Source organism: Bacillus sp. PK5-006 (genome assembly GCF_054161415.1).
In genome coordinates this window covers 3,279,289-3,336,959 of the sequence record NZ_CP096414.1, presented here as the reverse complement: position 1 = coordinate 3,336,959, position 57,671 = coordinate 3,279,289, and the positions used below count along the sequence as shown (strand labels likewise).

The following is a 57,671-nucleotide window of genomic DNA, read 5'->3' as shown; positions in this document are numbered from 1 at the left end:
GCAGAGGTGTCTCATCTTGATATTGAAGCGGAGAATGTAGAACAGGATGCCAAGCATATTGCGGAAGAATTGTCTGCGATTCATATAAAAGCAGAGGTTTCTTACCGAAATGGAGACAGATTCGTACCAAAGCTGGAAAAAGTCAATATGATTGAAGCGCCTCAAACAGAAGGATTTTTAGAATATGAAGGTCTTTATTTATTAACTGGAGGACTTGGCGGGATTGGGTTTGAGCTGTCTAAGCAGATGCTCCAATTTGGCTTAAAGCTCGTCTTGATCGGACGTACATCTCTAGAAGACAGCTTGGAAAAGAAAGAAGCCTTCTCACAGCTTAAAGATGCTGGTGACGTCATTTATATCCAAGCAGATGTGACCAACTTCCGTGACGTCGAACAGGCGATTTATCAAACAGAAAAGCATTTTGGACAATCGATCCGGGGTGTGCTGCATTTGGCCGGTGCTGGTCATGTGTCTGAGCATTTTCAGCATGCGGACAAGTATACACTGGCTCATACGTCAGAAGAGGATTTCACAAAAGAAATGTCAGGGAAAGCAGACGGGGCATGGGTCCTGCAGGAAGCCTTTAAGTATGATCCGACAGTACCGTTTGTCTTTTTTGGATCGGTCAATGGCTTTTTTGGCGGCACAACATTTGGGGCATACTCTGCGGCCAACAGCTTTTTAGATGGACTCGCGCACGCTCTCACCTTTCAAGAAGGAAGACGAGCGATCTCTTTGAACTTCAGTATGTGGGATAATCTCGGTTTGTCTAAGGGGCATACCGGAGCAGCTCTCACCGTTCGCAAGGGATTTCAATTGATTGGAAAGAAGCAAGGTCTCCATTCATTATGTCTAGGTGTCCGGCTCAATGAAGCGCATCTATTTATTGGTCTGGACGGAGCAAATCCAGACATCGCCGGGTATCTTCAGCCAGCTCCCATACCGGTCTTTGAGAAAAAGCTTTTTTACACCGTTCAGCCTGGCGAAGAAGTGAATGTTGAAGAGATCACGAGCGTCGCAGCAAGCAAATGGGACATTCAGCAAGTACAGGAAATACCGAAAAAGCAAGATGGCTCTATTGATCATGAAGCACTCAAATTGAATCATGACAAAAATGGACAAAGCCTTGAAAAGCAATTGCCAGAAACGAAGACAGAGCAGCTTCTTGCCGCCATATGGGAGGACATTTTAGATGTAGATCGCGTGTATAAAGAGGATCAATTCTTCGACCTTGGCGGACATTCACTAAAGGCGACTCAAACCATTTCCCGGATCAATCATGAATTTTCAATGAAGGCGCCTTTAAAAATATTATTTGAAAGCAAACATCTGGCACATCTGGCGAAAATGGTTGATGACATCAAAGGGGCGCCAGCCGTTCAGGAAGCTAAAATTCCAAAGCTTGAAAAGCAAACAAGCTATGAGCTGTCACATGCCCAGAAGCGTATTTGGTTCTTATCCACATTAGAAAAGAGCCATCATTACAATATATTAGGTGCTTGGAAGCTGACAGGACCATTACACATTCAAGCATTAACAAAAGCGATTGGTCTTTTAACAAAGCGGCATGAAGCACTTAGGGCAGTATTTAAATCACTTGGCGGCAAGCCGGTTCAACTCATTCGTGAAGACCTTCCGCCATCTGTGACAGTGGCAAATTTCTCGTTATTTAATGAAAAAACAAGAGCGAGAAGACTCAAGCAGCTCATTCAGCAAGAGGCAGACCGCGTTTATGATTTAGAAAGAGGACCTCTTGCGCAGTGGACGATAGTAGATATGGGCAAGGAGGAGTATTATCTCCTTTGCGCGCAGCACCACATCATTTCAGATGCATGGTCACTCAGCCTGCTCATTCAGGAATTAGAAGTGGCGTATGAAGCGCTGCTTGCAGATGAAACGCCGCAGCTCCCAGCCTTAGAAATCGAATGGACAGACTATGTACATTGGGAAAATGAACAATTAAAGCATCATCAAGAAGACCAAACCTATTGGCTCAATACGTTACAAGGTGAACTTCCAGTGCTGGAGCTGCCGTTTGACCGTCCTCGTCCGCCGGTTCAAACATTTAACGGTGCTACAGAGCAAATCGTACTGGATGAACCGCTTATCCGCCGCTTGCAGGCTTTGTCCAAGCAGCAGGGCACGACATTGTTCATGACGATGCTGTCCGCGTACTACGTCCTGCTTCACAAGCTGTCCGGACAGACAGATATCATCATTGGATCGCCTATCGCGGGCCGGGATGCCAAGCAATCAGAGCAGCTCGTTGGGATGTTTGTGAATACACTTGCGCTGAGACAGGACGTCTCAACAGCAGAGACGTTCGCCGATCTTTTGGAAAACGTGAAAGAGATGACGTTAAAAGCGTTTGAGCATCAGCATTATCCATTTGACAAGCTTGTCGATGACCTTTCGTTAGATAGAGATTTAAGCCGATCCCCTATTTTTCAGGCGGCCATGGGGTATGTCACCGATTCGCTCGATGTAAACCTTAAAGGGCTGACAAGTGAACATGTGATGGTCCATCATACAGTATCTAAATTTGATCTCACCCTGCATGTATTTGAACAGGAAGAGCAGCTGTCGATTCAGGTGGAATACAATACGGACTTATTTGATCAAGAGACCGTCCATCGTTATATGAACTATTATCTCCATGTGCTAGATGGCATGACGGCACAGCCTGAGCGTACATTTGCTGATTATTGCTTAATGGACAAAGCGGAACAGGCGGCCATGATTCTAGGGAAAAATCAAACAGATACGCCATATCCAAAGCGAACGCTTCAAGAATTGTTTGAAGAGCAGGTGAATCGTGATCCGCATCGTATTGCCTTGTCCTATATGGATGAACACATGACATATGAAACCTTGGATAAGAAGGCAACAAAGCTTGCTGCTTACTTGCAGTCAAAAGGGATTGGACCAGGCTCCCTTGTCCCGATGCTATTTGATCGCTCCTTTGACATGATTGTGTCGGTCCTAGGAATCATCAAATCTGGTGCTGCATATGTTCCGATGTCACCTGAATATCCTGATGCACGCATCCGTCTCATCGTTCGTGATACGCAAAGCGATGTGATCATCACCCAGTCTCATCTTGCAGATCGTCTAGTAGGCTTTACAGGTACAAGGATTATTATGGACAAGCCAATACCAGAAACAAATGCAGTGTATCAAAGAGAATCATCGATTATAGATGAAGACCAGATCGCCTATGTCAATTACACATCAGGCTCAACAGGTACACCAAAAGGCGTGATGCTTCCTCATGCAGGAGTTGTCCGCTTAGTTAGAGAAACAAACTATATCAAGCTCGGTCCAGATGACAAAATGCTTCAGCTCTCAAACTATGCTTTTGATGCTTTTACATTTGAATTATGGGGGATGCTGCTGAATGGCGGTCAGCTGATTCTGCTCCCAAAATATGCAGCACTGAATATGGAAGAATTAACGCAATTCATCAAAACGTATCAAGTGACTGCCAACTGTCTGCCAACCGCTTTATTTAATCGACTGGTGGAGCACGATCCGAAAAGTGTGGCAGGCTACCGCACATTACTCGTTGGCGGGGAAGCCATGTCTAGTGAGCATGCACGAAAGGCACTGCCGCATATGGAAGGTGCGCTCGTCAATGCTTACGGTCCAACAGAAAATACGACATTAGCCACAACACATCAAGTCACACACGTGCCAGTAGGCGCAAAATCAGTTCCAATTGGTGTGCCGGTGTCGAACTCAACTGTCGTCATACTGGACGATGCGCTCAACCCAGTACCAACAGGCGTCAAAGGAGAAATTTATATCGGCGGAACTGGTCTTGCTAAAGGCTATCTTCATGATCCAGAGCAGACAAAGGAGCGATTTATTGACAATCCTTTTCCTGAACTAAAGGGAGACAAGCTGTATCGTTCAGGCGACCTTGGTACATGGCGATCAGATGGCACCATTGAATATCTCGGCCGAAAAGATCATCTAGTGAAAATTAGAGGCTACCGAATTGAATGCGGAGAAATTGAGACAGCCCTGCTCAAGCATCCACAAGTCAAAGAATGTACAGTCATCGCCAAAACGTATGGCAGCTCAAAACGGCTGGCGGCCTACCTTGTAACAAACGGAGACAATCCTGTTCCGGGCTGGAAAGCCTTTTTGCAGGAAAGCCTGCCAGGCTATATGATTCCAAGTTACTTTATCGTACTGGATGAAATGCCGGTGACAACGAACGGAAAGGTTGATCAAAAAGCATTGCCAGAGCCAACAGAAACAATTTCCCTTTCCCATGATGACGACAAACCGGTCACCGAAACGGAGGAGCGGATTGTCGCAGCTTTCAAGGAAGTGCTTGGTGTGAAGCAAGTAGGTATGCATGACTCCTTCTTTGATCTGGGCGGCGATTCCATTATGAGTATTCAGGCTGTGGCCAAATTAAAAGAAAAAGGTGTTCGTGTTGATCCAAAATGGATTTTCATGCACCCGGCGCCTGCGCAATTAGCCGCACATTTGGATGCAGTGCCAGAAGCCGCTGAGAACGTCGAAAGGTCTCCGAAGGACTACGTGATCGAGCTGAAAAAAGGCGATCCAGCCGAACCGAGAATATTCTTCGCGCCGCCTGCTGGTGGAACGGTGATGGGCTATATTGATGTTGCTAAGCTCATGACACATCAAGGTGCTGTGTATGCCTTGCAGTCTCCTGGTCTATATGAGGATGAAGAGCCGCAATTCCTCCATTACACGGAGCTTGTGACCCTTTTTATAGAAGCCATTGAAACGTTCTATCGTCCGGGGATTGACTATCTCGCAGGGCATTCAATGGGCGGGCATCTTGCCTACGGAATGAATCAGCGGCTCTCTCATGCAGGAAAAGCACCGAAAGGACTCATCATTTTAGATACGGTCCCAGTGCTAAGAGATGAGGCAGATCAGGCACTTCATGCCGATATGAACGAAGAAGAAGTAAAAATGCTCGCGCTTGTCCTTGGAATGGGGAACCTGGTCGGCATTCAGCCAGAAGCTTTACAAGGATTGAGCTTCCAAGAAGTGAAGCAGAAAATTCTCAAAGAGGCAGAAAAGGATGAAGTTGTTCATCAATTCATGAATGATCAATATTTAGATAAATATTTGCAAATGCAAACGCATAATACGATCATGTCACAAGCCATTGAATTAGAAAAAGAACCATTTCCTGTGCCATTTTATATTGTCCAAAGCAGTGATCACGCAAGCGATTTCCAGAAGAAGTTCGCAGATTGGGAGGCTTATACGAAAGAGTCGTGCTCGTATTACCACATCAAAGGCGATCATGTCACCATGATGAAAAGACCGCAGGCAGATGAACTGGCACGGATTCTTCAAACGATTATAAAGGGGTAAAGACGTATGAATCAGTTATTGAAAACCTTTGAAAAAAAATCAGATCTCATTCAGCTTATTTGTTTTCCTTTTGCCGGCGGATATTCCGCCTCATACCGTCCGCTCTTTGAACAGCTAAAAGACGTGGCCGAAGTCACAGCAGCAGAGCCCCCAGGGCACGGCACCAATCTCATGCCGCTTGAATCAAGCATTGACCGGCTGGCAGAGCTGTATAAAGAAGGACTTACGGACAAATTGAACCGCCCATTTATTCTGTTTGGACATTCAATGGGAGGGCTTGTGGTATACAGACTAACCCAGCTGCTAGAAAAGGAAGGAATTTATCCTGCAGCAGTGGTGATCTCAGCCATTCAGCCTCCGCAAACAAAACGGCAGATGCTGACGCATTTATCCAATGAAGCATTTGTACAGCATATTGCCGAAATGGGCGGGATTCCAAAGGAATTACTAGAGAACAAACCAATGATGGATTACTTTACACCGTCATTGCGTGCAGACTACCGGGCACTGGAAACCTTCCAGCACACAGATCAATCGATTATCGATACACCTGTTTATTTATTCAATGGAAAGCAAGATGAGAAATGCATGCAGGATGCAAGCGGCTGGTTAAAATGGGCAAAAACCATCGAACGCACCAATTTCGATGGAGGCCACATGTACATCAACACACACCTTGAGCCATTTGCAGAGCAGATGAGACATGTCATTGAGCTTGCAGCCAAGCAGCAATTGATCAGACATTAAAAAAGAAAGCGGCTCTCTATAAGAGGCCGCTTTTTCTTATGAATGCTGTTTCTTCACCACATTCCCGCCAATCACCCCGCCAATGACCAGGACCCCTCCGAGGAGATGGTACCAATCAATCGTTTCGTGTAAAATGAGAACTCCGGCGGCGACCGTGATAAACGCGGATAAATTGTTAAAGATGCTGACCTTTGCCGCTTCTAGCTGCGAGAGTGCATAGTTTGATAAATATGCGGTAAGAAGAGATGAAAGAATACCTAAAAAGAGCATCGACCAAACAAAGGATGCTTCTGTAAATGGACTGAAAAACTCCGGCAATGAGCCATTGATCGAATGCCGGATAAGCGCGGCGGCATTGAAAAAGACAAAGCCACAGAAGGTCATCACAAAGGTGAGTTCAATCACATGGAAGCGTTTTGTAATCACTCTGGCAAACACACTATATGCACTGGATGACAAGGCTGAAAGTAAAATCAGCACATAGCCGATGAAGTGAGAATGTTTGACATCAATTCCCTTCATGACAAAGAGAAGCATCACCCCGCACACAGAAAGAAAGGTAAACAGCACTTGTATCCATGTCGCACGTTCCTTTAAAAACCAGGCTGCCAGCAGCATCGTCAAAATGGGAATCGTCGCTTGAATGATGCCAGCCTCTGAAGAAGATGTATACATCAATCCCCACACTTGAAAAGCAAAGAACAAAACAGGGTAAAGCAAGGAAAACGGTACGATGTAAATGAGATCACGCCATTGAATGGATATGCGATACTTTTTTCGTAGAAACGGATACAGCAATAGAGCGGCTGCAAAAGAAACAGTAAAGCGGTGTGCCAATAAATCGATTGGATTTGCTGATTCTAATGCGATTTTGACAAACAAAAAGGAAAAACCAATGATAGAGGCGTATGCGATCGCGGCAGCATACGCTTTTTGTTTTGACATATTCATAACGTGACTCCTTACATGAGCATGCATGCTTCAAATGAATTGACCGGTTCTGTTCTTCTATCGTAATCGGATCATCTAACGTGTACAATAAGAGAACATGATATCTGTACCGGTACAAGGAGGAAATAGCGTGAGGAAATATGATCAGCTTGTCTCGAGTTTAAAAGAAAAAATGGATTCAGGTGAGTACAGCGCTGGAATGAAAATTCCCTCCATTCGCCACTTAGCGGCTCAATATGCAGTGAGTAAAAGCACTGTCATCAAAGCGCTGGACACATTGGAGCGTGAACATCTGCTGTATTCTGTAGAAAGGAGCGGCTATTATGTCGTGAAAACGAAGCAATCAGCAGGTAAGCAGGACAGCACATGGATTGATTTTGCTTCATCTGCACCTGATCCCGTTGTGTTTCCATATGTCGATTTCCAGCACTGCATCAACCAAGCGATCGATTTGTATCAAAATGACTTATTTATTTATGGCACATCCAACGGTTTACCATCCCTGCTGCCAGTCATTTCAAAGCGATTAATGGATTATCAAGTGTTTGCTCATCCAGAACAGATCGTCATGACCTCTGGTATTCAGCTCGCTTTATCCATTTTAAGCACCATCCCTTTTCCGAATGGAAAACAAACCATACTAGTCGAACAGCCGGGGTATCACTTATATCTCCAATATTTAGAGAAAAACCAATTGCCTGTGCGTGGAATTCAACGGACGGAAAAAGGGATCGATCTGATCGAATTAGAACGTATCTTTCGAGAAGAGGAGATTCGTTTTTTCTATACGATGCCAAGATTTCAAAACCCGCTTGGAACGAGTTTATCAAAGCAAGAAAAAAGAGCGATTGCAGCCCTTGCTGAGAAATATGATGTCTACATTGTTGAGGATGATTATCTAGCAGATTTAGAATTCGATACAAAAAGAGACCCGATCTATTCATACGATCAGGCAGGAAAGGTTATTTATTTGAAAAGCTTTTCTAAAATCATCTTTCCGGGGCTACGAACAGGAGCTGTCGTTTTACCTGAAGAACTGATTACACCTTTTAGCGAACACAAACGGCTGATTGATATCGACAGCTCCATGCTGTCCCAGGCAGCTTTAGAAATCTATTTAAAAAGCGGGATGTTTGAGCGGCATAGAGACAGGATGCGGGCGAGCTATCGAAACCGCTCCAAGCAGCTCGTGGCAAGTTTAAAAAATGATGATCAAAGCGCTTATCAGCTGGGAGAATGGGAGCCTGCTACCCATACACATGTACGTGTCGACCGGTCGATTCCAATGAACCAGCTCATTCAGCAGCTGAAAAAGGCATCTGTTTCCATTCAGCCAATTGACCGCCATTACCTGAAGGCCTATCAAAAGGACCCGATTTTTCAGCTGAACATCTGGCAGGTGAAAGAAGAGCAGATCACACGCGGAGTCGATCTATTAAAGACGGTATTTCAGCAAATCACGCGTTATTAAAGGCGGGACAGTACATCACTGCAAGTGAGTCTCTCAACGCTATCAGCCGCAGCAGACTTTCGTGTGCATACCGCCATTTGGTAGGCAGGGTCAAGTGAATATGTTTGAACAAAGCAAGCCGTTTCATGATCAGGTAATGTCAACGAAGCCTGTCCATCTGCTGACAGACGGGCTGTAAAGGACGAAAGCCCATAGGATAAGCCTTTTCCAGTCAGCTTGATAAACGCCTCCTTCATTGACCATAGATGAAAGAAATAGGCTTCCTGCCTTTCTGTTGGCTGTGAGAGTAAATCCTGATACTCATCCGCTGAAAAAAATCGTTTGGCAATCGCCAGATCAATAGGTTTGATTTCCTCAATATCAATGCCAACAGGTGCATCATCTACTGCGCAAACGACCCAATTGCCAGAATGAGAAAGATTAAAATGAAAAGAAGGAAGATGCCGGACAACTGGCTTGCCATTGCCCTCAGTTTCAAAAACGATCTGATCCATAGGCAGATCATACATATCATGGACCGTTTGACGAACCAGCACCTCACCTAACAAGGTTCTTCTTGCATCGATCAAAAAACGAAAGCGTTCAGCCGCAGCACGTTTTTCAGATGACACAAAGAGTTTCAGCCGCTCTATTTGTTGTCGTGCATCAATTTCATCTAAGTGTTGTAATTGGATAGCATATATTTTCATAACGAACCTCTAATTTTTTACATTGATTGTACCATTGGAGAGTGCCGCGTAAAAGGGTCCATTAACGTAAAAAGGCAGCGAGCCTCGCTGCTTTTACGTCTGATTCACGATGTGGACACCATTCGGATCAATTGTATTCATTTCATCAACATCCGTCATGTTCACGTTAAGCAAGGAAAGCTGTTCTCCTTTTTGCCAGTGAATGGGCTGATGCAAAGGTGATAGCAGCTGATCCACTTTAGGTGTCTGTGACAAATCAGGAACAGCAATTGTCATAGCGTGCAGCGCATCGGTTCCCGTTTCAATGACATCTTTACGCCGCTGTAACTCAAGCCTTAAACGAAGAGGTGTCGAAAGAAACGTTCTCCGTTCCCCAGCTTGGATTGGCCAGTTTAGTTCTTTAGCTTGTGCAAGCAGTTGATCATATTCTTCGTCTGAGACAAGAAAGCCGATGTGATCAAAAAGGACTTTTTTGCTATAGCCAAATGTGATATTGATCTGGCCTTTTCTCATTTCGATGATTCGAAAGGTCGGCTGCTCTTCTCTAAAATCTTCCCAAGTGAGCGGGGGATGAAAGGAGCCATCTTTTGTGAAACGACCTTTTACCTCAAAGCCTAGCGAACGATATGCTTGCTCTGTCTCTTCAACAAATGGTGTCCAGTAATGATAGTGGAAAAGCTGCATAGTCTCCATCTCCTGTGCGTGAATATTCTGTTTATTTATTTTAGCACAAGAAAAGCCATTCTAATTATAGAATGGCTTGTTCTCATCTAGTCAGGGTTTGAACAGGTTTTTCGGCTGTTTTTGTAATGAGCAGCTCCAGAAGCCGTGTTGATTGCGGCAAGGAGAAACGAAGGACAAGACCTGTGAAGATCGCAGTCAAAATCGTTCCAATGCCAATCGGTCCACCGAGCATCCATGCAAACAAAAGCACTGTTAACTCAATGCCATTTCGAACCCACTGTACGTTCAGTCCCGTTTTCGCTGAGATGAGCAGCATTAATGAGTCCCGTGGCCCAGCGCCAAGATTAGCTGAAACATAAATGCCAACGCCATATCCAGAAACAACAACACCTGTAATAAATACATATAAGGCCGGTAAATATCCGTGCGGCGCAGGTAATATCGCATTAAAGAAATCAATAAACACGCCAATCAGCACCATATTCAGTAAAGCGCCGATCTTTGGAAATGATTTCGTAAAAATAGAAGTCAGTGTCACAATAAGTGCACCAATAATAATGGACCATTGTCCAATTGTGAGTCCAAAATGCTGAAACAGTCCGTAGTGGAAAGCGTCCCAAGGACCAATCCCAAGGATCTTCCCTTTCACTGTCAGCGATAGTCCAAAAGCTAGTACGATCAATCCAACAAAATAAAAAAACCAACGTAAAAGATGTTCCCGCTTCAAAAGCATTCCCTTCTTTCTTAAACACTCGAGTTCAATCGTAACATACTACCGCGCCCCTTTAAATGGCTTTGTTCAATTGTAATCGCTTACTTTTAAAAAGATAAAAAAAGGCTGTCCTCACCACGTGAGAACAGCCTTTTTTCATCATACTGGATTTAATATCCGGTTTAAGAATTGTTTTGTTCGTTCTTCTTTTGGTCGTTTGAAGATTTCTTCCGGGGGACCTTGTTCGACGATGACGCCGCCATCAATAAAAATCACTTCGTCTGCTACTTCTTGGGCAAACTTGATTTCATGTGTGACAACTGCCATGGTCCAGCCTTCCTTCGCTAGATCCTTCATGACCTTTAAGACTTCTCCGACAAGCTCAGGGTCAAGCGCAGAGGTTGGTTCATCAAAAAGCATAAGCTCTGGCTGAATGGCAAGTGCACGGGCAATCCCGACACGCTGCTTTTGACCGCCTGAGAGCTGGAAAGGATACAGGTCTTTTTTATCTTCCAGACCGACCTTTTGCAAGAGCTGAATGGCTTCCTTTCGAACCGTTTCCTTTGGACGGCGCTGCACCTGAACAGGACCTTCCATCACATTTTCAAGCACTGTACGGTGAGGAAACAGGTGATAATCCTGAAACACCATTCCTGATTTCCGGCGTAACTTCAGGAGATCAGCTGATTTATTTTTTTTTGAAAAATCAATCGAGAAATCATCGAAGGTAAAGGAGCCGCCATTTGGTATTTCAAGTGCATTTAAACAGCGAAGCATCGTTGTTTTTCCTGAACCAGATGGACCGAGAATGGCCACAACCTGCCCTTTGTTGATCGAAAAATCAATCGACTTTAAAATCTCATTATCCCCAAAGGATTTCTTTAAGCCTTTGACTGTTAGCATGTCGTTTCCTCCTTACCTTGCGACATATCGATCAAGTCGTTTTTCAATTTGATGCTGAACGAGCGATAGAATGAAGCAGAATACCCAATAGATGAGGGCTGCTTCCATATAAATAAACAAGATTTGATCCAAGTTCGCCGCAGCAATTTCCTGTGATTTACGGAACATCTCTGCCACGAGAATTTGGGAGGCAAGGGATGTATCCTTCACCAAACTAATAAATGAATTAGACAGCGGTGGAATCGATACACGCACAGCCTGCGGTAAAATCACGCGGACGAGCGTTTTGCGATGCGTCATTCCGATTGAATAACCAGCTTCCCATTGTCCTTTTGGAACAGACAGGACAGATGCACGGATAATTTCCGACGCATACGCACCTACGTTTAAAGAAAAAGCAATAATGGCACTTGGATATGGATCAAGTGTGATATTAAATGTCGGAAAGAAATAGAAAATAATAAACAATTGCACAAAAAGCGGCGTTCCGCGAACGGCCGACACATAGATGGAGAAAATCCATCTGAGGGCTTTAATCTTAGACATTCTAGCAAGAGCTGTCACAAGCGCGATAAAAATACCAATAATAAAGGCAATGATGGCGAGGGGAATTGTATAATAAATCCCCTGCATCACCATTGGCCAAAAAGATTGCTGAAGAAGATCCCAAGGAATGACGACTCCTAGGATATTATTTTGTAACATCTTCACCAAACCATTTCTTAGAAATCTTAGCAAGTGTACCGTCTTTCTTCATTTCTTTTAATGCGCCATTCACTTTGTCAACGACTTCGCCGCTGCCTTTTCTGAATGCGAAATACGTTTCTTGAGGATCTCCTGTTTCAAATGCAACTTTTAGGTTTTTGTTACCGCTTGTTTTCAAGTAATTTAATACAGCCAATTTGTCATTGAACGTTAGATCAGCACGTCCTTGCTGAATCAATTGAATGGATTGTGCAAGACCTTCAACGCCTTCAATCTTAGCGCCAGCATCTGTTGCTAATTTATTGTAGTTACTTGTTAACGATTGTGCTGCTTTTTTGCCTTTGACATCAGATAGTTTCTTGATGTCGTTGTTATCTGATTTTGTCACAACAATAGCTTGAGAAGTCGTGTATTTATCAGAGAAATCATATTGATTTTCACGTCCAGTTTTCCCAACTTGGTTTGCTACCACGTCAAAACGTTTTGCATTCAGTCCAGCAAACATACTGTCCCATTGTGTTTCTTTGAATTCAGGTTTTAAGTCAAGGCGTTTTGCTACTTCTGTGATGACTTCTACATCATAGCCAGTTAATTTATCTGTCTTTTTGTCATGGAAAGTGAAAGGAGCATAAGTACCCTCTGTTCCGATGGTTAATACACCTTTATCCTGAATGGATTTCCAAAGGTCGCCTGATTCCTTAGACCCAGATTGTTTATTCGCGTTGTCGCTTGCACCTGATCCACATGCTGTGATCAATGCAACACAAACGCCTAAAATAATGGCAAAGAACATTTTTTTCATTTTATTCCCCACTTTTCTTGTTGGTATTTACAACATATGATCTTACAGAGAAGCAACCTAAAAGTAAAGCATTTGAAACTAGCTTGAGCGAATCTCACCAACTTTATGCCCTCAAACGGTCGAACGGACAAACGATAGAACTATACCCAAGTTAAAAGGTGAATAAAACCAATCACAAGTTCAAGATGATTAAGATGATTTGATTGGTGGAACGTGCTAAAAGCAGAATGACTTGTGACAAAAGTGATCATAAGAACTGTCTAAAATGAGACTCGAAAAGAATGAAACGAAACCAGTGTGCAACGATAAAGTTTCATGCTGGTTTTTTTGTGCAATATTTTAGATATATGGCATCCTATCAAATGGTTTGATCCACCACATAGTTGTGCGAACATTACTAAAATAAAGACTTTGAGACAGTGACCATAGAAGGAAGCATATTTATTATAAAAGATGTATAATTAGTAGGTTGTTTTGAAAATGGAATGAATCACATGGAGACATGTTTTGATAACAGAGCATCTTAGAAGAAGGAGGGCATCATTGTGGATGTTGGACAAAATCAGCCTGAACAATTGAAAAGGGCGATGACCTCCCGCCATTTATTTATGATTTCACTTGGCGGTGTCATTGGGACAGGCTTTTTCTTAGGAACGGGCTATACGATTGGACAAGCAGGGCCGGTCGGAGCTGTTCTTTCATATATTGTGGGCGGATTGATCATGTATTTAACCATGCTGTGTCTTGGTGAGCTGTCGGTTGCACTTCCTGTGTCGGGGTCTTTTCATACGTATGCGACGAAATTTGTCAGCCCGGCAGCAGGTTTTGCTGTCGGCTGGATTTATTGGCTCGGCTGGGCAGCAACGGTCGCCCTTGAGTTCTTATCAGCAGGGCAGCTGATGAGGCGCTGGCTCCCGCAAGTGGATGTGTGGATTTGGTGTCTCATATTCGGACTCTGTCTTTTCTTATTAAATGCCCGGTCAGCGAAAGCGTTCGGGGAGTCGGAGTTTTTCTTTTCCACCATTAAGATTATTGCAATTTTACTCTTTATTGGCGTAGGCGGAGCGGCGATGTTTGGGTTTATTGAAACAACGAGCGGTGAACCCGCCCCATACTTCAGCCATTTTGTGAGTGACGGGCTGTTTCCAAATGGCCTGCTCGCTGTTGTGATTACGATGATCACGGTGAATTTTTCGTTTCAAGGAACAGAGCTGATCGGGATTGCTGCAGGAGAAAGTGAAAACCCTGAGAAAACCGTTCCCCGTTCGATACATCAAACCGTATGGCGTACACTTGTCTTTTTCGTCTTATCGATTTTCGTCTTAGCAGGTATGGTGCCTTGGAAGGAAGCTAGTGTGCTGCAAAGCCCATTTGTTACTGTGTTTGAGAGAACGGGCATTCCTTTTGCGGCAGACATCATGAACTTTGTCATTATCATTGCTTTATTATCTGTTGCGAACTCTGGCTTGTATGCATCAACGAGAATGCTGTATTCCTTATCGAAGGAAGGAATGGCAGGAAAAGCATTTAGACGCGTCAATCAGCGCGGTATTCCGATGAATGCCTTACTGCTCACCTTCCTATTTACAGGGATTTCGCTGTTATCCGGCTTCTTTGCAGAGAAAACGGTATTTGCCTGGATCGTGTCCATTGCCGGCATGAGTGCCCAGACAGGCTGGATCACGATTACATTATCACAGCTGCTTTTCCGTAGAAAATATTTGAAAGCAGGCGGAAAGCTGGAAAACTTAAAATTTAAAACGCCTCTTTATCCGGTGCTGCCAATCATTGCAATCACACTGAATACCATCGTGTTGGTCAGCCTTGCCTTTGATCAAGAGCAGCGCATCGGACTATATGTTGGTGTACCGCTCATGATCATTGGGTATATTGTCTATCACCGCTATGTGAAAAAGCATCAGGCGAAAAGTGAACCGCTGAAGCTGCAAATTCATGGAGATGATGAGATCCGGTTTTAAAATCAAAAAACACTAAATGTAAGATATTTAAAAACACCTCTGATATCAATCTGAAGGTGTTTTTTTTGAAGTGCAACTAACAACAAAAGTTAGTTCATATCCTGTTTAAAATCTTGTTGTTCAAAATGTTGGCGCTTATTCTGATATCCTACGTTATTATTACCCCAAAGCTTCTCGTAATCCCATCCTGTTAGCGCTTTCAAAACGCTTCTTGTTTCATCATCAGCCTGTTCCATTGAACCATTATTCTTTAACCTATTAATTTCATTAATCATAATGGAATGAGTTTTCTTAGATAATTTAAATTTAAATGAAATAACTAAACTAATCCCGACTAGCCCTACAGTTCCGAAAAACAGAATACCTACAATCCCATTTATTGCTGTCGTAGACTGTGTCGTCGCGCTTGCAACGAATCCACTTTCCTGTAATATAACTCCTACCAAAAATGTGGCTAAAGCTGTAGTACTTTTGCGTGTAAACGTCATAATACCTGCAAATATTCCTTCTCTTCTTTTACGAGTGACCATTTCATCTACATCAGGAATGAAAGTGTAAATATTCCATGGTATATAATATAACCCACTCTTTCCGATGCCTAAGATAACAGAGAAAGCATACAGCGCTATAATCATATAAGCTGGTTGTGTGAAGTATAAAAATATATAACCGCTGATACATGTAATAATCGCAATATAAGATATTTTCAAAGATGGCGCAGGACCTATTTTAATCACGAGCCAACCAAACAATATTGTACATACCATTTGAAGTAATGAACCAATAGATAATAAATCGGCTGCCAGCACTGCATCTTTATTTAAAGAAAACACAACAAAGTAGACAAAGACAGCGTTTAAAATATCCATGGCCGTAAACGAACAAATATACATCGTGAGGTGCTGACGGAAACTTCTTATTCTAAAAGTAGATGTCAAGTCAATGATGACTTTTTTGATGGATTCTATAGCAGGTACTTTTTCTACACCATCAGGTTCTATCATGTCTTCTTCTACTTTACGTTCCCATGTTGTTCTATGTGTAATTAATAATGCAGCCATAAAAATAAAGGTGAAGATAATCCCATTGTAAAGAAAAACTTGAGGTGAATCTTTTCCGAATATTTCGAATAATCTGCCTGGAATAAAGGTAGCTAAAAATGTTCCTAGTCCTGAATAGATTAATCTTATTGTTGAGAGCTTGGTCCGTGCATTAAAATCATTCGTCATTTCAGCTCCAAGTGTTTCAAATGGAATTAATACCATTGCGGCAAGGAATTCTAACAAAATATAAACCGTTAAATAGTACCAGTAATTCATATCAGAAATCCAAAGAAGAGAATAAATAACCATTAAAGGGCTTCCAACTAGCAAAAAGAACCTGCGTCTTCCAAATTTTTTCCCAAGTTTTGTACGACCAAAATTATCCGTGATATGGCCCATAATTGGGCTTGCTATCGCATCAATAATACGTGCAATTGCAATAATAGATCCTGCTTCAACAGGGGTAAGACCGCAGTATGTAATGAAAAAATATAACATCCATGCGCCTATTATAGCGAATGCTCCCCCTCCAAATAAATCCATTGTTCCATAACCAATATAATTTTTGAGTGTTAGTTTCCTGTTCTCAGTCTGCATTCTTATGTCTCCTTTCCAAGCCTACTTATAAATTTAAAAAAACATATAAAATAAAGATGTATGACAAGGAAAAAAATAAAAATATTAAACACCTGAATACGCCATAAAACCTCCATCAACAGGAATTGTCACGCCGGTAACAAATGCTGACATATGATCATCAACAAGCCATAATAGGGTTCCAAGAAGATCTTCTGGCGTACCAAACCTTCTCATTGGTGTGTTCGAAATAATCTTATGAGACCTTTCTGTATAATCTCCTTCTTCATTTAGGAGAAGGTTTTTATTTTGTGAGGTTAAAAAGAAGCCCGGTGCAATAGCATTTACTCTAATTCCTGCCTCGGCCATATGAACAGCTAACCATTTGGTGAAATTTTCAATTGCGGCTTTTGCGGCGCTATAAGCAGGCACTTTGGTCATTGGAGAAGGGGCACTCATAGATGACATGTTGATGACAACTGCTCCCTTTTGATGAACCATATGTTTAGTGAAAATTTGTGTAGGAATGAAAGTCCCCATAAAATTTAAATCAAATACATTTTGCACACTATCTGTACTTAAATGAAAAAAAGTATTTACCTTAGGATTAGTAAGATCTTCTGTTTGAAATATTTCGTTGGTTGTATTTGCACTGGAGTGATTACCACCAGCTCCATTTATCAATATGGTACAATTGCCTAATTCCTCTGTTACAATCTTCTCGGCTTGTTCCACACTATCTTTATTCATCACATCACATTTAATCGCAATCGCTTTCCCACCCATAAGGTTAATTTCTTCGGCTACCTTTTCACCCTTTTCGACTGTTCTATTTAAAATAGCCACAGACACGCCATGTCTAGCAAGTTCCTTTGCCATGGCGCTGCAAAGTACGCCACTTCCTCCTGTGATGACAGCTACTTTACCAGCTAAATGTTTATTTTCTTGTATGTTTACCATGTAGCTTCCTCCTTTGCTTTTTTTCGTACAGACTGTTTATTTTTTAAAGCATCCCAAGCTCCCCACAAATACATAATTCCAAGTGCTCTATCATAAAGACCATATCCAGGCCTGCATTGTTCATCCCAAATGTGTCTTCCATGATCGGGTCTGCAATAACCTTTGAATCCGCTTTCATAATAAGCATGTATAATGGCTGAAACGTCTACTGATCCATCTTTTGATCGATGCGATGTTTCAACAAAGTCTCCGTTATCATATACACGTACATTTCTTATATGAGTAAATGGTATTCTATCAATAAATTCGTGAATCATAGAAACTAAATCATTCTCTAAGTTTGCTCCTAAAGATCCTGTACAGAGCGTTATACAATGATATGGGCTGCTATTTAGTTGTAAAATTTTTCTGATGTTTTTTTGGTTAGTTACTATTCGCGGTAGACCAAAGACAGGCCAAGGTGGATCGTCAGGATGAATAGCCATCTTAATATCATGAAGTTCTGCAATTGGAATAACCTGATCTAAAAAATATTTCAAGTTGGCCCATAAATCATCTTCTGTTATATTTTTGTAGGCTTCAAAAAGGTGGTGGAGGTGATTTAACCGCTCTGGTTCCCAACCTGGCATGGTTAAACTGGAGTTCTCACTAATTTTATTTACTAATTCTTTCGGATCAATATCTTTAATTCGACTATGTTCATAAAATAGAGCTGTAGATCCATCAGAAAGTGTTTTATTTAAGTCTGTACGGATCCAATCAAAGACAGGCATAAAGTTATAACATATGACTTTAACACCCACCTTTGCTAGCTTCTGAATTGTTTTCTTATAATTTTCTATGTATCGATCTCTAGTTGGAAGTCCGAGCTTAATGTCTTCATGAACATTCACGCTTTCAACTACTTCAATATGAAGGTTATGTTTATCAGCTAATTTTTTCATTTCTAACATTCTTTCTATTGGCCACTCTTCTCCTACGGGCACATCATGTAGTGCCCAAACAATTCCTTCCACTCCTGGAATCTGCTTTATTTGTTCCAGTGTGATCGTGTCGTTTCCTTCTCCAAACCATCTGAATGTCATCCTCATCTACCATCACCCCTAATGTTATTTGAAATAATTTGGATATTCTTTCTTCAATAATTCTTTATCAACAAGTGCAATTTTCAAATGCTCTTCCATGATTTTTTCAGCTTTATCAGCATCTTGATCTTGTATAGCTTTGAAGATATTTACATGTTGAGAAAGAATATTATCCCAATTGTAATCTGTTACTAGCCTTAACATGCGGCTCCTATTAAAGTGTACATTCATCTGTTGAATAACTAACCATGTTTTTTCTTTTTTACACCGTTTGAAAATCGTTCTATGAAACTCCTCATCTAATTCAAACATTTTTTTATAGTCTTTTTTCTTAACGCAAATTTTTTGCATACTTAAATTCATATCTAAATCATTAATCAGCTCTTCAGAAAATTCCTGACAGGCTAGTCTAATCACTGCCTTCTCGAGATGTTCTCGCATAAACCGTGCTTCCTCCACAAGGTTCAAATCAATTAAAGAAACAAAAGTACCTCGTTGAGGATAGATACTTAATAATCCTTCTTGAGATAATTTTAAAAAGCTTTCTCTTACAGGAGTTCGACTAACATTAAATTGAACGGATATTTCTTTTTCAGAAATATTTGTCCCAGGTGAAAGCTTCAGGCTTAATATTTGATCTTTTAGCATATTGTAAACTTGTTCCCTCGTAGAGAGGTTTTGGTTTTTAAAATCAATATTCATTATTCTAATCTCCTTTCTCTAACATACTACCATACAAGTAGATTAGAATGGTAGACATTAATTTCATTTTTCTGAATACTTTCACTGTGAGCATCTCTTGATGATTCCACTATGTAAGCCATAATCAATCATAAAAGTGTAGGATATTAAAAAGAAAATTCAAAAAACTATACAAAATTCAAAAAGATTAAGTTATAATGTTTTTTGAGCTACCATACTAGTATAACTAGAATATTAATAAAACGAACGGTACTCTGATCTATCAGTTAGGTGAATCATTCAGCTTTTTGAAAGCGCTATCTTATTATTAGAAGTGAAAATTTATCTTATTGCAGAAGGGAAAGATTGATATGTCCAACATCGCCATTATAGGAACTGGATCTATTGCAACTGCCCATATCGAGGCTTATCTTGCAATGCCTGAAATCAGTAAAATTGTAGCTTTAGCTGATATTTATCCTGAAAAAGCAATGTCTGCAGCAACAAAATATAACCTGGAAGCACGAGTTGTCGCTAACTACCAAGAATTATTGAATGATCCTACGATTGATGCCGTTTCCATTTGTACACCTCCTTATATGCACGCAGCCATTGCCATCGATTTTCTTAAAGCAGGCAAACATGTTTTAGTAGAAAAACCTATGGCTTCTTCTCTAAAAGAATGTGACGAAATGATAAAAGCATCTATTGAAAGCCAGAAGCTTTTATCTGTTGTTGCTCAAAACAGGTTTATGACGCCCATTATGAGATTAAAACATGTCCTTGATCAAAACCTCATTGGAAAAATCGCTCATACTCAAGTTGATTCTTTTTGGTGGCGTGGTCATAGTTATTATGATTTATGGTGGCGCGGTACATGGGAAAAAGAAGGTGGAGGTTGTACACTTAATCATGCTGTCCACCATATTGATATGTTGCAATGGATGTTAGGATTGCCGGTTGACATTTTTGCAGCAACTAGTAATACCTTGCATGATAATGCAGAGGTTGAAGACCTTTCTATTGCTGTACTTCGATATGGAAATGGCAGCTTAGCACAAGTAACCAGTTCTGTTGTTCATCATGGAGAAGAACAACAACTGATTTTTCAAGGGGAAAAAGCTAGAGTATCTGTCCCATGGAAAGTAAATGCTCAAATAGCTAAAGAAAATGGGTTTCCTCAAGAGAAAAATGATGAGGATTTAGAAAATCGTATTCAGGAAGCTTTTCATCAATATCCGGAATTACTATTTGAAGGGCATAAAGGACAAATAAATAATTTTTTAATGGCTATCAAGGGTAACCAGAAGCTTTTAATTGATGGAACAGAAGGAAGAAAAACACTAGAACTTATTACAGCCATCTATAAATCTGCAAACCAAGGTGTTCATGTGAAGCTTCCTCTTTCAGCAGACGATCCTTTTTATACACGTGAAGGAATGCTCGCGAACGTTAAGCATTTTTATGAAAAACAAAGCAGTGTAGAAAATTTTTCAGACGATACGATCACCGTTGGAGGAAATTACGAGAAACTATGAGTCTAACGTTATTAAATTATTAAAAATAAACTGGAAGCTAGCTAGAGGAGGAACAATCATGCAGAAAAGTGATGGAATGAATTATGCTCCTAAGGGAAAAAGTGCCCCTGTCGTTACAGAAGGACAATTCGTCATGGCGGCTATAGGTCTTGATCATGGACACATCTATGCAATGTGCAATGGATTAACTGAGGCTGGGGCTACATTAAAATGGGTTTATGATCATGATCAGAAAAAAGTACAAGAATTTTGTAAAGCTTATCCGGAGGTACAGGCAGCCAAAAGTGAGAAAGAAATCCTCGAAGATCCAGATGTCAGGCTCGTGGCAGGCGCAGCCATTACATCTAAACGCTGTGATTTAGGGCTGCGTGTTTTAGATCATGGTAAGCATTACTTTACGGATAAATCACCTTTTACAACGCTAGAACAATTGGAGCTTGCTCGTAAAAAAACAGCTGAAACGGGACTTAAATGGGCTGTTTATTATAGTGAACGTTTGCACGTGGAGAGTGCCGTATTTGCTGGTCAATTGATTGAACAAGGAGCAATTGGCAAAGTGGTACAAGTTCTTGGAACTGGCCCACATCGTAGTAATGTAGAAAGCAGACCAAGCTGGTTTTTTGAAAAAGAATATTATGGAGGTATTCTATGTGATATTGGTAGTCACCAAATTGAACAATTCCTCTTCTATTCTGGCGCAAAAGATGCAAAAGTTGTACATAGTAAAGTGGGCAATTATAAGCATCATCAATATCCAGAATTAGAAGACTTTGGTGATGCTACTTTGATTGCTGATAATGGGGCTACAAACTACTTTAGAGTAGACTGGCTGACTCCTGATGGCCTTAGCACTTGGGGGGATGGGCGTACATTCATTCTTGGAACAGATGGGTATATTGAAATTCGCAAATACGTAGACATCGCAAGGGATAAAACAGGAGACCATTTATACTTAGTAAATCAACAGACAGAGCAGCATTTTTCTCTAAATGGAGAAGTAGGATTCCCTTACTTTGGTGAACTTATTTTAGATTGTTTAAACGGTACTGAAAATGCTATGACTCAAGAACATACTTTTAAAGCCGCAGAACTTTGCTTAATTGCACAACGAGACGCACTATACGTAAATACGGAGTTTGAATTAAGTAAGATCTAAAAAAGTGAGGTGTTATTTTTGTTAATAACACCTTATTTCATTTCATTGATTTTCTAAACATAAGTATAGAGGTGACGATATTGTCTACATTCCTAAGCGAAGATATGATGCTTAATCATGAAAGTTCAAAAGTTCTTTATCATGATTACGCGAAAAATATGCCAATCTATGATTTTCATACGCATTTAATGGCTGATGACATTGCTGCTAACAAAAAGTATGAAAATATGACTGATATTTGGCTTAATGGAGATCACTATAAATGGAGGGCGATGCGCTGGTTAGGCGTAGAAGAAAGATTGATCACGGGGAATGCAAGTGACAAGGAAAAATTCTTAGCTTGGGCGCAAACGGTTCCATATACAGTAGGAAACCCTCTTTATCATTGGTCACATTTAGAATTAAGTCGTTATTTCAATATAAATGAGTTGTTCTCAGAAAAAAATGCACATCAAGTTTGGGATATTTGTAATGAGAGATTAAATGAAAGGAACATGTCCACAAATGGAATTTTAGAAAAATTTAATGTAAAAGTTGTGTGTACGACTGATGATCCAATCGATACTTTAGAAATTCATCAAATCATACGTAAAGATGTAGGAATTACAACTAGGGTCCTACCTACATTTAGACCGGATCATGCTTTAAATATTGAACAATCAGATTTTGTGAACTATATAGAAAAATTAGGTGATTCAATCAACGGCGCTGTTTTAACATATGAAAACTTTATCGCTTCATTACATTCACGAATTGATTATTTTCACGCGAATGGATGCAGAATGTCTGATCATGGTTTTGAAATATTTCCATTTTCACCAGCTACTGAACAAGAAGTGTCTTCTATATTTGTACATGCGCTGCAAGGAAAAACACTATCCCTAGAGGATATCAATAAATTTAAAACAAACACTCTTCTTCACCTGAGTAAAAAATATCATTCTCTTCATTGGACCATGCAATTACACATAGGTGCTTTAAGGAATAATAACACACGAATGTTCAAGTTAACGGGGAAAGATAGTGGGTACGACTCTATGTCTGACTTCCACCTAGCAAGACATTTAAATGGTTTTTTGAATGAATTAGACAAAGACAACCTTTTACCTAAAACCATCATCTATAATTTAAATCCCGCTCATAATGCGATTGTGGCCTCTACTATAGGGAATTTTCAGTCTTCTGATGCCAGAGCAAAAATTCAATTTGGGTCTGGGTGGTGGTTTAATGATCAAAAAGACGGCATGCTAGATCAAATGAAAACATTATCTAATATAGGTTTGCTTAGCACTTTCGTTGGGATGCTTACAGACTCAAGAAGCTTTTTATCGTTTCCTCGCCATGAATATTTCAGAAGAATCTTATGTGATTTATTTGGGACTTGGATAGAAAATGGTGAGCTTCCAAGGGATTACGAATTTATAGGAAAAATAGTCAAAGATATTTGTTATCACAATGCCGTGAATTATTTTAATATTGAAATAAATGAGACAGTACCAATGAAAACGAATGAATCATGCAGTAAGATATAAAATTTCTATATGGAGGATGATCATCAATAAAGTGAAAAACTGGACATGATGTACTCATGTCCAGTTTTTTATTAATGAACGCCTTTCATCGCTTTCTTAATCACTGGTGTCAGTAATAGCATCACAACGCATAAAACGATGGCAAGGAATCCGATGATACCGAAATAGACGGTTTCCGGCACTTTATCAAACAGTTTGACTACTTGCGCATTGATCGCCTGTGCCATTGCATTTGAAAGGAACCAAAGGCTCATCGTTTGCGCTGAGAAGGCAGCAGGGGCCAGCTTTGTTGTCGCTGACAGTCCAACTGGTGATAAGCAGAGCTCTCCGATCACGACGAGGAAGAAGCTCAGAACGAGCCATAATGGGCTCACAAGTGTGTTCGGACCTGACATGTATGCAGGAATGATCATGATGATGAAGGATAACCCTGCAAACAGAAGGCCGAGTGAGAATTTAATCGGGGTAGACGGCTGTTTCTTCCCAAGTCTGACCCATAACCAAGCAAACACTGGAGACAGCAGCACAATAAAGATTGGGTTCAATGATTGGAACCATGAAGACGCTAGTGTCATCCCAAGGAAATTCAAGTTTGTTCGTTGATCTGCATATGTCGCTAAAATGTTTGAGCCCTGCTCTTGAATCGCCCAGAACATCACGGCAGCAAGGAACAATGGGATATAAGCGAGAACCCTAGATTGTTCCACTGCGCTCGTCTTTTTACTGAAATACATGACAATGAAATAAACAATCGGAATGAGTACACCAAGGGCACTAACAAACCAAGTGAATAGATTAATTGTGAGTGCGCCTGTTTGAATGCCAATGACAGCAAAAACTGCAAGCAAAATCACAACCAATGATCCGTAAATTTTGAAGTTCTTACGTTCGGCAGCTGATAATGGATTTGTCACATACGTGCCGGCAAGACCAAGGTTCGGTTTTTTTGTGACCACAAATGTAATAAGTCCAACAAGCATCCCCACGGCAGCGAGTGAGAACCCGAGGTGGAAATTCACTTTTTGACCGAGTGTTCCGACAATTAATGGGGAAATAAAGCCACCCATATTGATCCCCATGTAGAAAATACTAAATCCAGAGTCCCTGCGCGGGTCTGTTTTTGTATACAGGTCGCCAACAATGTTTGAAACGTTTGGCTTGAGAAGACCTGTCCCGATAATAATCAGTCCCATACTAATAAAGAGCGCTGTTGCTCCGCTTGGCAAAGCCAAAATCACGTGGCCAAGCATAATGAAAACTCCGCCATAAAAGACCGTACTGGATGATCCAAATACCCGGTCGGCGAGCCATCCGCCAATCACTCCTGACATATAGACAAGCGCACCGTAGACAGACATGATCGAATTGGCTGTCGTCTGGTCAAAGCCTAGACCGCCTTTTGTCACCTCTGTGTACATATAATAAATAAGCAGTGCACGCATGCCATAATAGGAGAAACGCTCCCAAAATTCAGTGAAAAACAGTGTGTAAAGTCCTTTAGGATGTCCAAAAAACCCTTTTTGAGGAACACTTTTAACAATTTTATCGTGGTCAATTGTAGACATGGCATAGATCCTTTCTTAAAAAAAGAGATATGAGAAAAATGATATTCTTGTATAGTTCTTGTGTCAATATAAAACTATTCTAAAACAGGAAAATGTTAGTTCAATAGGCGTAAAGACTCAAAAAAATGAAAAATTCATTGAAGTGAAAATTATCGGAAAGTTATTTCAAAAGAATTTATTTAAAATTTGAAGCAATGTACAAGCAAACCTTTACCACATGCATAGGATGACGAGAGAACATGTGTGAAAAGGAGTGATTAGGTTGGGGGAATTGAATGAAGCTGATCTGAAAAAACCAGTTGTCAATGTACTAGATTTTGGCGTAATTGCTGACGGGAAAACGGATTGCACAGCTAAGCTCAATGAATGTTTAGAGTGGACAAAAGCACAGGGGTATTCCCATATCTGGCTGCCGAGCGGCACGTATTTAATCGATGCGGTGTACAGAGGTGATCCATTTTTTCCTTTCCGAGGTGCAGGTATACGGGTGCCAAGTCATATATGCATTGAGATGGCGTCAGACGCTGTAATAAAGGTGAAACCAAATGATTCATGGGGGTATGCAGCTTTTTATATAGGAAAGGTTGAGCATGTGACCATTCGAGGCGGGCGTATTGAAGGGGATCGTCATGAGCATGTATACAAGACGCTCCCCGCTGAACGAAGAACCCATGAATGGGGCTTTGGGATATGTATTGAAGGTGCCTCCCATGTAGAGGTCAATCATGTCCAAATAAAAAATTGTACGGGAGACGGCATCATTGTCAGTCCCCACGGTTTGTTGACAGAGGGTGAACCATACTCACCTGCTTCATCTATTGATATTTCTGGCTGCACCATCACAGATTCGAGACGAAACAATATTTCGATTACAGGTTGTGATGGGGTTATTGTGGAGGACTGTCTCTTGGAAAGAGCAGGAGTAAATGGGGTCGAGCCAAGAATGGGCATTGATATTGAAGGCTATGGAGAAAATGCCGTTAATATGGAGGAGCCTCTAAATATTCAGATTCGCAACAACATCGTCAGAGGAGGTGCAGCGAGCTCCATCTATAACTTTAACGGTTATGGTGTGATCATTGAAGGCAATCATACAGATAGCAGTATCTCCTATGGCTTCTCCACCGAAACGATCATTGCCAACAATATGATTCGTGCAGTGGGAGGAGGTGTGACAAAAGCAGGGATTACGAGCTTAGGCGTCTCACTTGGTCAAACGGAAAACAATGTGGTGATTATTGGCAATATGATTGAGGGATTTGAAAAAGGGATTGATGTGAGGGGAGACAGTGTTCACATTACAGGCAATAAGATTAGTCTTTTTGAAGATGCGGCTGTGTCCGTTTATATGGCGAATCGTATTCTAATAGAAGGAAACCATATTGAATCAGGAACGAATACCGGAAAAAGAAGCGCCTCGCTGCGTATCTATCAATCGGATAGTGTCGTCTTTTCAAACAATACGGTCTACTCTGTTATCGATGCGGCCGTGGTGAGAGGAACGAATATTCTCATCCAGCACAATCAATTCAAAGAATTCAGCAGAGGAATCTGGGTGCAGGAAGGGGAAGCTGGGCTCAACGGCAACCACTTTATTCAAGAAGGACACCCGGAGCTAGATTCTTCGTATACGATCAGTGTCACTGGAAATGCAAAGGCTTTCATCTGGCAGAATCGCTTTAAGCACTATCAAAACTACGCTGTATACAGCAACACGACGGGGGCATTGGAAATTAAAGATAATTCCTTTGAAGAAACATCCTTATATGTGGTGATGTATATTAAAAATGGTTCACCACAAATTGGAGATAACCGCTTCTATTTAAATCGATCGATCGGACAGCCGACGGCGATCTTTATTGACCAGGCCGCCTCAGCCCGTGTGCTGCGCAATAACATCATCAATATATCTCCTCAAAAAGCGATTGCCGTCCGCACCGCAAATTCCACTCATTCTGTCATCGCTCACAACATGCTGGAGCGTAGTCAGCTGGTGACACATACCACAGACCGGCTCATCGGAAATATTGAGATTGATACACCGTCATGAGCGTTTGAAATCCCTTATTTTGGAGGTTCAGAAGGCGGTTGACAATCCTGTAAAAAGGGCATATAGTAATAATTATTTTTCATTTTTCGCAACATTTGCCCTTTTTTTATTAATAAAACCGATTAATTCAATCAGAAAAATGTATCTTCTAAGGACTTCGGTTTGATACATGTAGGATATAGAAAGGATGAAGAACAAGTGTCACAGCCGAAAAGGAAGCTCAAGCTAGGCGTATTCATCGCAGGAACTGGACATCACGTTGCCTCTTGGAGACATCCGAATGCAGTACCAGATGCAGCCATGAACCTAGATTATTTTAAACAATTAGCGAAAAAGGCAGAGGAAGGAAAGCTGGATTTGCTCTTTTTAGCCGACAGTTTATCCATTAATCAAACCTCTCATCCGAACGTATTAACGAGATTTGAACCGCTCACGCTGCTTTCATCCATTGCTGAGTCTACTTCAACCATTGGTTTAGCAGCAACAGCTTCCACTACATACAGTGAGCCTTTCCATATTGCAAGGCAGTTTGCCTCCCTTGATCATTTATCAGGCGGAAGAGCGGCATGGAATGTGGTCACATCTTCTATTGAAGAAACAGCGAAAAATTTTAGCGGAGAAGAGCATTTAGCACACCATAAACGATATGAGCGGGCAGAAGAGTTCGTCGAAGTCGTCAAAGGTCTCTGGGATTCTTGGGAAGAAGACGCCCTTGTCAGAAACAAGGAAACGGGAGAATTCTTCGAATCTAGTAAGCTTCATGAGCTCCAGCACAAAGGAGAGTTCTTCTCAGTAAGAGGTCCTCTCAACGTATCACGTACGCCGCAAGGGCAGCCCGTGATCATTCAAGCAGGATCTTCTGAAGATGGCCAAAAGCTTGCAGCAAAAACAGCAGAGCTCATTTTCACTGCACAAAACGATCTCGATAAAGCGAAGGAATTTTATCAAAGCTTGAAGGGGAAAGTAGAGGCTGCTGGTCGTGCTAGAGAGGACGTCAGCATCATGCCGGGTATCTTCCCGATCATTGCTGATACAGAGGAAGAAGCCCAAGCGAAATATGAAGAATTACAGGAGCTGATTGTTCCTGAGATTGGACTGAGCATTCTGCAAAATTACTTAGGCGGGATTGATCTGTCTCAGTATCCTTTAGACGGGCCGCTTCCAGAGATTGATCCGAGCACGTCAAATGCGGTGAAAAGCCGTTTTGATCTCGTGATGAATATGGCGAGAAAGGATAACCTGACCATTCGCCAGCTTTATCAATCGGTTGCCGGCTCACGCGGTCATAATATTTTCATTGGAACGCCGCAGCAGCTGGCAGACGTGATGGAAACATGGCTTCGTGAAGAAGCAGCAGACGGCTTTAATGTCATGCCGCCGCTCTTGCCAGAAGGGCTGGATGTGTTCGTAGACCGCGTCGTCCCAATCCTTCAGGAACGAGGCTTATTCAAAACCGATTACACAGGACAAACCTTACGAGAAAATCTTGGATTAACAGAGCCAAAAAATCGCTACACGACATAAGGGTGAGGTGACTAACGTTGGGATACACGTTTCGTCTGGCAACAGAGGCAGATATAGAGGCGCTGCTTGAACTGACAACAAGAGCCTACGAGCCAATTCGTGAGCTAGGCATCCAGTTCCAAGCAGCACATGCTGATTTCGCTCTCGTTCAGAATAATGTACAAAAGAATCTTTGCTATGTGATGGAAGAAAACGGAGAGCTTCTATCCACCTTATCACTCCGTATGCCTTGGGGAGAGCAGCCAGGACCGTTCGGCGTCCCTCATATCTGGTGGTTTGCCTCAGAACCAGCCGCCAAAAAAGGCACAGGCTCAGCCTTGCTGGAATGGGTTGAAACCGAGGTGCTAAGGGATACACTGAAGGTGCCGTACGTGTCGCTCGGTACAGCTGATAAGCATCCATGGCTCATAGAGATGTATGAGCGTAAAGGCTATGTCAGAGCAGGTGAAAAGGATTTAGGCAAAGGTCATATCACGGTTTATTTTAAAAAACAATTAAGATCAGATATCACACAACCATAAGAGGAAGAAGGGTTTACAAACATGAAAAACAAAAAGTGGCTAGTCGTTCTATTTGCAGCAATGCTGGCAGTTTTAGCAGCTTGCGGCGGCAACAATCAGAGTGAAGGCAAAGACGAAAAGGTGTTAAAAGTAGGCGCTACAGGACAAAGCTATCCGTTTGCTTATAAAGACAATGGCAAGCTTGTCGGATTCGATGTTGAAGTAACAGAAGCCATTGCGAAAAAGCTTGGCTACAAACTAGACTGGCAGCTGAGTGAATTCAGCGGACTGATGGGACAGCTGACGTCTGGTAAGCTCGATACAGTGTCAAACCAAGTCGCCATCACAGACGAGCGTAAACAAACATTTAACTTTACAGATACGTACGCTTACGCAGGAACACAAATCATCGTGAAAAAAGACAACAACGACATCAAAGGTCTTGACGATTTAAAAGGAAAAACAGTGGCGGCGGTTCTTGGCTCTAACCATGCTAAAAACTTAGAGAGCAAAGACCCTGACAAGAAAATTAAGATCAAAACATATGAAACGCAAGACGGCGTATTAAATGAAGTGGCAAATGGCCGCGTAGATGCTTATGTCAACGGACGCAGTGTATTACTTGCTCAAATTGAAAAAACAGGTCTGCCGCTGAAAATCGTAGGCAACCCAATTGTGTATGAAGAAGTAGGCTATCCATTTGCGAAAGATAAAAAGCATGACAAACTAAGAGAAGAATTTAACAAAGCCATCAAAGAATTAAGAGAAGACGGGACACTTAAGAAATTGTCTGAGAAATATTTCAAAGACGATGTGACAGTGCCAATTAAAAAATAACGACAGCGGCGGTGAAGAGCAGATATGAACAAAATTGATTGGCAGTATATGGTGACGGTGTTTCCGACATTGCTTCAATACTTGCCGATAACGATCTTCATGGCGATTGTCTCCATGGTATTTGCCATTATCATTGGTGTGGTATTCGCTCTCATTACGAAAAACCGGATACCTGTTTTATACCAATTTGCCAAGCTGTATATTTCTTTCTTCAGAGCGGTTCCAACCTTGGTTCAGCTCTTTCTCATTTATTTTGGTCTCCCGCAGCTATTCCCTGCGATGACCTCAATGGATGCTTTAACAGCGGTCATTATCGGATTAAGTATTAAGAACTCAGCATACTTAGCAGAAATTTTCAGAGCGGCTCTGAACTCAGTGGATGAAGGGCAGCTTGAGGCATGCTTATCTGTCGGTATGACAAGATGGCAGTCTTACGTTAGAATTATTTTCCCGCAGGCCGTCAGAAATGCAATTCCAGCGACAGGGAATACCTTTATCGGTCTTTTAAAAGAAACATCTCTTGCCTTTACGATTGGTGTGGCAGAAATGTTTGCACAAGGGAAGATGATTGCATCGGCGAACTATAAATACTTTGAGACCTATTTAGCCGTAGGGATTGTGTATTGGGTGCTGACGATCATTTATAGTTTCCTGCAGGACCTATTTGAACGAAAAATCAGCAAACCTTACCGGAATTAAGGAGGTGTGGACATGATCAAGCTCACCAATTTGAAGAAATCATTCGGCGACCTTGTCGTCTTAGACGGAATTAATCTCGACGTGAAAAAAGGGCAGGTTGTGGCCATTATCGGACCTTCTGGCTCCGGTAAATCCACCTTGCTGCGCTGTTTAAATTTATTAGAAACACCTGATGAAGGCACGATTGAAATTGGCGATGCGAAGCTCGATGCGTCCAAATATTCACGTAAAGAAGCCCATCACCTGCGTCAACAAACGGCCATGGTGTTTCAAAACTATAATTTATTTAAAAACAAGACAGCACTGCAAAACATAACAGAATCACTGCTTGTGACGAAAAAAATGACGAAGCAGCAGGCGGATGAAATCGGTATGAAACTGCTGAAGCAGGTAGGGTTAGAGCAAAAGGCTGACAGCTATCCAGTCACGTTATCTGGCGGACAGCAGCAGCGGATTGGGATTGCCCGCGCGTTAGCGGTTGATCCACATGCGATTTTGCTGGATGAACCAACGTCAGCGCTTGATCCAGAGCTTGTCTCAGGTGTGCTTCAAGTCATTAAATCCATTGCGATTCAAGAAACAACAATGATCATCGTCACACATGAAATGGCGTTTGCAAGAGAAGTGGCAGACCATGTGATTTTCATGGCGGATGGTCATATTATCGAGCAGGGGACGCCAACTGAGCTATTTGATGAAACAAAGAATGAACGAACGAAACGATTTATCCAAAAAGAAGCAGCGGCTGAAGAAGCATAAGCTGCTTTTTATTCTTTAGAGGGGTGAGTGTCTAGTGAAACCAATAGGAAATGAAGCTTTAAACAAACGTTTGATCAACATTCGCCGAGCGCTTCATGAGCATCCAGAGCTGGCGTTTGAAGAATATGAAACGACAAAGAAACTGCGCCGCTGGTTAGAAGAGGAAGGGATCACTGTACTTGATATCCCAGCCCTTCAAACAGGCGTTGTCTGTGAAATCAAAGGAGAACAAGAGGGGCCGACAATTGCTTTGAGAGCCGATATTGATGCACTTCCGATTGAAGAGGCATCTGGCGAACCATTTTCTTCAAAGGTACCGGGTAAAATGCATGCATGCGGTCATGATTTCCATACAGCTTCTATTTTTGGTGCGGCTCTTTTATTAAAAGAGCGGAAACACGAGATCAAAGGAACGGTCCGTATTTTGTTCCAGCCAGCTGAGGAAGTTGCTCAAGGGGCGAAACACGTCATAGAGGCAGGCATTTTAGATGGAGTCGATGCGATTTTCGGTATGCACAACAAGCCTGATTTGCCAGTTGGCACGATTGGCATTAGAGAAAAAGCATTGATGGCGAGTGTGGACCGGTTTGAAATCGATATTAAAGGAACGGGTGGCCACGCCGGTATTCCAAATCACACGGTAGACCCCATTGCCATCAGCGGGCAGATCACAAGCGCCCTTCAGCAAATCGTCAGCCGCCGCATCAGCTCCTTGCATCATGCGGTTGTCAGTATCACACGTATCCAAGGCGGTACATCATGGAATGTCATACCCGACCGTGTTGAGATGGAAGGAACCGTTCGGACGTTTGAGCCTGAAGTAAGAGCGATGATTCCAGAGCTTATGAAACAAATCGTCAGCGGAATTGCAGGAGGATTTGGAGCAGAGGCTGAAGTGAGATGGCATCCTTATTTGCCTTCTGTGATGAATGATGAGCGTCTAACAAAGGTAGTAGAAGAAACGGCTGGCTCACTTGACTTACATGTCGTGCAGGCAGAGCAGTCACCGGGTGGAGAAGATTTTGCCCTTTATCAAGAACGCATTCCAGGCTTTTTTGTATGGATGGGGACTAGTGGTACGAAGGAGTGGCATCACCCTGCGTTTACATTAAATGAAGACGCACTTCCAGCTGCCGCAGCTTTCTTTGCTGAGCTTGCCGTTCGGGCATTGGAGTCTCGATCATGGAATTAACAAAACATCTGGCAGAAGCAGTGCTTTCTGCTGATCCGCTGCAGGATGAGCGGGCCATTCAAATGGCTGGAAATGGCCTGTTAGACGCGGCAGCATCAGCGCTTGCTGCGAAAGAGGATGAAGGGATCCAAAAGCTGATGCAGCTTGTTGAACATGAAGGCGGAGCCGCTCAGATTCCTGTCATTGGACAAGGAAAGAAGGTGAGCCGCCAATCCGCAGCGATGCTGAATGGCTACCTCATCCATGCCCTTGATTATGATGATGTGCACTCAGATGTGAGAGGACATCCAAGTGCGGTCATCATTCCGGCGCTGCTATCACAGCTGACAGACGGCAAAGGGTATGGCGAGCGGTTTTTAGCTGCCTACATCACAGGTGTCGAAGTGATGGCAAGACTTGGCGAATCGATCGGTAAGGCGCATTATGAGCGGGGCTGGCATAATACAGGAACACTCGGAGCCATTGCGGCAGTGTGTGCAATTGGCTATTTGAAACAAGTCTCCAAGGAAGAACTGACGAAAGCAATCGGCTTTGCCGGAGCGCAATCAGCTGGAATGCGAAAGCAGTTTGGCTCTGATATGAAACCATTACAAGCCGGCTTAGCTGCTAAAACAGCCGTTTGGTCTATGGATTTAGCTTGTTCAGGTTTTGGCGGGAATGACTCGGTTCTTGATGGCGCGCTTGGTTTCTTTTCACTCTATGGAGATCTGGAACTTGCGAAAAGCCGTTTGCTAGAGGGCTATGGTTCTACATGGCGTATCGTTTCGCCGGGGCTGTGGTTCAAAGTATATCCATTCTGCTCAGCAGCCCACCATGCAGCAGATGCGATCCAATCCTTAATGAAAGAGCGGTCTTTCTTGCCGGAGCAGGTAAAACAGGTCGATGTCATATTCCCGCCAGGCGGGGATGCAGCGCTTATTGAGCGGACACCTTTAACCGGGGAAGAAGGACGATTCAGTGTCGAATATGTCATCGCACTTGCAGTGTTTGGACAGACGCTTACGCTGGATGCCTTTACGAAAAAAAACATTCCATCAGACTTGCGGACATGGATGAAGCGGGTAAACAGAGGATATGATCAAACGACAGTACCCCATCCCGATGCTGTCCCAAAAGGACGCTTTACGATTGTGAAGCTCACCTTAACTGACGGCACCACCATGACCAAGCGGGTAGATATTCCGCAGGGAGCACCAGGCTGTGCGTTATCGAAAGAAGACATCATACAAAAGTTAAGCAGCATCACAAGCGCATCTCAGGCACAGCAGATTTTACAGGCGGTTGAAGAGGAAAACGACACTGCTTATTTGAAGTTGCTGGCATGATAAAAAAGCTCATCGAATGGGACTGACCCCCGTTTTTGAGACAGGGATCAAAACACCTTTATACAGCTAATTGCCGATAGTTGATCGGTGATTGGTTGTTTAGTTTTGTTTGAATACGAATGTTGTTATAATAATAAATGTATTCTTTGACAGTGCGTTCTACGATGGTGGTCGTAGTTCGATTAATGCTGTTAAGATAGAACGTTTCAGACTTTAGCGAGGAATGAAACGATTCGATGGAGGCATTATCAGCGGGCGTCCCTTTACGGGACATGCTCATGGTAATGCCTTTTATATGAACAGCTTTCTGATACTCGTAAGATGTATACACAGAACCTTGGTCGCTATGTAACACACAGTTTTCAGGCAGTGCTGGGAGCTGATCAAGTGTGTTTAAAATAAAGTCTGTGTCCTGCTTATCACCAATCGTAAACGCAATCACTTCTCCATTATATAAATCCAATATACTGGAAAGGTACAATTGTTTCTGTCCATAAGGCAAATACGTGATGTCCGTTACTAGTTTTTCAAGAGGGCGATCAGACTGAAAGTTCCGATCCAGTATATTACCGGCCACGGCATAGGGCTGCCCATTCTTCTTACGCTTTTTCATTTTAACCCGGCACTGCCACTGGTTTTTCTGCATGATACGTTGAACAGTTTTATGATTAATAAGCATTCTCACTTTTAGTAAGGCTGTGATTTTTCGGTATCCATATCGATACTTGTGCTCTCGGCACAACGTGCCGATTTGTTTCTCTAGTTGTCTTTTAGAATGATTCAGATTCTTTTTCCATCTATAGTACGAAGCGCGTGAGACGCCTAAATGGACACAGATGTCCTGTACTGTCATTGTTTTGCACAATTCTTCTACCAGTTTGATTGACGTTTCCTTATCAACTTCCTTTCCAATTCGTTGTACTTTTTTAAAACTTCATTCTGTTGACTCAGATAGCGATTTTCTGCCTGCAGTCTCTCTAATTCGGAAGAGTACTCGGGACCCTTTCTATGGGTATATTGTTTTCCAACAGGCTGTTCGAACCGGTGTGTATCCCCAGCCTTATGCCACCTCACCCATGTCTGAACCTGCGTTTTATTTTTGATATTCAATTCCCGCAAAATCTCTTTCATTGATACGCCTGCCAATCTCATTTCTACAGCCTTCTGTTTGACTTCAACCGGATAACTCACTCTTGTCCCCATAGAAAAAACACCTCCATGTTTTATTTCGGATCACAACGATCCGTTTTCAAACTTGAAGGTGTTTTTTATTTGTCTCATCTTATGGGGTCAGTCCCAATAGAGATGAGCTTTTTTAAATAAATCTATCCTATAACTGTCATGAAGTTCTTTCTATAAATATATGTAAATGAAGCTGTCCTATTTTCAACTAATATCTTGACCATCTTCTGCAATGCCATCATAAAAAAACCTCATGTGATTCACTGAAGTATTAGTTTCTTTAAAAAGTATGAATAAAAGATGACCAAACGATGATAAGTTCATAAAAACAGTGGGAATCCAATTGAGATTTGAAAGGGAACATGTAAAATAAAGCTACATAAAGAAAAACAATGGTAGCAGCGGAGGCTGATCATGAAAATATTAATGATTGAAGATAATCAGAGCGTTTGTACAATGACGGATATGTTTTTTCAACGAGAGGGATTTCAAGCGGAATTCGTTCATGATGGATTAGAAGGATTGAATCGCTTTAAGCAAGAGGAGGATTGGGATCTGCTCATTTTAGATGTCATGCTTCCTTCGATGGATGGTCTGACCATTTGTCAAAAGGTACGCCAGATCAGTGACATTCCGATTATCATGCTGACAGCCAAGGAAACCGAATCTGATCAGGTGCTTGGTTTTGATCTTGGGGCAGATGATTATGTGACCAAGCCCTTTAGTCCACTAACCTTGATGGCAAGAATTAAAGCGGTGAAACGACGCTTTGCTCATACAACTACTCAAGAAAAGGTGAATGAGGGCGAACGGCTGGAGACAGCACATTTTCAGTTGGATAAAAAAACGAGGGAAGTTTTCCTGGATGGAGAGCGAATAGAGAACCTCACACCGAAAGAATACGATCTGCTGTGCTTTTTTATTCAGCATCCTCGGCAAGTATTTTCACGAGAACAATTGCTTGAGCAAATTTGGGGATACCAATTTTATGGAGATGAACGAACGGTAGATGTTCATATTAAACGGCTGCGTCAAAAAATTGGGGACGGGCCTAAGCCCTTTTTGTATACAGTATGGGGCGTAGGGTATAAGTTCGATGAAGATTAAATATTTTTATCAGCTGCTGATCAGCCACCTTGGGTTATTGCTCATCGCCATTGTCATTATCAGCACCCTTTTATCTCATTTTGTGAAAGATATTGCCTATCAAAACAGAGTGAATGAAATGAGCTCCTATGGGAATGAAATCTTGCAAGATTATAAACGACTCCCTAAAAGCGAGATGACCTTTCGTCTGCGTCCATTTGAAGATATTCTTTCGACAAGGCAAATTCGTTTTTTCGTGTTTGATGAAAAAGGAGATATTCTGTCTCAGCAGCAAGAGATGCCGCCGCATGAAGTATTACTGACAAAGGATTTATGGGCCAAACTCTCAAAAGGAGAGCAAATCATTGTGAAGCGAAGTGATTCACGCCGCCTTGATCAAGAGGCATCACTTGTGGCGCTCCCTGTCATGGAGGATGGAAAGCTAAAGGGCGGAGTTGTCCTTATTGCCCCGATTCAAGGCGCTGAACAGCTCATCGCCCAAATGAATCGTTATCTGTATATCATCGTATTTGTGGCGCTGACGATCACCTTTATTCTCAGCCTGTTCCTCTCTAAATTTCATGTGAACCGCATCAAAAAGTTGAGAGAGGCGACTGAAAAGATTGCGCAAGGTGATTACAACATCAAGCTTGAAAACAAACACCTTGATGAAATTGGCACACTTGGTGAGGATTTTAATATGATGGCCAAGCGTCTTCAGCAATCAAGAGAGGAAATTGACCGGCTCGAAAAGCGCAGACGTCAATTCATCGCAGATGTGTCTCACGAATTGAAAACACCGCTGACCACCATTCGAGGACTGGTAGAATGGCTGAACACTGCGGATGTGTCAGCAGAAGAGAAAGAGAAATGCTATGCCTTAATCACTGATGAGACAAAACGTATGTTGCGCCTCGTCAATGAAAATATGGATTATGAGAAAATTAGATCGAATCAAATTACCCTTCAGAAATTTCATTATCCACTCATTGACACATTTGAAGTGATGAAAGAGCAGCTGAGCCGAATCGCCGAAGAGAAAAACAATCAGCTGATCGTGGACGTTGATCCCGAGCTAAAGGTTTATGCAGATTATGACAGGCTCATTCAAATACTTGTCAATATCACAAAGAACGCGATTCAATTCACAGAAGACGGCCGTATTTACTTAAGAGGAAAACAAGAAAATCAAGAGACGATCATCGAAGTGGAAGACACAGGCATTGGCATTGCGCCAGACGAAGTCAAACACATATGGGAACGTTTTTATAAAGCGGATATCTCAAGAACGAATACACCGTATGGAGAATACGGATTGGGCTTGTCTATCGTGAAGCAGCTTGTGGACCTGCATGAAGGGCATATTGATATGAAAAGTGAAAAAAACAATGGAACGACATTTACCATACGACTGCCGTTTCCAAAAGAAAAAGGCTAAAATGAAGTTCATCTTAGCCTTTTTTGGTGAATCACCACTTATTCATTTTTGGTAAACGTCAACCCAATATGAGCAAGTGCCTGCGGCAAGTCTTTCCGGATGGTGATGTCTTTAAACGATATATTGGATTGAATCGCACTTAAAGCAAGATCTTGCTTAATACCTGTTAAAACTGCCGAAATTCCTAAAAGTCTCAGCGTTTGTGCGTAGCTGACCAAATATTGAATGCTTTGTTCATTCAGGCTTTTGGTTCCTGATACATCAATGACCAAATGAGAGAGCGACAGCCTGTAGCTTTCCTGTAAAATGGTTTCCAAAATATGCTGAGCACGTGTCTCTTCGATATCACCAAGCAGAGGAAGCACAGCGACACCGTCAACAACTGGTACGATCGGTACAGACAATTGCCGAATTTGCCGGTTGGCACGGTCTAGTTCGAGGACATAGCTTAATAATGAAGCCATCGTTTCAAACATATACACTTGCTCTTCTGTGAACTGCTTCGGCTTCAAATCAAGTCCGCAAATCGTTCCGTAGTTCGTCCCATCTGTGAAATCAATGGGAACTCCAATAAACGAGCCGCCTTGAAGATTTTTCGTAACCTCTAAGTATTTAAAACGGTCATCCTTCGAAATGTCAGGAATCACAAGTGTATCCCGATGATCGACCGCAAGCTTGCAAAATGTCTTTTCGTAAGGAAGTTCTTCTCCTTCTTCAAGAAGCTGCTCGTCATGATTTAGCACCTTTACAATTTGATTGGTGTTTTGATCATTTTTAGCAATAAACAGTGTATTCACATCAATGAATTGACTCATCATGTTTAAAATACTAGTAGAAGCATCATGAAAATTGCGAAACTGTTTTAATAGTTGTTGACGAGGCATTGTTTTAGGACTCCTTGTAGCTCCGATCATAGGCCGGAACGGATAGTTGATTTGTCTCTATCATACAAAATCAAACAAGAAATAGATACACTTTAATGCGCAAAAACACTCTGATCGTCGAGATGAAAAAAGACTGCCGATCCAAAGATCTGGCAGCCTTCTGATTAAAGAGAGACAGGGACAGTAGACATAGAGAAAAATTCCTCATACAAGGCTTGAACAGCTTCTTTTTCTTGAGCCGCTTTGACGCCAAACATCATGCTGACCTCTGAAGAGCCTTGATTGATCATTTCAATATTGACCTTGGCTTTTGACAGCGCCTTTGCCGCTCTTGCTGTTGTACCAACATTATGACGCATCGCTTCTCCTACAACCATAATCAGCGAGAGATTTCGCTCTAAAACGACCTCATCTGCATCAAGCACGACCTTCAAGCGGTCTAGCAGCTCCTCTTCAATATGCTGCTCCTCCAGCTGATCCTGCCGTAAAATAATGGTCATATCATCAATGCCAGAAGGAACATGCTCATACGTAAGCCCATACTCTTCTAGTGTTTGCAGCACCTTTCGTCCAAAACCGACTTCTCTGTTCATCAAATATTTACTAATGTAAATACTGCAAAATCCATTGTCTGAGGCGATTCCAACAACAGGTCCATTTGTATGGTCCCGCTGATTTACGATTTTTGTCCCTTTTGCTGACGGGTTGTTGGTGTTTTTAATCTGAACCGGAATGCCTGCACGGAAGGCTGGAATAAGTGCTTCATCATGGAACACAGAAAAACCAGCATAGGACAGCTCTCGCATTTCCCGGTATGTCAGCTCTGTAATCTCTTTCGGTTCATGAACGATTGTTGGATTGACGGCATAGACAGCATCGACATCTGTAAAGTTTTCATATACATCTGCCTTCAAACCGTTCGCCAAAATGGAGCCGGTAATATCGGAGCCGCTTCGCGAAAAGGTGACGATGTCTCCCGCGAGACTAAAGCCAAAAAAGCCAGGGAATATAATAATGCCAGAGCGCTCTCTTAATTTGTACAAATGATCATAAGACTCTGGCAGAACTTGTGCTTGGCCAGGCTCATCGCTCACAAACAAACCAGCTTCCTTTGGATTCACATAATGAGCTTCCACACCTTGGTGGCGGAAATAGGCGGCAATGAGCTTAGCGTTATTGTCTTCACCGCTTGCTTTAATGGCATCAAGATAGCATTCAGGGCGGGATGAATCAGCCTGTAATAATGTGTCTAGATCTTGCCTGATGGTATCGATAATGTCTTGACCTAATCCGAGTTCATCCGCTATTGAGGCATACCTCTCAATGACTGCTTCTTTTAAATCATGTGCTTCGCCTAAACGTAAATATTGTTCACCGCAGCTAATTAATAGATCGGTGACCTTTGTATCCGTTGAATGCCGTTTTCCTGGTGCGGAAACAACGACTGCTTTTCGAGCTGGATCTGCTGTTACTATGTCAAATACCTTTTGCAGCTGCTTGCCAGATGCAAGTGAACTGCCACCAAATTTAACGACCTTCAATGCATACATCTCCTATAGTAAAAATTTTCTCACAAATTGAATAGTTCCTATTATCAACTCTTTTCTTTAAATTATCAAGGTTTTTCTTCACTAGAAATACAAATGTGTTTACAGAGAGGACGATATTGTATGAGTATATGAAAAAAGAGCCGGCCATATGCCGAGCTCTTTTTCTTATGAAGAAGACGAGGAGGAAGATAGCTCCTGCTTCATCACTTTATTCTCACGTTTTTTTTCCTTTAAGAAAAAGGAGAGGACGAGTCCAATGACGGCAATCAGACCAGAAATGAAAAATGACGTATTCATTCCATGAACGGCCGATTTTAATGGATTGGCCAATTCTGCATTTGCAGCAGAGCTGCTCATGATAGAGACAAGCACAGCCGTTCCAATGGAACCGCCTATTTGTCTCATCGTGTTATTCATCGCTGTCCCATGAGGGATCAAATGAGGCGGTAAAGAGTTAATACCTGCGGTTGTCAGCGGCATCATGATCATCCCAACCCCGATTAACCGAAGCGTGTAGGCGACCGTAATGAGGGCGATTGATGAATCAAGGGTGAGCAGCATAAATGGCAGGGTGGTAACGGTGAGTATCGTAAATCCGCCTAATGCCAGCCCTTTTCCGCCGACTTTATCAAAAATCCGTCCAATAATCGGTGACAGGAGTCCCATGAAGAGAGCACCTGGCAATAAGATAAGCCCTGTATCAAGTGCAGACAGCCCTCTGACATTCTGCGTATAAAGCGGCAGAATCGTCTCTGTCCCAATTAATAAAGCAAAGACAAGCATCCCGAGGAAGGTTGTCAAGCTAAAGATCGCAAATTTAAATACGCCAAACTCCAGCATCGGTCTTGTTAAGTTCGACTGGCGCAGGATAAAGAAGAACAAGCTCACGGCGCCGACAATCAGCGAAATGAGAACAGTCGCACTCGTCCATCCATACGTGCCGACACTAGAAAATCCGTAAAGCAGCCCGCCGAAACCGAACGACGACAAGATGACAGATAAAACATCAATACGTGTTTCTCTTTGCTGCGTCACATTTTTCATTAAGAAGAAAGCAAGAATGAGATCAATGATACCGATTGGCAGAACAATATAGAACAAGAACTTCCAGCTGAAGGAATCAACAATCCAGCCGCCAAGTGTTGGCCCAAGCGCAGGTGCGAACGAGATGACAAGTCCGACCATGCCCATTGCCTGCCCGCGTTTTTCTTTCGGGAAAATGGTTAAAAAGATCGTTTGCATCAGCGGCATTAAAATCCCTGCGCCTGCTGCCTGTACGATACGCGCTGCAAGTAACACCGGGAAATTCGTTGCAAATGAAGCAAGAATTGTACCGGCTGTAAAGATGCTAAGTGCCGTTAAAACTAAAGAACGGCTTGAAAATTTCTCAATGAGGAAAGCCGTAATGGGGATGAGAATCCCGTTTGTCAGCATAAAGGCTGTTGTAAGCCACTGTCCTTTGCTGACCTCAATATTGAAATCTTCCATGATATGCGGGATCGCTGGAATGAGAAGCGTTTGGTTTAAAATCGCAACGAATGCCCCAACGAGGAAAATCCCAACAATCACAGATCGATTATACGATGTAGTTGATTGGTTCATGTTATCCCTTCTTTATCTATAAAATGATGTTTTTCAGCTGTGACACGTTTTGTGATAAAACGCTGTTTTTGCCTAAATAATCGAGCAGTGAGCTGACTAAAAAGGTTCTCGGTTCATCCTTTGATAATTCTTGATTGAGCAGCTCATAAGCAGAGAGGAGATCGTCTTTTTCTTCTCCGTTTGACAGTGCGTGAAGCTCTTGTTTGATCTTCGTTAAGTACGAGATGACAAGTTTTTCTTCATCATATCCGTCCTGTGAGGAAAACAAATAAGAGTCCATGAGCTGATCTGTTAACACAGGCTCAATTGAGCAAGGCTTTTTCGATACACGGTCCATCACACCGATAATCATCTCAGCAGCATTTTCTAATTTGATGTTCTTGTGCTCAATCGCCAGCATTAAGATGAATTCTCTCATTAATCCATTGAGAACAATCACGAGATCCCAGACATAAGGAGCGACAGATTCACCATAGGTGCTCAAAATAATGTCTTTGTGCCGCTGCATGATAATGGAGCGTGTCTCGCGTAAGTGTTTAATGACAATAGGCGAATGCTGAGAAAAAGCTTCAAAGGACAGCATGTTCAAAAATTTATGATTCTCTTTAAACTCTTCAAGCTCAAGCTTGATCTTCTTTGTGAATTTTTCCTTTTTGGACAGCGTCGTTTCTGAATGAATGATGCGGGAAATCTCTCTCATTTTGCGCTGATTGTATTTAATCAGTTCTAGTAGAAGAGCTTCCTTTGAATCAAACAGTTTATAAATAGACGCTTTTGATATTTTACAGGCATCGGCAATTGACTGCATGGAGACACTCATATAGCCTTTTTGAGAAAATAATTTCTTTGAAACCCGCAAAATCTCTTCTTGCTTTTCGTTCATCTTCATAAGTCCTTTCCGAATCGGCAAAACCATATGGTCACAATGGAAACCGAGTGGTCACTTTTGCTATGATAACAAAACCAATGACCCATGACAAGAAAATGAACTTAAAAAAATACCCGTCTGCATGACAGGTATTTTATCCTTCCGCATGTGCGGTATATATTTTTGTTTTGCCGTGAAGTTCGACGACCAACATGTCTTCTCTCTCCTTCACAGAGTAAATAGCGGTCCCTTTTTGCAGCCTAGAAGCTGTACCATGTTCAAAATTTTTGGCGGCTGTTTTCTGAATGACACCTACTTGCTGATGTTTTGTGACGTGTAAGGATGTCGTCCAATCTACATTTGTTTCATAGACCGTTCCTTCCCATTGAAATAAATCTGCCTGCTGATCGATAGCTAATAACTCTTCCGCACTAGGTGGTTTTGACTGAGAATATTGGACGGACTGGCAGGCGCAGAGGAAGATCGCGAGAATCATCATCAATAAACTAATCCATATATTATGTTTCAAAACGGGTTCCTTCCCTTCAGACAGTCTCATGAATAATGGACGTTTGTGAAGTCATATCGTTACTTGACTAGTCAGCTCCAGGTGAATGAGATTGTATGTTGGCACAAAATACGATACATTTATTGTATGACGAATCCAAACCATCCAAACAAAGAAGATATGAGATTGATTTCTGTGCTGCACGCATTGGCTGATCCAATCCGGTTAGAAATTGTCCGCTGCTTAGCGGAAGCGGGGGAGAGGACATGCGGCACGTATGAGATGAATATTGCCAAATCCACGCTTTCCCATCACTTCAAAGTGCTGAGGGAGGCAGGCGTCGTGAAAGTGAGAATTGACGGGAAGCACCGTTACTATTCTTTAAGAAAAGAAGACATCGAGACCGCTTTTCCTGGACTCATGTCATCGATTCTAGCTATAGATAAAGAACGGTGGTAAGCCAGCTGTCTGTGAAGAGCAGCTGGCTGTTTTATTTCCCGAAAATGGCGTCATACAGCCGTTTTACTGCCGGCTGAATATCCTCTCGCCTCATATGTGAGAAGCCGAGGACGAGCGGGACAAAGCCAGGCTGATGTCCTGGCAATTGCTCATCAAGGGTAAAACGATCCATTCCGTACATTTTCAGCTTTCTTTCTTTCGCTCGCTGTAAAATCTCATGCTGCGTTCGATTTGAGCGGAACTCTGCGATAAAATGAAGCCCGGCATTTTCTCCAATAATCCGCACATTGTCAGTAAAAACCGTATTGAGCTCTTCAATGAGCTGCTTCCGTTTTTCCTCATATAAACCATTCATTCTTTTAATATGCCGTTGATACGCCCCATCTTTTATAAAATGAAGAAGGGTGTATTGTGTAAAAAGGTTAGCTGTTTGAATGAAAAAATGCTGTTCCTCCTTATAGCGTCTCAATAAATGCTGAGGCAGCACCATATAGCTTAGCCGCAAGCCGGGCAGCAATGATTTTGAAAAGGTGCCCATATAAATAACTTTGTCATATCGGTCAAGACTTTGCAGCGCCGGAATGCTGTCTGTGCCATATTTAAATTCACTGTCATAATCATCCTCAATGATATAACGGTCTGGCTGATCAGCTGCCCAGTTTAAAAGTTGAATACGCCGGGAAATCGGCATAATCACCCCTGTTGGAAATTGATGTGAAGGGGTAATGATCAACACATTTGGCTGTTTCTTATGAATGTCGCTCATCCGCACACCTTTTTGGTCAATGCCAATCGTTTCAATTTGGTGATGATTGTTTTTCAGCATTTGAAAGAGCCGGCGGTAGCCAGGGTTTTCTAACCCGTATATTTGATCGGCCGGAAGAATGCTTGATAACGAATGGATCAGTGACTGTGTGCCTGCACTTAAAATGAGCTGTTCCGGATAGCATTTGACCCCTCGTGCAAGTCCGATCAATCGGGCAATCGTTTCCCGCAGTTCATACACACCTTGTGGATGCGGAAGCTCACCGAAGGCTTCTTGGTGGAGATGGATCGCCTTTTGTTCACTTTTCAGCCAGCTTTTAAATGGAAAGTTCGCTGTATCGACGGAGATATGTGAAAAAGAATACCAGTCGTCTCGTGCAATCGGTTCTTCCTTTAAATCTACAGGAAGAGAAGAGGGTTTCAGCTGACCAGATTCATGAAATGTTTCTAGTGATTCCACGAAAAAACCTTTGCGTTCAACCGAATATAAATATCCCTCAGCAAGCAGCTGCTGATAGGCGCCATTCACTGAATTAACGCTGACGTTTAATGTATCGGCTAACTCTCGTTTAGATGGTAATTGATCATGCGGCTGTAGGTTGCGATTTAAGATTTCTTCTTTGATTTTCATATAAATTTGATGATAAATATATCCGTTTTGTCCTGTTTGATCTAATTGAATTGTCAGCATCTCACTATTCCATCCTCTCTGGTACCATGAAAAAAATGATATTGGTACTTTCTATCATACCAAAAAATATTCAGAATAATAAAAAAGGATATAAAGGGGATGGATGACAATGAGTCAAACGACAACAAACCGTTTTTCAACCGAAGAATGGCAGGGGAAAAGAGATCAATACGTCGCAAGAGGCGTGAGTAATGGCAACCGTCATCTTGCAGCGAAGGGGAAAGGAGCCGAGCTGTTCGATATTGATGGGAAACGATTTATCGATTTTGCAGGCGCCATTGGCACATTAAACGTAGGACATTCACATCCAAAGGTTGTGGAAGCAGTCAAAGCACAGGCAGATAGCCTGATTCACCCAGGATTCAACGTGATGATGTACGAATCGTATATCGAATTGGCAGAGAAGCTGTGCCATCTCACACCAGGGGATCATGATAAGAAAGCCATTTTTCTTAATTCAGGTGCAGAAGCTGTTGAAAATGCGGTGAAAATTGCACGTAAATATACGAAAAGACAGGCCGTTGTGTCGTTTACAAGAGGTTTTCACGGCAGAACGAATATGACGATGAGCATGACAAGCAAGGTCAAGCCATATAAATTCGGGTTCGGACCATTTGCGTCAGAGGTGTATCAAGCACCGTACCCGTACTACTATCAGAAGCCAGAAGGATTAAGCGATGCAGCCTACGATGAGTACATCATTGATCAATTCAATCAATTCTTCGTCGCTGCCGTTGCACCAGAAACCGTTGCGTGTGTGGTCATGGAGCCAGTCCAAGGGGAGGGCGGATTCATTGTGCCATCGAAGCGTTTTGTTCAGCATGTTGCTTCCTTCTGTCAGCAGCACGGGATTGTTTTGGTTGCAGATGAAATCCAAACAGGCTTTGCAAGAACAGGGAAATATTTTGCGATTGAGCACTTTGATGTGGTGCCGGACTTAATCACCGTATCAAAATCTCTTGCTGCGGGGCTGCCGCTAAGCGGTGTCGTCGGCAGAAAAGAACTGCTTGATGCGGCAGATCCAGGGGAGCTTGGGGGAACATATGCAGGAAGTCCGTTAGGCTGTGTAGCTGCACTGGCTGTCCTTGATATCATTGAAACAGAACAACTGAATCAACGATCTGAACATATTGGGCAAGTCATTGAGGACAAAGCAAATGAATGGAGACAGGCGTATCCATTCATTGGGGAAGTCCGCCGGTTAGGGGCAATGGCGGCAATTGAAATTGTGGAAGATCAAACAACGCGTACACCGGATAAGAAAACAGCCGCAGCGATTGCAGCATATGCAAATGAGCACGGGCTGCTTCTTTTAACGGCAGGGATTAATGGGAATATCATTCGCTTCTTAACACCACTTGTCATCACAGATGAGCTGCTTCACGAAGGACTAGGGATTATCGAGGATGCCTTCAAAGCACGCTAAACAACAAAGGGGGATGGTTGTATGCAAAAACAACAAATGGCAAAAACGATGTCGCAGTCTGACGTGCTGTTTTTGTCCATTGGTGCAATGCTTGGCTGGGGCTGGGTTGTACTTTCGGGAGATTGGATTTTAACAGCTGGATTTTTAGGCAGTGTGATTGCTTTCGTTATAGGAGGTATTCTCGTCATCTTTATCGGACTTACGTATGCTGAGCTTTCGTCTGCGATTCCAGAGACAGGCGGAGGGCTCGTTTTTGTCCAGCGGGCATTTGGGATGAAAGCAGCGTTCGTCTCAGCATGGGGCGTATTATTTGGTTATGTGTCTGTGATTACGTTTGAAGCAGTCGCCTTGCCGACCGTCATTGATTATGTGATTCCAACACAGCATGCTGGCTTTTTATGGAATATAGGAGGATGGGACGTTTATTTCACATGGGTATTGATTGGATCTGGCGGGGCATTGTTTTTAACAGCGCTGAATTACATTGGAGCGAAGCCTGCTGCCATTTTTCAGTCCGTGTTCACAGTGGCGATTATTCTGACAGGTTTTCTCCTTTTAGGCGGCGCAACATTTAATGGAGATTTTGCAAACCTTGAGCCGATGTTTCAAGGCGGGGTTGGGGGGCTTATGGCGGTGTTAGTCATGATTCCCTTTTTATTCGTTGGGTTTGATGTCATTCCGCAAGTAGCGGCGGAGATTAACGCACCAAAAAAAATCATTGGGAGAATCTTGATTATCTCCATCGTGAGCGCAGTCGTTTTTTATCTGCTTATTGTCTTTGGGGTAGCTGCTGGGCTGTCAAAAGGACAGCTCGAAGCTTCTTCATTAGCAACAGCAGATGCGATGGTACAGCTTCTCGGTCATCAAGCGTTTGGAACAGTGCTGGTTATTGGCGGTGTAGCAGGAATTGTGACGAGCTGGAATGCTTTTATTATTGGTGCAAGCCGTATTCTATATGCTATGGCGGAAAGAGGTATGATTTCCAAATGGTTTGCGTATATTCATCCAAAGTATAAAACACCGACAAATGCCATTTTATTTCTTGGAGCTTTAGCTTTTTTCGCTCCATTATTAGGGCGTCCTGCCCTCGTATGGATTGTCAATGCAGGCGGTGTCGGAATCATCGTCGGGTACTTAATCGTGTCCATTGCCTTTATGAGACTTCGCAAAACAGAACCTGAGCTGGAGCGTCCATACAGCATTAAATATTGGCGGACGACAGGTGTTTTAGCCATCGGACTGAGTCTTCTTTTCCTTTCATTTTACTTTCCAGGAATGCCGGCTTCCTTATCGTGGCCAGCTGAATGGATATTGCTTTTAGGTTGGGTACTCATTGGGTATATACTATATGTAATGAATCCAAGAACGAAGGAGACGGTAGAGCATGACAAACGAACTCAAAGTATATAATCCTGCAACAGGAGAAGAAATTGCTTCAGTTGCTCAGCATACAAAAGAACAGATCGAAGACGCAATTTCTCGTTCACACAAAGCATTCAAATCATGGGCAAAAACGTCAGCGCATGAACGTGCCAATATCATTCGTAAGTGGTTTGATCTGATGATTGAGCATAAAGAAAGGCTTGCGAAAATCATCACAGAAGAAAACGGAAAGCCGTATCAAGAAGCATTAGGAGAAATCGTCTATGCGGCTGGTTATATTGAATGGTACGCAGAAGAAGCAAAGCGAATCTACGGCAGAACCATCCCGTCACATACGACAAGCAAACGCCTTTTCGTCACAAAACAGCCAGTTGGTCCTGTTGCTGCCATTACTCCGTGGAATTTCCCTGCGGCGATGATTACGAGAAAGGCAGCTCCTGCGCTTGCAGCAGGCTGTACGTTTATTGTAAAACCTGCTGAAGACACACCGCTGACAGCCATTGAACTAGTAAAATTAGGACATGAAGCTGGCATTCCAAAGGATGCACTGCAATGGGTTGTGGGAGACGGCAAAGAAGTGGGTGAAATCTTCACAGATAGTCCATTGATTCGAAAAATCACGTTTACAGGCTCAACGCCCGTCGGAAAGCATTTGATCAAAAACAGTGCCAGCACAGTCAAACACGTATCAATGGAGCTTGGCGGTCATGCTCCGCTCATCGTAGACAAGGATGCGAATCTTGAACTAGCTGTCAAACAGGCAGTGGCATCTAAGTTCCGGAATGCAGGACAAACCTGTGTCTGTGCCAACCGCTTAATTGTGCATGAAGACATTCATGAAGCATTTGCGCAAAGCTTCAGCAAAGAAGTAGAAAAGCTGAAAGTAGGCAATGGCTTTGAAGAAGGCACATCTATTGGTCCAATTATCAACAAGCGCGGCTTTGATAAAATTGTCGGTCAAATTCAAGATGCTGTGGATAAAGGGGCGAAAGTTCTTGTCGGCGGCGATACGCATTTCGACGATGACAAATCATATTATTTTGTCCAGCCAACGGTTCTTACACATGTGGATCCTTCGATGAACATCATGCATGAAGAGACCTTTGGTCCAGTGGCACCAATTACGACATTCAAAACGTTAGACGAGGCAATTGAATTAGCCAACGATACACCTTTTGGCCTTGCAGCTTATTTCTTTACAGAAAATTATCGGAACGGGCTCTACATTTCAGAACATCTCGATTATGGGATTATTGGCTGGAATGATGGCGGTCCATCGGCTGTTCAAGCACCTTTTGGCGGTATGAAAGAGAGCGGAATTGGCCGAGAAGGCGGCATCGAAGGGATCGAACCTTATTTAGAAACAAAATATGTATCCATTGGTTTAGACGAATAAACGTGAAAAAGACTGTCAGAGGAATCTCGGCAGTCTTTTTTATGTTAAACAGCCGGCGGGAAAAGCTGATCCACCGTTTCTTTCGTTTCTTTCAAAATTTCATGTATGTAATCTGCAGATGCCTGCTCCATGCTGCTGAACAAAAGCCGTTCGACAGGCTGAACGCCAATAAAATTGAAGACTTCAGTATCGGTTGTCATGTGATGTGAGGAGCTGAAGACCTTATTGGAATCAAGAAAAGTCCTCGGTGCATCGTGGGTGTTGATAATGACACCTTTTTTGTGCCGAAGCAGATTTTCAATCTCTCCATCCTCACTGATCTGATAAGCAAAACCTTCAGAAAACACGCGCTCTACATATCCTTTTAGCATGGCCGGCAAGCCTGTCCACCATATTGGAAAAATAAACGTCAGCACATCCGCTTGCTGAATCAGCGTCTGCTCTCTTTGAATAGCGATTGGGACATCACCGCATTTGATGGCAGCCTTTTCTGCAAAGGTGAGCTCTGGCGAAAAACCTAGGGCATAGACATCACGAACAGTCACTTTATGACCATTGTTCAATAGAGTGCTCACAACAAGATCTAATAAGGTTTGATTTAAGCTTTGCTGGGGATGAGCAAATATGATTACATGGTTCATCTCATAGCCTCCTATGTGGTCATCTGTCTCATTATGTCATGCGACTTTATCCTATTCAATCCTATATTGGTAATAACAAGTTGGGAAAATGGAAAATAATTGATTTCTAATAAAAGTAAACAGTCTGTGGTGCAAGAAAAAGCGATCGTTTCCGAGAAAACGATCGCTCATACAGCTTTTATTTTTTTCTAAAAGCAAGTCCAAGTGCAATCAGTGCCACGACTAGAGCAGCAATGGACAGACCAAGGACAAGTGGTGAGGAAGAAGCAGAGACTGTTTCAGAGGCCTTTTCTTCTTTTGGTTTTTCCTGACCATGTGAATCCGTTACGGTATTAGATGCCACAATGTTTGTGATGGAATGAGGTTTATCAGCATCTTTATCGCCAGTCCATTCAACGACTGTTCCATCCTTATAATATTGATACGCATCCCAAGCAGCTTCACCTGCTTTTTCAGGGTTTTTCGCTACAAAAACGAATTGCTGGAATTGTCCAGCAAGCACACCTTTACCTGTTGCTTCCCAAGTCACTCTTGTCACCTTGCCATCTTTCTCTTCAGTTGATGTTTTCCAGCCAGGTACTGGCTCATATTGCTGGAATTCTACGCCTTTAGGAATTGTCACGACAACCTTAGTTGTTGGACTGTCACTTTCAGAAGGAACTTTTAATGTATAGGTCTCCCAAGCATTTGTCGCAGACGTATCAGGTTTGACTGTTACGTGTGCACTCACAGGAATCGCCAATAAAAATGAAGCGAGAAGCATTGGTAATAAAGCTTTAACGTATTTTTTCATATGTGATGAACTCCTTTTAGTTTCTTCTAATAAATGTGGTATCGATATTCTTAAAAGAACCAGTTAACGCATGGATTTCAATTTTCCATGTGCCTTTTTCATTTAATAAGAGATTTTCAGCAGAGAAATGACCATTTTTTAATCGTTTCAGCTGAAATTCACTCGGTGTCTCATCACCGAATAAAGCCACCTTATGGATCTTGGCTGTTACAGATTGAATATCAGTGATCGTTTCGCCATTCTTCTTTGTAAATGCCACTTCGAATGAGTTTTTCCCCGGGGCATTCGGGGTAATGCTCAAGGACACAATATCACGATGCTCGACCTGATTTGCACCAAAGAAAGGCTCAGGTGCAGGTGGAGGAGGGCTCGGAATATTGGTAAAGACAGCTGTTAATAACAAAATGACGATCCCGATCATCCATTCGGCTCGTAAGGAAATGTTGCGTTTCTGCTTCTTTTTCCATCTCAGCATCAAGTAATGCATAAGCCCAAGAAGGCCCATGATGATAAATAAACCAAGCTTGATTAAAAAGGTGCGTCCGTATGCTGATTGGAAAAGAGCGTCAAACGATTGCAAAATAAAGATGGCATTCACAAATCCTGAAAACACAATGAGTCCAACAGAGAGCAGTGCCCAAGGATGAAATGCTGCTAGCGTACTCCGAATGAGCGGCTGATCTTCATTTGGCAGTTTCTTCATCAATAGAAGGACAATGGCTGTTAAACCACCGACCCAAATCGAAGCAGAGACGAGATGGATGAAATCAAGTGATGTTGTGAGTATTTTATTGTCTGTTGCGGCTGGATGTCCGATTTGTGCCTTCAGCCAAAGGAGCACTGTGAAGAGGAGCAGTGGAAACAGCCAAACCCGAAAAGAAGAGAAGTCCCCTTTTCTCACCGCCACAATCGTCCAGATGGTGAGAAGAACAAATGACGCCATAAGCATCATCCACAGACTACCGCCAGAAGTGGACGCAATCGTTTCTTGTAAAAGCGAAGGCTGAAATGCCCCCCAAAAGGACACATCTGCCGCTGATTTTGTCTGAATCGGCAGTTGGAACACAAGTGCTCCGCCCATCATCATCAATGACACAGTCAAAAGCCGCTTCATTCGTTTCGCCAATACAGGTGAAATCGCAGTCTTAAACCAAAGCAGTCCAAACAAAATGGTCCCAAGGAATAAGCTGAATGACGTATAAAGAAAGGCTTTATCAATAGTTGAGGCCACATCAATGGATTCATTCGTTTGACCTTGCTCTAATTGGTCAAAACCGCCATCCGCTTTTCCAATACTAAACGGAATCATGCCAGAAACAGAGTGTCCGTCCGCTGATACCGCATTCCACTGAATGGTGTAAATTCCTTTTGGTAAATTCTTTTTTAAAGCCGCTTCCATGATCTTTTGATCTTTAATGACCGTATCTCCTTTATCCACACGATCACCTTTTGCATTTAGCACCTTAATGGCATGAAATCCGCTTTCAATCCCTTCACTAAATGTGATCGAGACTGAAGGAGGCTGCTGATCCAGCTCTTCATTTGCCGCCGGGTTTGAGCTCACGACGTATGCGTGAGCAAATGCTTCCTTTGGAATGAAAAAAGTGAACATGACCATAAGAAGCAGAAGCCACTTACTATTTTTAAACAAGGTGAATAACCGCCTTTCTACCTATGAAAATGTCTCATGTATCAGAAAGAAAGCGGCAGTAAACTGTGAGTCACAGAAAAAACCGCTCTTCCTATTGTACCGCCCTCTCTAAAAGGTAAACGAAACAAACAGCAAGATGGTTCACTTTTTCTGTGTCATGTCTGCGCAGACATTTCTTAATTGAATAGGTTTGATCAATTATAAGCCTATTCGATTTAAGAAGAGGAAACAAGAAGAGACCATTTGAAAGTTGTGAAATTCCCATGAATTTTGCTTCAAAACAACGGCAGATCAACCTTTTCTCCCCTTTTGTATTGGGATCTGAAGGTGATGTCACATCATTTTTCAATTTTGTCACACACTATGTGACAAAGTGACATTTAGTTTCAATTGAAGAGAAAGTGAAAGCGTTTTACGATAGGCATAAGGGCTTCACTGAATCTTGTTCTTATATCTTTTGACCTATAAAGCCCTAAATAAAGGGAGAGAAGAAAGGAGTTTTCATAGATGCAGGAAAAAAGCGGATTTCGCGTAAAAGTACAGCGCTTCGGAAGCTATTTAAGCGGTATGATCATGCCGAATATTGGAGCGTTTATCGCTTGGGGACTCATCACCGCATTGTTCATTCCAAGTGGTTATTTTCCAAATGAACAATTAAATACACTTGTTGGACCAATGATCAACTACTTGCTGCCGCTCTTAATCGGTTACACAGGCGGGAAGCTCGTATATGACCATCGAGGCGGGGTACTCGGTGCAACCGCTACGATTGGGGTTATTGTCGGTTCGGACATCCCAATGTTTCTAGGCGCAATGATCATGGGGCCGCTTGGCGGTTATCTCATTAAGAAAATCGACCAGCTGTTCAAAGACCGAATCAGATCAGGCTTTGAAATGCTGATTAATAACTTTAGTGCAGGTATTCTAGGTGCCATTTTAGTCGCCATTGCTTTCTACGCCATCGGTCCAGTGGTACTAGGCCTGAATAAAGCCCTTGCGGCAGGTGTAGATATCATTGTCAATGCACATTTACTTCCGCTGGCAAGTATCTTCATTGAACCAGCGAAAGTATTGTTCTTAAACAATGCCATTAACCAAGGGATTTTAGGTCCATTAGGAGTAGAGCAAGCGGCGAAGACAGGCCAGTCCGTTCTGTTCTTGCTTGAAACAAACCCAGGGCCAGGTCTCGGTGTTCTTCTAGCTTACATGTTCTTTGGAAGAGGGACGGCAAAGCAGTCTGCACCGGGTGCGATTGTCATTCAATTTTTAGGGGGAATCCATGAGATTTACTTCCCATACATCTTAATGAAGCCAAAGCTCATTTTGGCTGTTATTGCTGGGGGAGCAAGCGGCGTTCTGACCTTTACACTGTTAAATGCAGGCTTAAAGGCTGTGCCGTCACCAGGAAGTATCATCGCTCTTATGCTCATGTCACCAAAAGGCGGCCACCTTGCAGTTCTAGCAGGTGTTGTCGTGGCAGCGGTCGTATCGTTCCTTGTCGCTTCTGTCATTTTAAAAGCGTCAAAAGCAGTGGACGAAGACTTAACAGCAGCAACAGAAAAAATGCAAGACATGAAAGGCAAGAAAAGTGCAGCAGCAGCTGCTCTTACAGCACAAAAAGAAGGTGCTGAAGCAAGCGAGCAAGCAGCATCTCCAGATGAAATCAATCCAGATAACGTGAACAAAATCATCTTTGCCTGTGATGCAGGAATGGGCTCAAGTGCGATGGGCGCATCCGTCTTAAAGAATAAAGTCAAAAAGGCAGAGCTTGATATTGATGTAACAAATACATCCATCAGCAACATCCCAGATGATGCCGATGTGGTCTTTACTCATAAAGATTTAACAGATAGAGCCAAGGCAAAACTGCCAGGAGCTGTCCATATCTCAGTTGATAATTTCTTAAACAGCCCGAAATACGATGAGCTGATTGAGAAATTGAAAAAATAACATGACGAAACGGGTTGAGTCCAATTTTTCCTAATTGAACTCCCCGTTTTGGTTGTTTTCTGATTTTCTATTCTAAAAAAGGTGTGTGATCTTTCATGAAACAAGTACTTTCAAAAGACAATATTTTTCTAAACGAACAAGCGGGCTCTAAAGAAGAAGCCATTAAAAAAGCAGGCGAAGTCTTAGTGGCAAACGGTTATGTCACAAGTGATTATGTGGACAAAATGTTTGAAAGAGAAAACATTTCTTCTACATTTATGGGCAACGGAATTGCCATTCCTCATGGAACAGAGGATGCGAAAGCGGCTGTCCTTCATTCAGGAATTTCCATTATCCAAATTCCAGATGGCGTTGAATATGGCGAGGGGAATATTGCTAAAGTTGTATTTGGTATCGCTGGTAAAAACAATGAACATCTCGATATTCTTTCCCAAATTGCGATTGTCTGTTCAGAGGAAGAAAACGTAGAGCGTATCATTCATGCAAAGGATCAGGATGAACTGATTGCCATCTTTAACGAGGTGAACTAACATGAAGGCACTTCATTTTGGAGCGGGAAATATTGGCAGAGGGTTTATCGGATCTTTGTTAAAAGCATCAGGCTTTGAGCTCGTTTTTACCGATGTAAATGAAGCGGTCATCAACGAGCTGAATGAAAAAGGATATTACACGGTTGAACTCGCAGCACCAGGGCAGCAGCAAGAAGTAGTTGGTCCTGTGTCAGCCATCAATTCCGCAAAAGATCCAGCTGCATTAACTGAGGCGGTAGCAACAGCTGACCTCATTACAACAGCTGTTGGACCAGCTGTTTTGAACATCATTGCTTCATCGATTGCTGAAGGTTTAAAACAGAAAAAATCTGATCATATCATCAACATTGTGGCATGTGAAAATATGATTGGCGGCAGCTCTCATTTAAAGGAAGCTGTTTTCTCTCATTTAACAGCTGATGAACAAGAAGCGCTGTCACACACAGTTGGTTTTCCAAACGCTGCGGTTGACCGCATTGTCCCGATTCAGCACCATGAGGACATTTTGAAAGTATCAGTCGAGCCATTTTTCGAGTGGGTCATTGATGAGACAGGCTTTATTGGAGACGTTCCTCAGATCGATGGAGCGACCTTTGTACAAGATTTGACGCCTTATATTGAGCGTAAGCTCTTTACTGTCAACACAGGACATGCACTAGCTGCTTATGTCGGGTACGAAAAAGGCGTGCAAACGATTAAAGAAGCTGTCGATACACAAGAGATTCGTCAAGTGGTCGAAGGTGCACTTCACGAAACGGGCAGTTATTTAATCGACACATATGGTTTTCAAAAAGAAGAACATGATGCGTATATCCAAAAAATCATCAAACGATTTGAAAATGCCTTTATCTCTGATGAAGTCACGCGCGTCGCACGTTCCCCGCTTAGAAAGCTTGGAGCAAATGACCGTTTAATCGGTCCAGCGAAAAAAATCAGACAGCCACAGTATTTAATTAAAGGCATTGTGGCAGCTTTGGCTTACGACTTTACTGAAGACGAAGAAGCTGTTCGTCTTCAGGCATTACGAAAAGAAAAAGGCATTGAAAGTGTGCTGGAAGAGGTATGTGGACTCTCGCCAGCAGACGATCTTTATCAAGCCATTCTTAAAGAAGCAGCTCATTAATCAGAAAATCCCTTTCCAACGTGCGAAAGGGATTTTTTCTATGACTTTTTTAATACTTTTCCCTGCTTGACGATATATAAAGTAAGGGGGAATTTGTACATGAAAAAGAAAGCGTTTGCGTCAAGAAGTGTCTTTTTTCAATTAATGTCTGCCATTATCGTGATCACGATTTTAACGGGCGGACTAGTTGGAACAACGGGATATTTGTTAGCGAAACATGTATTAATTGATGCAGGGAAAGCAGATTTAAAGCACATCGTCAGCGGAGCAATGGCCACACTTGAACAGTTGAATGACCGTGTGGAGAAAAAAGAACTGACGCTTGAGCAGGCGCAAGAACAAGCCCGGCTTTACTTGAGCGGACCCAAAAATGACAACGGGAAGGGATACCAATCTCAAAAATCAGATTTTATCTATAAAAATAAAGGCTATCTGATCGCATATGGCACTGACTATTCAACCCAGGTCCATCCGGTCAACGACATCGGCGTCATTCCAGATAACACGACCAATCGTCAAAAAATGGTCGCTGGTGCCAATGCAAAAGGCGAGGATGCACACTATGTGACCTATATGGATAAGGACGATGCAACCGGCGAAGAAAAAGAAAAGCTCGCCTATATGAGCCAGTTTACACCGTGGAATTGGAGTGTAGGTATCGCTGTCTTCCAGGACGAATTTTATAAAGAATTAGAGCAGATGAAGCTCTATATTATTCTCATTACAGCAGGTGTCGCCCTTCTGAGTCTAGGCGTCTTTTATTTAGCTGCTCGAGGAAAAGTCAGACTGCTGAAGCAAGTCACTGCTGCTTCAAAGGAAATTGCAGCGGGGAATATTGAACGCACGAACTTAAAGGAAACAACGGATGAAATCGGCCAGCTGGCAAAAGGCTTTAACCATATGTCAGGAGAGCTCAGAACACTGGTGAGCGGTTTACAGGAAACGAGCAGTCAGCTTGTTGAATCAGCGACAGATTTATCGGCGATATCTGAAGAAACCTCAGCCAGCAGTGAAGAAATTGGACGAGCCATTGGAGACATTTCGACTGGAACACTTCATCAAGCATCCGATCTTGAAGTAGCCAATCAACAAATGACCCAGTTTAATCAATCTATTGAGAATGTCAAAGAACAGAGTGATCACATTAAACGGATTTCCGACCAATCAAGTCAATCATCACAGCAGGGCCAGCAAATCGTACAGCAATTAAAACAATCGAATGAACAATCGATTCAGGCGTCTCAAGGCATTAGAGCAGGAATCGAGCAGTTAAGTACAAAAGTACAGGATATCTCTCAAATCACAGATACGATTGAAAGCATTTCAAATGAGACGAATTTACTGGCGCTGAATGCAAGTATTGAGGCAGCACGTGCAGGAGAGCATGGCAAAGGCTTCTCAGTTGTAGCGAGTGAAGTGCGGAATTTAGCAGAGCAGACAAAACAATCAGCCGTTCAAATTCAGCAAATGATCCAAGGCATTAAAGAAGAAACGACAACAACAGCTGGTATCATGTCTAACACAATGGATCGTTTTGCCGAGCTGGATGAAGCGGTGCATGCAACAGAACATGAATTCAATGCCATCTCTACATTGATTTCACAAACCATCGTTGAAACAAACGCGATGGCAAAAGAGCTGAATACACTGCTGGAGCAAAACGACCTCATCACAAAAGCCATGCACGGCGCAGCACATGTTTCTCAAGAA

The 57,671-nt window shown here is 42.5% G+C and carries 47 protein-coding genes (2 of these 47 only partly in view); 25 read left to right on the top strand and 22 right to left on the bottom strand.

Features of this window, described 5'->3' with window-relative positions:
- A protein-coding gene (locus tag M1D84_RS17145) for an amino acid adenylation domain-containing protein (protein ID WP_440179665.1) crosses the window boundary here: on the top strand, positions 1-5,370 show its 3' portion. Its footprint begins 2,826 nt before the window's first position; only the last 5,370 of its 8,196 coding nucleotides appear in the window; its start codon lies off the left edge, out of view; its stop codon occupies positions 5,368-5,370.
- 6 nt (positions 5,371-5,376) lie between these two features.
- Positions 5,377-6,117: a thioesterase II family protein gene (locus M1D84_RS17140; RefSeq protein WP_076840714.1), complete on the top strand. Its 741-nt coding sequence runs from the start codon at positions 5,377-5,379 to the stop codon at positions 6,115-6,117.
- A 36-nt stretch (positions 6,118-6,153) separates the two neighbouring features.
- Here M1D84_RS17140 and M1D84_RS17135 read toward each other — a convergent pair whose 3' ends face one another.
- Positions 6,154-7,068: a DMT family transporter gene (locus tag M1D84_RS17135; protein WP_270126082.1), complete on the bottom strand. Its 915-nt coding sequence runs from the start codon at positions 7,066-7,068 to the stop codon at positions 6,154-6,156.
- Positions 7,069-7,198: 130 nt separating this feature from the next.
- Between M1D84_RS17135 and M1D84_RS17130 the strand changes: the two genes are divergently transcribed.
- A complete protein-coding gene (locus tag M1D84_RS17130) occupies positions 7,199-8,539 on the top strand; it encodes an aminotransferase-like domain-containing protein (RefSeq protein WP_332285341.1) in 1,341 nt (446 codons plus the stop codon).
- Here the strand turns inward: M1D84_RS17130 and M1D84_RS17125 are convergent.
- The 6 genes from M1D84_RS17125 to tcyA form a co-directional block, all read right to left on the bottom strand.
- Positions 8,536-9,228 carry a 4'-phosphopantetheinyl transferase family protein gene (locus M1D84_RS17125; protein WP_247721751.1) on the bottom strand — a complete coding sequence of 231 codons (693 nt, stop codon included), beginning with the start codon at positions 9,226-9,228 and terminating at the stop codon, positions 8,536-8,538. The genes M1D84_RS17130 and M1D84_RS17125 overlap by 4 nt on opposite strands.
- A 93-nt stretch (positions 9,229-9,321) precedes the next feature.
- Positions 9,322-9,912 carry a hypothetical protein gene (locus tag M1D84_RS17120; RefSeq protein ID WP_332285338.1) on the bottom strand — a complete coding sequence of 197 codons (591 nt, stop codon included), beginning with the start codon at positions 9,910-9,912 and terminating at the stop codon, positions 9,322-9,324.
- 82 nt (positions 9,913-9,994) lie between these two features.
- A complete protein-coding gene (locus M1D84_RS17115) occupies positions 9,995-10,639 on the bottom strand; it encodes a YczE/YyaS/YitT family protein (RefSeq protein ID WP_024427289.1) in 645 nt (214 codons plus the stop codon).
- Positions 10,640-10,783: 144 nt separating this feature from the next.
- Positions 10,784-11,527 (bottom strand): amino acid ABC transporter ATP-binding protein, encoded by a 744-nt coding sequence (locus M1D84_RS17110; RefSeq protein ID WP_306654728.1) that lies wholly within the window; start codon positions 11,525-11,527, stop codon positions 10,784-10,786.
- A gap of 12 nt (positions 11,528-11,539) precedes the next feature.
- A complete protein-coding gene (locus M1D84_RS17105; protein WP_024424286.1) occupies positions 11,540-12,232 on the bottom strand; it encodes an amino acid ABC transporter permease in 693 nt (230 codons plus the stop codon).
- Entirely contained in the window at positions 12,219-13,034 is an 816-nt protein-coding gene (tcyA, locus tag M1D84_RS17100) for a cystine ABC transporter substrate-binding lipoprotein TcyA (protein ID WP_024424285.1), read from the bottom strand. Before tcyA ends, M1D84_RS17105 begins: the two co-directional genes overlap by 14 nt.
- A 545-nt stretch (positions 13,035-13,579) precedes the next feature.
- Here tcyA and M1D84_RS17095 point away from each other — a divergent pair.
- A complete protein-coding gene (locus M1D84_RS17095; RefSeq protein ID WP_185854090.1) occupies positions 13,580-15,013 on the top strand; it encodes an amino acid permease in 1,434 nt (477 codons plus the stop codon).
- A gap of 89 nt (positions 15,014-15,102) precedes the next feature.
- Here M1D84_RS17095 and M1D84_RS17090 read toward each other — a convergent pair whose 3' ends face one another.
- The 4 genes from M1D84_RS17090 to M1D84_RS17075 form a co-directional block, all read right to left on the bottom strand.
- A complete protein-coding gene (locus M1D84_RS17090) occupies positions 15,103-16,653 on the bottom strand; it encodes an MFS transporter (RefSeq protein ID WP_332285333.1) in 1,551 nt (516 codons plus the stop codon).
- An 84-nt stretch (positions 16,654-16,737) separates the two neighbouring features.
- Positions 16,738-17,592 carry an SDR family oxidoreductase gene (locus M1D84_RS17085; protein WP_024425514.1) on the bottom strand — a complete coding sequence of 285 codons (855 nt, stop codon included), beginning with the start codon at positions 17,590-17,592 and terminating at the stop codon, positions 16,738-16,740.
- On the bottom strand, positions 17,586-18,683 hold the full coding sequence (gene uxuA / locus M1D84_RS17080; protein ID WP_332285331.1) for a mannonate dehydratase: 1,098 nt from the start codon (positions 18,681-18,683) through the stop codon (positions 17,586-17,588). Before uxuA ends, M1D84_RS17085 begins: the two co-directional genes overlap by 7 nt.
- 18 nt (positions 18,684-18,701) lie before the next feature.
- Complete coding sequence (locus M1D84_RS17075; protein ID WP_306654731.1) at positions 18,702-19,379, bottom strand: GntR family transcriptional regulator; 678 nt, start codon at positions 19,377-19,379, stop codon at positions 18,702-18,704.
- A 350-nt stretch (positions 19,380-19,729) separates the two neighbouring features.
- Between M1D84_RS17075 and M1D84_RS17070 the strand changes: the two genes are divergently transcribed.
- The 3 genes from M1D84_RS17070 to uxaC all read left to right on the top strand — a co-directional run bounded on the left by M1D84_RS17070 (position 19,730) and on the right by uxaC (position 23,584).
- Positions 19,730-20,896 (top strand): Gfo/Idh/MocA family protein, encoded by a 1,167-nt coding sequence (locus M1D84_RS17070; protein ID WP_197172428.1) that lies wholly within the window; start codon positions 19,730-19,732, stop codon positions 20,894-20,896.
- A gap of 58 nt (positions 20,897-20,954) precedes the next feature.
- Complete coding sequence (locus M1D84_RS17065; protein ID WP_149125994.1) at positions 20,955-22,052, top strand: Gfo/Idh/MocA family protein; 1,098 nt, start codon at positions 20,955-20,957, stop codon at positions 22,050-22,052.
- A gap of 80 nt (positions 22,053-22,132) precedes the next feature.
- Positions 22,133-23,584: a glucuronate isomerase gene (uxaC, locus tag M1D84_RS17060; protein ID WP_458106343.1), complete on the top strand. Its 1,452-nt coding sequence runs from the start codon at positions 22,133-22,135 to the stop codon at positions 23,582-23,584.
- A gap of 71 nt (positions 23,585-23,655) precedes the next feature.
- Here the strand turns inward: uxaC and M1D84_RS17055 are convergent, their stop codons facing one another.
- Positions 23,656-25,149, bottom strand: a complete 1,494-nt coding sequence (locus M1D84_RS17055) for a peptide MFS transporter (protein WP_056765124.1) — start codon at positions 25,147-25,149, stop codon at positions 23,656-23,658.
- A 262-nt stretch (positions 25,150-25,411) separates the two neighbouring features.
- Between M1D84_RS17055 and M1D84_RS17050 the strand changes: the two genes are divergently transcribed.
- The 8 genes from M1D84_RS17050 to M1D84_RS17015 all read left to right on the top strand — a co-directional run bounded on the left by M1D84_RS17050 (position 25,412) and on the right by M1D84_RS17015 (position 34,035).
- A complete protein-coding gene (locus M1D84_RS17050; protein WP_458106342.1) occupies positions 25,412-27,199 on the top strand; it encodes a right-handed parallel beta-helix repeat-containing protein in 1,788 nt (595 codons plus the stop codon).
- 198 nt (positions 27,200-27,397) lie between these two features.
- A complete protein-coding gene (locus M1D84_RS17045; protein WP_034283773.1) occupies positions 27,398-28,723 on the top strand; it encodes an LLM class flavin-dependent oxidoreductase in 1,326 nt (441 codons plus the stop codon).
- A 17-nt stretch (positions 28,724-28,740) separates the two neighbouring features.
- Positions 28,741-29,244 carry a GNAT family N-acetyltransferase gene (locus M1D84_RS17040; protein WP_024425523.1) on the top strand — a complete coding sequence of 168 codons (504 nt, stop codon included), beginning with the start codon at positions 28,741-28,743 and terminating at the stop codon, positions 29,242-29,244.
- 21 nt (positions 29,245-29,265) lie between these two features.
- Positions 29,266-30,060 (top strand): amino acid ABC transporter substrate-binding protein, encoded by a 795-nt coding sequence (locus tag M1D84_RS17035; RefSeq protein ID WP_024427304.1) that lies wholly within the window; start codon positions 29,266-29,268, stop codon positions 30,058-30,060.
- Between the two features lie 24 nt (positions 30,061-30,084).
- Positions 30,085-30,759 (top strand): amino acid ABC transporter permease, encoded by a 675-nt coding sequence (locus tag M1D84_RS17030; protein WP_024425525.1) that lies wholly within the window; start codon positions 30,085-30,087, stop codon positions 30,757-30,759.
- 12 nt (positions 30,760-30,771) lie between these two features.
- The gene (locus M1D84_RS17025; protein ID WP_024425526.1) at positions 30,772-31,518 is read left to right on the top strand and encodes an amino acid ABC transporter ATP-binding protein; all 747 of its coding nucleotides are present in this window, start codon (positions 30,772-30,774) and stop codon (positions 31,516-31,518) included.
- A gap of 34 nt (positions 31,519-31,552) precedes the next feature.
- A complete protein-coding gene (locus tag M1D84_RS17020; protein ID WP_326494394.1) occupies positions 31,553-32,710 on the top strand; it encodes an amidohydrolase in 1,158 nt (385 codons plus the stop codon).
- Positions 32,701-34,035 carry an MmgE/PrpD family protein gene (locus M1D84_RS17015; protein ID WP_332285317.1) on the top strand — a complete coding sequence of 445 codons (1,335 nt, stop codon included), beginning with the start codon at positions 32,701-32,703 and terminating at the stop codon, positions 34,033-34,035. Before M1D84_RS17020 ends, M1D84_RS17015 begins: the two co-directional genes overlap by 10 nt.
- A gap of 58 nt (positions 34,036-34,093) precedes the next feature.
- Here the strand turns inward: M1D84_RS17015 and M1D84_RS17010 are convergent.
- Positions 34,094-35,238, bottom strand: a protein-coding gene (locus tag M1D84_RS17010) for an IS3 family transposase (RefSeq protein WP_458106341.1) whose coding sequence is annotated in 2 segments (ribosomal slippage) — positions 34,094-34,965 and positions 34,965-35,238 — 1,146 coding nt in all. Because the reading frame shifts where the segments join, the coding sequence is not laid out codon by codon here.
- 393 nt (positions 35,239-35,631) lie between these two features.
- On the opposite strand from M1D84_RS17010, the gene M1D84_RS17005 reads away from it, so the two are divergent.
- Together M1D84_RS17005 and M1D84_RS17000 are read left to right on the top strand one after the other, a co-directional pair.
- Entirely contained in the window at positions 35,632-36,324 is a 693-nt protein-coding gene (locus M1D84_RS17005) for a response regulator transcription factor (RefSeq protein WP_024425529.1), read from the top strand.
- Complete coding sequence (locus M1D84_RS17000) at positions 36,314-37,741, top strand: sensor histidine kinase (protein WP_151863144.1); 1,428 nt, start codon at positions 36,314-36,316, stop codon at positions 37,739-37,741. Before M1D84_RS17005 ends, M1D84_RS17000 begins: the two co-directional genes overlap by 11 nt.
- Before the next feature lie 38 nt (positions 37,742-37,779).
- Here the strand turns inward: M1D84_RS17000 and M1D84_RS16995 are convergent, their stop codons facing one another.
- The 5 genes from M1D84_RS16995 to M1D84_RS16975 form a co-directional block, all read right to left on the bottom strand.
- Positions 37,780-38,625, bottom strand: a complete 846-nt coding sequence (locus tag M1D84_RS16995) for a GAF domain-containing protein (RefSeq protein WP_172881227.1) — start codon at positions 38,623-38,625, stop codon at positions 37,780-37,782.
- 164 nt (positions 38,626-38,789) lie between these two features.
- Complete coding sequence (locus M1D84_RS16990; protein WP_024425532.1) at positions 38,790-40,166, bottom strand: aspartate kinase; 1,377 nt, start codon at positions 40,164-40,166, stop codon at positions 38,790-38,792.
- Positions 40,167-40,340: 174 nt separating this feature from the next.
- Complete coding sequence (locus M1D84_RS16985; protein ID WP_024425533.1) at positions 40,341-41,777, bottom strand: MDR family MFS transporter; 1,437 nt, start codon at positions 41,775-41,777, stop codon at positions 40,341-40,343.
- Between the two features lie 16 nt (positions 41,778-41,793).
- Entirely contained in the window at positions 41,794-42,660 is an 867-nt protein-coding gene (locus tag M1D84_RS16980) for a TetR/AcrR family transcriptional regulator (protein ID WP_225315557.1), read from the bottom strand.
- Positions 42,661-42,799: 139 nt separating this feature from the next.
- Complete coding sequence (locus M1D84_RS16975) at positions 42,800-43,174, bottom strand: hypothetical protein (RefSeq protein WP_122631475.1); 375 nt, start codon at positions 43,172-43,174, stop codon at positions 42,800-42,802.
- 126 nt (positions 43,175-43,300) lie between these two features.
- On the opposite strand from M1D84_RS16975, the gene M1D84_RS16970 reads away from it, so the two are divergent.
- The gene (locus tag M1D84_RS16970) at positions 43,301-43,612 is read left to right on the top strand and encodes an ArsR/SmtB family transcription factor (RefSeq protein WP_024425536.1); all 312 of its coding nucleotides are present in this window, start codon (positions 43,301-43,303) and stop codon (positions 43,610-43,612) included.
- A gap of 31 nt (positions 43,613-43,643) precedes the next feature.
- Here M1D84_RS16970 and gabR read toward each other — a convergent pair whose 3' ends face one another.
- Positions 43,644-45,068, bottom strand: coding sequence for a MocR-like transcriptional regulator GabR (gene gabR, locus M1D84_RS16965; RefSeq protein WP_270126039.1), 1,425 nt, complete (start codon positions 45,066-45,068; stop codon positions 43,644-43,646).
- A 109-nt stretch (positions 45,069-45,177) separates the two neighbouring features.
- Between gabR and gabT the strand changes: the two genes are divergently transcribed.
- From gabT to M1D84_RS16950, 3 genes are read left to right on the top strand one after another with little or no spacing between them, the layout of a single operon-like run.
- A complete protein-coding gene (gene gabT / locus M1D84_RS16960) occupies positions 45,178-46,494 on the top strand; it encodes a 4-aminobutyrate--2-oxoglutarate transaminase (RefSeq protein WP_073203811.1) in 1,317 nt (438 codons plus the stop codon).
- A gap of 21 nt (positions 46,495-46,515) precedes the next feature.
- Positions 46,516-47,904, top strand: a complete 1,389-nt coding sequence (locus M1D84_RS16955; RefSeq protein WP_073203814.1) for an APC family permease — start codon at positions 46,516-46,518, stop codon at positions 47,902-47,904.
- Entirely contained in the window at positions 47,879-49,273 is a 1,395-nt protein-coding gene (locus M1D84_RS16950; RefSeq protein WP_073203816.1) for an NAD-dependent succinate-semialdehyde dehydrogenase, read from the top strand. The genes M1D84_RS16955 and M1D84_RS16950 overlap by 26 nt, the downstream gene beginning before the upstream one ends.
- Before the next feature lie 44 nt (positions 49,274-49,317).
- Here M1D84_RS16950 and M1D84_RS16945 read toward each other — a convergent pair whose 3' ends face one another.
- From M1D84_RS16945 to M1D84_RS16935, 3 genes are all read right to left on the bottom strand, one after another.
- Positions 49,318-49,914 (bottom strand): NAD(P)H-dependent oxidoreductase, encoded by a 597-nt coding sequence (locus M1D84_RS16945; protein ID WP_073203819.1) that lies wholly within the window; start codon positions 49,912-49,914, stop codon positions 49,318-49,320.
- 178 nt (positions 49,915-50,092) lie between these two features.
- On the bottom strand, positions 50,093-50,707 hold the full coding sequence (locus M1D84_RS16940) for a YcnI family copper-binding membrane protein (protein ID WP_073203822.1): 615 nt from the start codon (positions 50,705-50,707) through the stop codon (positions 50,093-50,095).
- A gap of 16 nt (positions 50,708-50,723) precedes the next feature.
- Positions 50,724-52,358 (bottom strand): copper resistance CopC/CopD family protein, encoded by a 1,635-nt coding sequence (locus M1D84_RS16935; protein WP_458106340.1) that lies wholly within the window; start codon positions 52,356-52,358, stop codon positions 50,724-50,726.
- A 507-nt stretch (positions 52,359-52,865) separates the two neighbouring features.
- Here M1D84_RS16935 and M1D84_RS16930 point away from each other — a divergent pair.
- The 4 genes from M1D84_RS16930 to M1D84_RS16915 form a co-directional block, all read left to right on the top strand.
- Entirely contained in the window at positions 52,866-54,308 is a 1,443-nt protein-coding gene (locus tag M1D84_RS16930; RefSeq protein WP_024427324.1) for a PTS mannitol transporter subunit IICB, read from the top strand.
- 95 nt (positions 54,309-54,403) lie between these two features.
- A complete protein-coding gene (locus M1D84_RS16925) occupies positions 54,404-54,838 on the top strand; it encodes a PTS sugar transporter subunit IIA (protein WP_012008933.1) in 435 nt (144 codons plus the stop codon).
- Position 54,839: 1 nt separating this feature from the next.
- Positions 54,840-55,961, top strand: coding sequence for a mannitol-1-phosphate 5-dehydrogenase (locus tag M1D84_RS16920; protein ID WP_458106339.1), 1,122 nt, complete (start codon positions 54,840-54,842; stop codon positions 55,959-55,961).
- A gap of 99 nt (positions 55,962-56,060) precedes the next feature.
- Positions 56,061-57,671 carry the 5' portion of a methyl-accepting chemotaxis protein gene (locus M1D84_RS16915; protein ID WP_103132447.1) on the top strand. 138 nt of this gene lie beyond the right edge of the window, so only the first 1,611 of its 1,749 coding nucleotides appear in the window; the start codon lies at positions 56,061-56,063; its stop codon lies beyond the right edge, outside the window.

Coding starts and splice junctions, on each gene's coding strand:
- M1D84_RS16940 (WP_073203822.1), bottom strand. CDS start 50,707: ATGAAAAAATACGTTAAAGCTTTATTACCAATGCTTCTCGCTTCATTT.
- M1D84_RS17015 (WP_332285317.1), top strand. CDS start 32,701: ATGGAATTAACAAAACATCTGGCAGAAGCAGTGCTTTCTGCTGATCCG.
- M1D84_RS16920 (WP_458106339.1), top strand. CDS start 54,840: ATGAAGGCACTTCATTTTGGAGCGGGAAATATTGGCAGAGGGTTTATC.
- M1D84_RS16945 (WP_073203819.1), bottom strand. CDS start 49,914: ATGAACCATGTAATCATATTTGCTCATCCCCAGCAAAGCTTAAATCAA.
- M1D84_RS17075 (WP_306654731.1), bottom strand. CDS start 19,379: ATGAATATTGATTTTAAAAACCAAAACCTCTCTACGAGGGAACAAGTT.
- uxuA (WP_332285331.1), bottom strand. CDS start 18,683: ATGAGGATGACATTCAGATGGTTTGGAGAAGGAAACGACACGATCACA.
- tcyA (WP_024424285.1), bottom strand. CDS start 13,034: ATGAAAAAAATGTTCTTTGCCATTATTTTAGGCGTTTGTGTTGCATTG.
- M1D84_RS17070 (WP_197172428.1), top strand. CDS start 19,730: ATGTCCAACATCGCCATTATAGGAACTGGATCTATTGCAACTGCCCAT.
- M1D84_RS17030 (WP_024425525.1), top strand. CDS start 30,085: ATGAACAAAATTGATTGGCAGTATATGGTGACGGTGTTTCCGACATTG.
- M1D84_RS16955 (WP_073203814.1), top strand. CDS start 46,516: ATGCAAAAACAACAAATGGCAAAAACGATGTCGCAGTCTGACGTGCTG.
- M1D84_RS17110 (WP_306654728.1), bottom strand. CDS start 11,527: ATGCTAACAGTCAAAGGCTTAAAGAAATCCTTTGGGGATAATGAGATT.
- M1D84_RS17090 (WP_332285333.1), bottom strand. CDS start 16,653: ATGCAGACTGAGAACAGGAAACTAACACTCAAAAATTATATTGGTTAT.
- M1D84_RS16995 (WP_172881227.1), bottom strand. CDS start 38,625: ATGCCTCGTCAACAACTATTAAAACAGTTTCGCAATTTTCATGATGCT.
- M1D84_RS16950 (WP_073203816.1), top strand. CDS start 47,879: ATGACAAACGAACTCAAAGTATATAATCCTGCAACAGGAGAAGAAATT.
- M1D84_RS17055 (WP_056765124.1), bottom strand. CDS start 25,149: ATGTCTACAATTGACCACGATAAAATTGTTAAAAGTGTTCCTCAAAAA.
- M1D84_RS17035 (WP_024427304.1), top strand. CDS start 29,266: ATGAAAAACAAAAAGTGGCTAGTCGTTCTATTTGCAGCAATGCTGGCA.
- M1D84_RS17065 (WP_149125994.1), top strand. CDS start 20,955: ATGCAGAAAAGTGATGGAATGAATTATGCTCCTAAGGGAAAAAGTGCC.
- M1D84_RS17135 (WP_270126082.1), bottom strand. CDS start 7,068: ATGAATATGTCAAAACAAAAAGCGTATGCTGCCGCGATCGCATACGCC.
- gabR (WP_270126039.1), bottom strand. CDS start 45,068: ATGCTGACAATTCAATTAGATCAAACAGGACAAAACGGATATATTTAT.
- M1D84_RS17105 (WP_024424286.1), bottom strand. CDS start 12,232: ATGTTACAAAATAATATCCTAGGAGTCGTCATTCCTTGGGATCTTCTT.
- M1D84_RS16970 (WP_024425536.1), top strand. CDS start 43,301: ATGACGAATCCAAACCATCCAAACAAAGAAGATATGAGATTGATTTCT.
- M1D84_RS17000 (WP_151863144.1), top strand. CDS start 36,314: ATGAAGATTAAATATTTTTATCAGCTGCTGATCAGCCACCTTGGGTTA.
- M1D84_RS16925 (WP_012008933.1), top strand. CDS start 54,404: ATGAAACAAGTACTTTCAAAAGACAATATTTTTCTAAACGAACAAGCG.
- M1D84_RS17085 (WP_024425514.1), bottom strand. CDS start 17,592: ATGGTAAACATACAAGAAAATAAACATTTAGCTGGTAAAGTAGCTGTC.
- M1D84_RS17125 (WP_247721751.1), bottom strand. CDS start 9,228: ATGAAAATATATGCTATCCAATTACAACACTTAGATGAAATTGATGCA.
- M1D84_RS17025 (WP_024425526.1), top strand. CDS start 30,772: ATGATCAAGCTCACCAATTTGAAGAAATCATTCGGCGACCTTGTCGTC.
- M1D84_RS17120 (WP_332285338.1), bottom strand. CDS start 9,912: ATGCAGCTTTTCCACTATCATTACTGGACACCATTTGTTGAAGAGACA.
- M1D84_RS16930 (WP_024427324.1), top strand. CDS start 52,866: ATGCAGGAAAAAAGCGGATTTCGCGTAAAAGTACAGCGCTTCGGAAGC.
- M1D84_RS17005 (WP_024425529.1), top strand. CDS start 35,632: ATGAAAATATTAATGATTGAAGATAATCAGAGCGTTTGTACAATGACG.
- M1D84_RS16980 (WP_225315557.1), bottom strand. CDS start 42,660: ATGAACGAAAAGCAAGAAGAGATTTTGCGGGTTTCAAAGAAATTATTT.
- M1D84_RS17140 (WP_076840714.1), top strand. CDS start 5,377: ATGAATCAGTTATTGAAAACCTTTGAAAAAAAATCAGATCTCATTCAG.
- gabT (WP_073203811.1), top strand. CDS start 45,178: ATGAGTCAAACGACAACAAACCGTTTTTCAACCGAAGAATGGCAGGGG.
- M1D84_RS16985 (WP_024425533.1), bottom strand. CDS start 41,777: ATGAACCAATCAACTACATCGTATAATCGATCTGTGATTGTTGGGATT.